The organism is Ferrimonas sediminum (assembly GCF_900100175.1).
In the GTDB taxonomy this organism is placed as follows: domain Bacteria; phylum Pseudomonadota; class Gammaproteobacteria; order Enterobacterales; family Shewanellaceae; genus Ferrimonas; species Ferrimonas sediminum.
Map to the genome: position 1 here is coordinate 230,686 of NZ_FNEM01000002.1, position 57,671 is coordinate 288,356.

Annotated in this window: 51 protein-coding genes and 1 riboswitch (2 of these 52 only partly in view); of the genes, 20 read left to right on the plus strand and 31 right to left on the minus strand. The window is 58.7% G+C overall.

The genetic code is table 11. The features are described 5' to 3' along the window. Both hypE and BLT77_RS03310 read left to right on the plus strand, forming a co-directional pair. Positions 1-677: the 3' portion of a hydrogenase expression/formation protein HypE gene (hypE, locus tag BLT77_RS03305; RefSeq protein ID WP_090361983.1), read on the plus strand. It extends 328 nt beyond the left edge of the window; only the last 677 of its 1,005 coding nucleotides appear in the window; the start codon falls outside the window, past its left edge; it ends in the stop codon at positions 675-677. Positions 678-818: 141 nt separating this feature from the next. Next, complete coding sequence (locus BLT77_RS03310; RefSeq protein ID WP_028112179.1) at positions 819-1,412, plus strand: PhnA domain-containing protein; 594 nt, start codon at positions 819-821, stop codon at positions 1,410-1,412. A gap of 53 nt (positions 1,413-1,465) precedes the next feature. Here the strand turns inward: BLT77_RS03310 and BLT77_RS03315 are convergent, their stop codons facing one another. From BLT77_RS03315 to guaB, 3 genes are all read right to left on the minus strand, one after another. Then, positions 1,466-1,966, minus strand: coding sequence for a GNAT family N-acetyltransferase (locus BLT77_RS03315; RefSeq protein ID WP_090361987.1), 501 nt, complete (start codon positions 1,964-1,966; stop codon positions 1,466-1,468). 170 nt (positions 1,967-2,136) lie between these two features. Next, positions 2,137-3,711 (minus strand): glutamine-hydrolyzing GMP synthase, encoded by a 1,575-nt coding sequence (gene guaA / locus BLT77_RS03320; RefSeq protein WP_090361992.1) that lies wholly within the window; start codon positions 3,709-3,711, stop codon positions 2,137-2,139. Positions 3,712-3,790: 79 nt separating this feature from the next. Further along, positions 3,791-5,254, minus strand: coding sequence for an IMP dehydrogenase (guaB, locus tag BLT77_RS03325; protein ID WP_090361996.1), 1,464 nt, complete (start codon positions 5,252-5,254; stop codon positions 3,791-3,793). Positions 5,255-5,383: 129 nt separating this feature from the next. Between guaB and xseA the strand changes: the two genes are divergently transcribed. Then, complete coding sequence (gene xseA / locus BLT77_RS03330) at positions 5,384-6,721, plus strand: exodeoxyribonuclease VII large subunit (protein WP_090362651.1); 1,338 nt, start codon at positions 5,384-5,386, stop codon at positions 6,719-6,721. Positions 6,722-7,011: 290 nt separating this feature from the next. Here the strand turns inward: xseA and der are convergent, their stop codons facing one another. From der to rlmN, 8 genes are all read right to left on the minus strand, one after another. Then, positions 7,012-8,484: a ribosome biogenesis GTPase Der gene (der, locus tag BLT77_RS03340; RefSeq protein ID WP_090362003.1), complete on the minus strand. Its 1,473-nt coding sequence runs from the start codon at positions 8,482-8,484 to the stop codon at positions 7,012-7,014. 61 nt (positions 8,485-8,545) lie between these two features. Beyond that, complete coding sequence (gene bamB, locus BLT77_RS03345; RefSeq protein WP_090362009.1) at positions 8,546-9,736, minus strand: outer membrane protein assembly factor BamB; 1,191 nt, start codon at positions 9,734-9,736, stop codon at positions 8,546-8,548. 11 nt (positions 9,737-9,747) lie between these two features. Then, a complete protein-coding gene (locus BLT77_RS03350; protein ID WP_090362013.1) occupies positions 9,748-10,356 on the minus strand; it encodes a YfgM family protein in 609 nt (202 codons plus the stop codon). A gap of 13 nt (positions 10,357-10,369) precedes the next feature. Continuing rightward, complete coding sequence (hisS, locus tag BLT77_RS03355) at positions 10,370-11,647, minus strand: histidine--tRNA ligase (protein ID WP_090362017.1); 1,278 nt, start codon at positions 11,645-11,647, stop codon at positions 10,370-10,372. Between the two features lie 84 nt (positions 11,648-11,731). Beyond that, positions 11,732-12,847: a flavodoxin-dependent (E)-4-hydroxy-3-methylbut-2-enyl-diphosphate synthase gene (gene ispG, locus BLT77_RS03360; protein WP_090362021.1), complete on the minus strand. Its 1,116-nt coding sequence runs from the start codon at positions 12,845-12,847 to the stop codon at positions 11,732-11,734. An 8-nt stretch (positions 12,848-12,855) separates the two neighbouring features. Then, a complete protein-coding gene (locus BLT77_RS03365) occupies positions 12,856-13,815 on the minus strand; it encodes a RodZ domain-containing protein (protein WP_090362024.1) in 960 nt (319 codons plus the stop codon). Continuing rightward, a complete protein-coding gene (gene pilW, locus BLT77_RS03370; protein ID WP_090362029.1) occupies positions 13,812-14,585 on the minus strand; it encodes a type IV pilus biogenesis/stability protein PilW in 774 nt (257 codons plus the stop codon). The genes BLT77_RS03365 and pilW overlap by 4 nt, the downstream gene beginning before the upstream one ends. A 28-nt stretch (positions 14,586-14,613) precedes the next feature. After that, a complete protein-coding gene (gene rlmN / locus BLT77_RS03375) occupies positions 14,614-15,732 on the minus strand; it encodes a dual-specificity RNA methyltransferase RlmN (RefSeq protein ID WP_090362032.1) in 1,119 nt (372 codons plus the stop codon). Between the two features lie 159 nt (positions 15,733-15,891). Here rlmN and BLT77_RS03380 point away from each other — a divergent pair, with 159 nt between their 5' ends. Beyond that, entirely contained in the window at positions 15,892-16,950 is a 1,059-nt protein-coding gene (locus BLT77_RS03380) for a CNNM domain-containing protein (RefSeq protein WP_090362035.1), read from the plus strand. 60 nt (positions 16,951-17,010) lie between these two features. Here the strand turns inward: BLT77_RS03380 and ndk are convergent, their stop codons facing one another. The 14 genes from ndk to trmJ all read right to left on the minus strand — a co-directional run bounded on the left by ndk (position 17,011) and on the right by trmJ (position 27,223). Continuing rightward, positions 17,011-17,442 carry a nucleoside-diphosphate kinase gene (gene ndk / locus BLT77_RS03385; protein WP_028114556.1) on the minus strand — a complete coding sequence of 144 codons (432 nt, stop codon included), beginning with the start codon at positions 17,440-17,442 and terminating at the stop codon, positions 17,011-17,013. Between the two features lie 111 nt (positions 17,443-17,553). Beyond that, positions 17,554-18,114 carry a hypothetical protein gene (locus tag BLT77_RS03390; protein ID WP_143026545.1) on the minus strand — a complete coding sequence of 187 codons (561 nt, stop codon included), beginning with the start codon at positions 18,112-18,114 and terminating at the stop codon, positions 17,554-17,556. Positions 18,115-18,334: 220 nt separating this feature from the next. Beyond that, positions 18,335-19,402: a hydrogenase nickel incorporation protein HypB gene (gene hypB, locus BLT77_RS03395; RefSeq protein ID WP_090362042.1), complete on the minus strand. Its 1,068-nt coding sequence runs from the start codon at positions 19,400-19,402 to the stop codon at positions 18,335-18,337. A gap of 2 nt (positions 19,403-19,404) precedes the next feature. After that, positions 19,405-19,746, minus strand: a complete 342-nt coding sequence (gene hypA, locus BLT77_RS03400; protein ID WP_090362047.1) for a hydrogenase maturation nickel metallochaperone HypA — start codon at positions 19,744-19,746, stop codon at positions 19,405-19,407. A gap of 209 nt (positions 19,747-19,955) precedes the next feature. Beyond that, on the minus strand, positions 19,956-20,156 hold the full coding sequence (iscX, locus tag BLT77_RS03405) for a Fe-S cluster assembly protein IscX (protein WP_090362051.1): 201 nt from the start codon (positions 20,154-20,156) through the stop codon (positions 19,956-19,958). A 29-nt stretch (positions 20,157-20,185) separates the two neighbouring features. Further along, complete coding sequence (gene fdx / locus BLT77_RS03410; RefSeq protein ID WP_090362055.1) at positions 20,186-20,524, minus strand: ISC system 2Fe-2S type ferredoxin; 339 nt, start codon at positions 20,522-20,524, stop codon at positions 20,186-20,188. 8 nt (positions 20,525-20,532) lie between these two features. After that, positions 20,533-22,383, minus strand: a complete 1,851-nt coding sequence (hscA, locus tag BLT77_RS03415; protein ID WP_090362060.1) for a Fe-S protein assembly chaperone HscA — start codon at positions 22,381-22,383, stop codon at positions 20,533-20,535. 18 nt (positions 22,384-22,401) lie between these two features. Further along, positions 22,402-22,917 carry a co-chaperone HscB gene (gene hscB, locus BLT77_RS03420; RefSeq protein ID WP_090362065.1) on the minus strand — a complete coding sequence of 172 codons (516 nt, stop codon included), beginning with the start codon at positions 22,915-22,917 and terminating at the stop codon, positions 22,402-22,404. Between the two features lie 63 nt (positions 22,918-22,980). Then, positions 22,981-23,304 (minus strand): iron-sulfur cluster assembly protein IscA, encoded by a 324-nt coding sequence (gene iscA / locus BLT77_RS03425; protein WP_028114549.1) that lies wholly within the window; start codon positions 23,302-23,304, stop codon positions 22,981-22,983. Positions 23,305-23,318: 14 nt separating this feature from the next. Next, on the minus strand, positions 23,319-23,702 hold the full coding sequence (gene iscU / locus BLT77_RS03430) for a Fe-S cluster assembly scaffold IscU (protein ID WP_090362068.1): 384 nt from the start codon (positions 23,700-23,702) through the stop codon (positions 23,319-23,321). A gap of 63 nt (positions 23,703-23,765) precedes the next feature. Then, positions 23,766-24,980, minus strand: a complete 1,215-nt coding sequence (locus tag BLT77_RS03435; protein WP_090362072.1) for an IscS subfamily cysteine desulfurase — start codon at positions 24,978-24,980, stop codon at positions 23,766-23,768. 75 nt (positions 24,981-25,055) lie between these two features. Continuing rightward, complete coding sequence (gene iscR / locus BLT77_RS03440) at positions 25,056-25,514, minus strand: Fe-S cluster assembly transcriptional regulator IscR (protein ID WP_028114546.1); 459 nt, start codon at positions 25,512-25,514, stop codon at positions 25,056-25,058. 153 nt (positions 25,515-25,667) lie between these two features. After that, the gene (gene cysE, locus BLT77_RS03445; RefSeq protein WP_090362653.1) at positions 25,668-26,483 is read right to left on the minus strand and encodes a serine O-acetyltransferase; all 816 of its coding nucleotides are present in this window, start codon (positions 26,481-26,483) and stop codon (positions 25,668-25,670) included. An 8-nt stretch (positions 26,484-26,491) separates the two neighbouring features. Next, entirely contained in the window at positions 26,492-27,223 is a 732-nt protein-coding gene (trmJ, locus tag BLT77_RS03450; RefSeq protein WP_090362075.1) for a tRNA (cytosine(32)/uridine(32)-2'-O)-methyltransferase TrmJ, read from the minus strand. A gap of 159 nt (positions 27,224-27,382) precedes the next feature. Between trmJ and suhB the strand changes: the two genes are divergently transcribed. The 4 genes from suhB (at position 27,383) to arsJ (ending at position 31,090) form a co-directional block, all read left to right on the plus strand. Next, positions 27,383-28,186: an inositol-1-monophosphatase gene (gene suhB, locus BLT77_RS03455; RefSeq protein WP_090362081.1), complete on the plus strand. Its 804-nt coding sequence runs from the start codon at positions 27,383-27,385 to the stop codon at positions 28,184-28,186. A gap of 342 nt (positions 28,187-28,528) precedes the next feature. Next, positions 28,529-28,873 carry a metalloregulator ArsR/SmtB family transcription factor gene (locus tag BLT77_RS03460; protein WP_090362084.1) on the plus strand — a complete coding sequence of 115 codons (345 nt, stop codon included), beginning with the start codon at positions 28,529-28,531 and terminating at the stop codon, positions 28,871-28,873. A gap of 13 nt (positions 28,874-28,886) precedes the next feature. Beyond that, entirely contained in the window at positions 28,887-29,891 is a 1,005-nt protein-coding gene (locus tag BLT77_RS03465; RefSeq protein ID WP_090362088.1) for an ArsJ-associated glyceraldehyde-3-phosphate dehydrogenase, read from the plus strand. Next, on the plus strand, positions 29,891-31,090 hold the full coding sequence (gene arsJ / locus BLT77_RS03470) for an organoarsenical effux MFS transporter ArsJ (RefSeq protein ID WP_090362094.1): 1,200 nt from the start codon (positions 29,891-29,893) through the stop codon (positions 31,088-31,090). Before BLT77_RS03465 ends, arsJ begins: the two co-directional genes overlap by 1 nt. On the opposite strand, the gene BLT77_RS03475 is transcribed toward arsJ, so the two are convergent. Continuing rightward, positions 31,087-31,872, minus strand: coding sequence for a hypothetical protein (locus BLT77_RS03475; protein WP_143026546.1), 786 nt, complete (start codon positions 31,870-31,872; stop codon positions 31,087-31,089). The genes arsJ and BLT77_RS03475 overlap by 4 nt on opposite strands. Positions 31,873-32,041: 169 nt before the next feature. On the opposite strand from BLT77_RS03475, the gene BLT77_RS03480 reads away from it, so the two are divergent. Next, entirely contained in the window at positions 32,042-32,452 is a 411-nt protein-coding gene (locus tag BLT77_RS03480; RefSeq protein ID WP_090362103.1) for a phosphate-starvation-inducible protein PsiE, read from the plus strand. Positions 32,453-32,496: 44 nt separating this feature from the next. Here BLT77_RS03480 and BLT77_RS03485 read toward each other — a convergent pair whose 3' ends face one another. Continuing rightward, complete coding sequence (locus BLT77_RS03485) at positions 32,497-32,739, minus strand: YecH family metal-binding protein (RefSeq protein WP_090362107.1); 243 nt, start codon at positions 32,737-32,739, stop codon at positions 32,497-32,499. Positions 32,740-32,849: 110 nt separating this feature from the next. Between BLT77_RS03485 and BLT77_RS03490 the strand changes: the two genes are divergently transcribed. The 5 genes from BLT77_RS03490 (at position 32,850) to rluA (ending at position 38,073) form a co-directional block, all read left to right on the plus strand. Continuing rightward, positions 32,850-34,529: a LytS/YhcK type 5TM receptor domain-containing protein gene (locus BLT77_RS03490; protein WP_090362657.1), complete on the plus strand. Its 1,680-nt coding sequence runs from the start codon at positions 32,850-32,852 to the stop codon at positions 34,527-34,529. Beyond that, positions 34,522-35,235 (plus strand): two-component system response regulator BtsR, encoded by a 714-nt coding sequence (gene btsR, locus BLT77_RS03495; protein ID WP_090362110.1) that lies wholly within the window; start codon positions 34,522-34,524, stop codon positions 35,233-35,235. The genes BLT77_RS03490 and btsR overlap by 8 nt, the downstream gene beginning before the upstream one ends. Before the next feature lie 90 nt (positions 35,236-35,325). After that, entirely contained in the window at positions 35,326-35,619 is a 294-nt protein-coding gene (locus tag BLT77_RS03500; RefSeq protein ID WP_090362115.1) for an integration host factor subunit alpha, read from the plus strand. A 195-nt stretch (positions 35,620-35,814) separates the two neighbouring features. Then, positions 35,815-37,263 (plus strand): carbon starvation CstA family protein, encoded by a 1,449-nt coding sequence (locus BLT77_RS03505; RefSeq protein ID WP_090362661.1) that lies wholly within the window; start codon positions 35,815-35,817, stop codon positions 37,261-37,263. 150 nt (positions 37,264-37,413) lie between these two features. Continuing rightward, a complete protein-coding gene (rluA, locus tag BLT77_RS03510) occupies positions 37,414-38,073 on the plus strand; it encodes a bifunctional tRNA pseudouridine(32) synthase/23S rRNA pseudouridine(746) synthase RluA (RefSeq protein ID WP_090362119.1) in 660 nt (219 codons plus the stop codon). A gap of 2 nt (positions 38,074-38,075) precedes the next feature. Here rluA and asnA read toward each other — a convergent pair whose 3' ends face one another. Beyond that, on the minus strand, positions 38,076-39,053 hold the full coding sequence (gene asnA / locus BLT77_RS03515; protein ID WP_090362123.1) for an aspartate--ammonia ligase: 978 nt from the start codon (positions 39,051-39,053) through the stop codon (positions 38,076-38,078). A gap of 154 nt (positions 39,054-39,207) precedes the next feature. On the opposite strand from asnA, the gene asnC reads away from it, so the two are divergent. Then, positions 39,208-39,669 (plus strand): transcriptional regulator AsnC, encoded by a 462-nt coding sequence (gene asnC / locus BLT77_RS03520; protein ID WP_090362127.1) that lies wholly within the window; start codon positions 39,208-39,210, stop codon positions 39,667-39,669. A gap of 176 nt (positions 39,670-39,845) precedes the next feature. Next, a complete protein-coding gene (locus BLT77_RS20580) occupies positions 39,846-43,775 on the plus strand; it encodes a S8 family serine peptidase (protein ID WP_090362131.1) in 3,930 nt (1,309 codons plus the stop codon). 81 nt (positions 43,776-43,856) lie between these two features. On the opposite strand, the gene lysC is transcribed toward BLT77_RS20580, so the two are convergent. Next, entirely contained in the window at positions 43,857-45,227 is a 1,371-nt protein-coding gene (gene lysC / locus BLT77_RS03530) for a lysine-sensitive aspartokinase 3 (protein ID WP_090362136.1), read from the minus strand. A 59-nt stretch (positions 45,228-45,286) separates the two neighbouring features. Then, positions 45,287-45,463: riboswitch (Lysine riboswitch) on the minus strand. Between the two features lie 633 nt (positions 45,464-46,096). On the opposite strand from lysC, the gene arcA reads away from it, so the two are divergent. Beyond that, complete coding sequence (gene arcA, locus BLT77_RS03535; protein ID WP_028114527.1) at positions 46,097-46,816, plus strand: two-component system response regulator ArcA; 720 nt, start codon at positions 46,097-46,099, stop codon at positions 46,814-46,816. 53 nt (positions 46,817-46,869) lie between these two features. Here arcA and BLT77_RS03540 read toward each other — a convergent pair whose 3' ends face one another. Next, complete coding sequence (locus tag BLT77_RS03540) at positions 46,870-47,232, minus strand: Hpt domain-containing protein (RefSeq protein WP_090362140.1); 363 nt, start codon at positions 47,230-47,232, stop codon at positions 46,870-46,872. A gap of 269 nt (positions 47,233-47,501) precedes the next feature. Here BLT77_RS03540 and BLT77_RS03545 point away from each other — a divergent pair, with 269 nt between their 5' ends. Both BLT77_RS03545 and folE2 read left to right on the plus strand, forming a co-directional pair. After that, the gene (locus tag BLT77_RS03545; protein ID WP_176819170.1) at positions 47,502-50,714 is read left to right on the plus strand and encodes an SPOR domain-containing protein; all 3,213 of its coding nucleotides are present in this window, start codon (positions 47,502-47,504) and stop codon (positions 50,712-50,714) included. Between the two features lie 274 nt (positions 50,715-50,988). After that, complete coding sequence (gene folE2, locus BLT77_RS03550; protein ID WP_090362151.1) at positions 50,989-51,915, plus strand: GTP cyclohydrolase FolE2; 927 nt, start codon at positions 50,989-50,991, stop codon at positions 51,913-51,915. A 62-nt stretch (positions 51,916-51,977) separates the two neighbouring features. Here the strand turns inward: folE2 and mnmL are convergent, their stop codons facing one another. Further along, positions 51,978-52,883, minus strand: coding sequence for a tRNA modification radical SAM protein MnmL/YtqA (gene mnmL / locus BLT77_RS03555; RefSeq protein WP_090362155.1), 906 nt, complete (start codon positions 52,881-52,883; stop codon positions 51,978-51,980). A 413-nt stretch (positions 52,884-53,296) separates the two neighbouring features. On the opposite strand from mnmL, the gene gltB reads away from it, so the two are divergent. Continuing rightward, on the plus strand, positions 53,297-57,671 hold the 5' portion of the coding sequence (gene gltB / locus BLT77_RS03560; RefSeq protein WP_090362162.1) for a glutamate synthase large subunit. 77 nt of this gene lie beyond the right edge of the window; the window shows 4,375 of its 4,452 coding nt (coding positions 1-4,375); its start codon is at positions 53,297-53,299; its stop codon lies off the right edge, out of view.

Genomic DNA, 57,671 nt, shown 5'->3' on the forward strand with positions numbered 1-57,671 from the left:
AGCTGGTGCAGTCGATGGCCGCCGAACTCGAGAAGAGCGGCGCCCTCATCGTCTGCGGCGATACCAAGGTGGTGCCCAAAGGCACCGCCGACGGCATCTTCATCAACACCTCCGGGGTCGGCCAGTGCATTGCCGCTCCGTCGTGGACCAAACTGGAGCCGGGCGACTGCGTGCTGGTATCCCGGGATGTCGGCCGCCATGGTGCCTGCATCCTCGCCAGCCGCGAAGGACTGGCACTGCAGGGAGACCTGGCCAGTGACTGTGCCACCCTGTGGCCCGATGTGAAGCGACTGCTGGACGCCGGCATCGACATCAAGGCGATGCGAGACGCCACCCGGGGCGGGTTGTCTGCCGTCCTCAACGAGTGGGCCGCCAGCCGTGAGCTGGGCATCGAGGTGCAGCAGCAGCAGGTGCCCATCGCCCAGGAGGTGCAGGGGCTGTGCGAACTGTTTGGTTTTGAGCCCATGGAGCTGGCCAACGAAGGCACCTTTGTCCTGGCGGTATCCGCGGATCAGGCCGAGCAGGCTCAGGCTCTGTTGCAGCAAAGCCAACCCAGCGCCGCCATCATCGGCACCGTGGTCGATGCCCACGTCGGCAAAGTGGTACTGACGACCCCCTGGGGTAGCCAGCGTTACCTGGAACTGCCCAAGGGCGAGTTGCTGCCGCGGATCTGCTGAACCGGTTTTGCAATCATCGAGGGCGCGTCGGCGCCCTTTTTTGATCTCTCCTTACACCCCCATAGCGTGACCGACTCCCGATGACAGCTGGCCTCAGCCGCTGCTATAATCCCGTCTTAACACTCGTGAGGACGAATTTAGATGAGCATTGAAAACACCCTGATGCAGCGTGGCGACTCCAAATGTGAGTTGTGTGGTACCAACGACCAGCTGAGCGTGTATGACGTCCCACCGGTAGACAAGAGCAGCGAAGACAAGGCGGTGCTGACCTGCATCACCTGTAAAACCCAGTTAAATGACGCCGCCAGCGTGGATGTGAATCACTGGCGCTGCCTGAATGATGCCATGTGGAGCCAGGTGCCTGCGGTACAGGTGGTGGCCTACCGCATGCTGCACCAACTGAACGCCCAGGGCGAAACCTGGTGCCAGGATCTGCTGGACATGATGTACATGGAAGAGGACACCAAGGCCTGGGCCGATCTGGGCCTGCCGGAAGAGGAAGATCCCGATGCCATCGTTCACCGTGACAGCAACGGTGACGTCATCGTTGCCGGCGACACCGTTCACCTGATCAAAGATCTGGTGGTTAAAGGCGGCAACTTCACCGCCAAGCGCGGCACCCCGGTGCGCAACATCGGTGTGACCAACAACCCGCTGCACATCGAAGGACGGGTTAACGGCCAGCGCATCGTGATTCTGACCGAGTTTGTGAAGAAGTCCAAGCACGGCGAATAACGGCAGTGCCTGCATAAAAAAACCGCCGTTCGGCGGTTTTTTTGTTTTCAGGCTCAGCTCAGGGGGTCACAGTCCAACCACTTGTACATCACCAGGGCATCGACGTAGCCCTGAGTGGGGTGGCAAAACGCCATTGGCAGACGGCCAACGGTCTGAAAGTCCAGTTTGCTCCACAGTTTCACCGCCGTGGTATTGGTCACCGCTACGAAGTTAAACTGCATCGCCCGGTAGCCCAGAGACACCGCCAACTGCTGCGAATGGCGACACAGGTCTGACGCCAACCCCTGGCCACGAGCAGCCGGTGCCACCATGTAGCCGCAGTTGCAGACGTGATTGCCCGGACCAGCCTGATTGGTTTTCAGGTAGTAAGTGGCCAGCACCTCCCCCTCCCGCTCCGCCACGTAGGTGACCCGGGGACCACGCATCCACAGCTCGTAAGCCTGCTCGCGACTGATGTCCCGATCGTAGCCATAGGTTTCCCCGGCAACGGCGATGGGTTGAAAGATGGCCCAGATGGCCTCGAAATCCGCATCGGTGGCGGGACGGATCTGCATAGTGGTGCTCCTGGAGCAGGGAAACGAAGCGGCATAGGGGCCAAAGCGGACTCAGGCGCCGGCTCAATGCCGTAGCGGCCATTATCTCACTCAACGGCGCCGCCGTCATGGATTGCATAGGGGATTAATCAAAAAAGGGGCCAATGGGCCCCTTGTCTACCGCAGCGGGATCATTCCCACTCGATGGTGGCCGGCGGCTTACCGGAGATGTCGTACACCACCCGGGAGATGCCTTCGATCTCGTTGATGATGCGGTTGGACACCCGCCCCAGGAAGTCGTACGGCAGGTGGGCCCAATGGGCGGTCATAAAGTCGATGGTCTCCACCGCACGCAGGCTGACAACCCAGTCGTACTTGCGGCCATCCCCCATGACACCCACAGACTTCACCGGCAGGAACACGGTAAAGGCCTGAGACACCTTGTTGTACAGGTCGGCCTTGTGCAACTCGTCGATGAAGATGGCATCGGCGCGGCGCAGCAGATCGCAGTACTCTTTCTTAACCTCGCCCAGTACCCGCACTCCCAGGCCCGGACCAGGGAACGGGTGACGATAGAGCATGTCGTACGGCAGACCCAGCTCCAGGCCGATCTTGCGCACTTCATCTTTGAACAATTCGGTCAGTGGCTCTACCAGTCCCAGTTCCATGTCTTCCGGCAGGCCGCCGACGTTGTGGTGAGACTTGATCACATGGGCCTTGCCAGTGGCTGCACCGGCGGACTCGATCACATCCGGGTAGATGGTGCCCTGTGCCAGCCACTTCACGTCCTGAATGCGCGAAGCCTGCTCATCGAACACCTCGATGAAGGTATGGCCAATGGCCTTACGCTTCACTTCCGGATCGTCGATCCCTTCCAGGGCCGCCAGGAAGCGCTGCTCGGCATCGACACGGACGATGTTGAGGCCGAAGTGATCGCCAAACATCTCCATCACCTGATCGCCCTCGTCCAGGCGCAACAGGCCGTTGTCGACAAACACGCAGGTCAACTGGCTACCGATGGCCCGGTGCAGCAACATCGCCACGACTGAGGAGTCGACGCCACCGGACAAGCCGAGAATCACCTTGTCGGAACCCACCTTGGCTTTGATGCGCTCGATGGCATCTTCGATGATGGTGGCGGAGGTCCAGCGGGTGTCACAGCCACAGATGCCGGTGACGAAGTGCTCGATCATTCGTTTGCCCTGGCGGGTGTGAGTCACCTCGGGGTGGAACTGCACCCCATAGAACTGACGGCTCTCATCAGCCATGGCTGCAAACGGACAGGTGTCGGTTTCGGCGGACTTAACGAAGCCCTCTGGAATGGCCGTGACCTTGTCGCCGTGGCTCATCCACACGTCCAGCAGCGGCTTACCGTCGTCGGTCAGGGCATCCTCGATTTTGTCGAACAGCGGGTTGCTGTCGACCACCCGAACCTGGGCGTAGCCGAACTCGCGCTTGTCGGAACAGGAGACCTTGCCGCCCAGCTGCTCGGACATGGTCTGCATGCCGTAGCACACACCCAGTACCGGCACGCCGGCCTGGAACACGTACTCAGGGGCCCGCGGCGAGTTGGCTTCGGCCACACTTTCCGGACCGCCGGAGAGGATGATGCCGTTGGGGTTAAAGTCGCGAATCTTCTCTTCGCTGACGTCCCAGCCCCACAGTTCACAGTACACGCCGATCTCACGAATGCGGCGGGCAATCAGTTGGGTGTACTGAGAACCGAAGTCCAGGATAAGGATACGATGGTCGTGGATGTTGCTCATCTTAGGTCAATCTCATTGTTGTATAGGGTAGGCCACAGAAACGTTGTAAAAAGGGCAGACCTCAGTCTGCCCTCAGGAATTACCCCATGCGGTAATTCGGCGCTTCCTTGGTGATGGTCACGTCGTGCACGTGGCTCTCTTTGATGCCGGCGCCGCTGATGCGGACGAATTCCGCCTTGGTGCGCAGCTCATCGATGGTGCCACAGCCGGTCAGGCCCATGCAGGAACGCAGGCCACCCAGTTGCTGGTGAACGATCTCTTTCAGCAGCCCCTTATAAGGGATGCGACCTTCGATCCCTTCCGGAACCAGTTTGTCGGCGGCGTTGTCACTCTGGAAGTAACGATCGGAGGAGCCCTTGGTCATGGCGCCCAGAGAGCCCATGCCACGGTAGGACTTAAAGGAACGCCCTTGGTACAGCTCGATCTCACCGGGAGACTCTTCGGTACCCGCGAACAGCGAACCAGCCATGATCAGGCTGGCACCGGCGGCGATCGCCTTGGCGATGTCACCGGAATAACGGATGCCGCCGTCGGCAATTACCGGAATGCCGTACTCATTAGCGACGCTGGCCGCTTCGGATACGGCGGTGATCTGCGGCACACCGACACCGGTGACAATCCGGGTGGTGCAGATGGAACCCGGGCCGATGCCCACTTTGACGGCATTCACACCGGCATCGATCAGTGCCTTGGCACCGGCGGCGGTGGCGACGTTGCCACCGATGATCTGAACGTCAGGGAAGGCGGCGCGAGTTTCACGAATCCGCTGCAGCACCCCTTCGGAGTGACCGTGGGAGGAATCGATCAGCAGCACGTCAACGCCGGCCTCCACCAGGGCAGCCACTCGCTCTTCGTTGCCACCACCGGCACCGACGGCGGCACCGACACGCAGGCTGCCACGCTCATCTTTACAGGCGTTGGGCTTGCGCTCGGCTTTCTCGAAATCTTTCACGGTGATCAGACCGCACAGCTGGAAGGAGGCATTCACCACCAGCACTTTTTCAATGCGGTGCTTCTGCATCACCTGCTGGGCCTGCTCCAGTGGCGTGCCCTCGACCACAGTCACCAGGCGGGCTTTCGGCGTCATCACGTCGGCCACTTTCTTGGACAGGTCTTTGACAAAGCGAACGTCACGGCCGGTGATGATGCCCACCAGCTCATTGCCTTCGGTGACCACCGGGTAACCGGCAAAGCCATTCTGTTCGGTCAGTACCTTCAGATCGGCGATGGTCAATTCCGGAGTCACGGTCAGCGGATCGGCAACGATGCCGGCTTCGTATTTTTTTACCATACGAACCTGAGCCGCTTGCTTCTCGATGCTCATGTTTTTATGGATAAAACCAATGCCACCCTCTTGAGCCATGGCGATGGCCAGACGGCCTTCGGTCACGGTATCCATGGCAGCGGACACCAGAGGAATGTTCAGGCGGATGCTTTGGGTCAGTTGGGTGCCAAGCTCGGCGGTGTTCGGCAGAACAGTAGAGTGGGCAGGGACGAGTAGGACATCGTCAAAGGTAAGCGCTTCTTGTTTAATTCTTAGCATGGCAACATTTCACCGGTAGGGTTTTTGTGGGTGTAAAATATTGCCGGGGAATTATAGGGATCAAGGCTTGCCTCTGCAATCATTTATTGATATTAATTGTCGATCCAACTATTTAACACCGGGCCAACAGTGGCAAATCAAGTCCTTACCGTCTCCGCTCTGAACCGCCAACTGAAAGCCGCCGTCGAACAGCAATGGAACCGAATCTGGCTCTCCGGCGAGATTTCCAACCTGGCCACGCCCTCTTCCGGCCACTGGTATTTCACCCTCAAAGACGATCGCAGCCAGCTGCGCTGCGCCATGTTCCGTGGCCGCAACAACCGGGTGACCTTCCGGCCGGAAAACGGCATGCAGGTACTGGTGCGGGCCAGTGTCACCCTGTACGAGCCCCGGGGGGATCTGCAGCTGCTGGTGGACGCCATGCAGCCCGCCGGCGATGGCCTGCTCAAGCAGCAGTTCGACCAGTTGAAGCTGCGCTTGGCTGCCGAAGGGCTGTTTGCTTCCAGCGCCAAACAGCCGATACCGGCTCCCATCGAACGACTCGGCATCATCACCAGCCCCAGCGGCGCCGCTATTCACGACGTGCTGACGGTGCTCAAACGACGCAACCCGTCGCTGCAGGTGATCCTCTACCCCAGTCTGGTGCAGGGCAACGACGCCACCGCCAGCCTGTGCCAGGCCATAGAAACCGCCAACCGGCGGGACGAAGTCGACTGCCTGCTGCTGACCCGGGGTGGCGGCTCGCTGGAGGATTTGTGGTGCTTTAACGAAGAGGCGTTGGCCAGAGCCATCTTCGACTCCTACCTGCCGGTGGTCAGCGCCGTCGGCCACGAAGTGGACGTCAGCATCGCCGATTTTGTCGCGGATCTGCGGGCCCCGACGCCGTCGGCGGCGGCGGAACTGCTCAGCGGCGACAATCAGCATCAGTTTAAGGAGCTGGCCAACCTGCGGGCTCGGCTGCAGCGGGCCAGCACTCAACAGCTGCAGGGCCAAAGCAACCGGCTGGCGCTGCTGGAATCGCGGCTGCATGCCAGCCATCCGCAGCGGCAGCTGGACACCCTGAACCAACGCTTGGACGAGGCTCAGCTCAGGCTGCATCACCAGATGGAGCGGTGCCTGAACCAGGGCCAGCAGAGTCTGGCCCAGTTGCAGACCCGGCTGCAGAGCTGGCAACCGCAGCGGCAACTGCAGCAACGGCGACAGACCGTCACCGCGCTGCAACAGCGACTGAACCAGGGCATCAGCCACCTGCAGCAGCAAAAACAGCAGCAATTGGCCGGGCAGGCGCAAGCGCTCAATGCCATCAGCCCACTGGCGGTACTGGGCCGGGGCTACAGCATCCTTCAGAACGCCCAGGGCGTGGCCCTGACCTCTGCCGAACAGACTCAGATCGGAGAGCAGTTGAAGGCGCGCCTCAATCAGGGCCAGCTGACGCTGACGGTGACCGACAAAGACCCCGCCCCCTAATTGTCATCGACGTCGAGCCGATGCTGCGACCGCCTCAGGAAGCCAACATGCTTGGCCGGATTGGGGTTGCCTCCCTTCCTCTTACCGCCCCCGATCGCTTCAGTGCCGGCCCGCACGCCGACGCGGCCCCGGAGCCGATATTCAGCACCGGTCGGCGCCGCGGGCTTGGCGGGAGTCAACGCCCCGGGGACAACTCCTGTCCACGGCTGTCATCGGGTTTCTGCGGTTCCGGCCAGGCAACAAAAAAGGCCGCCTGGGCGACCTTTTTGCTGCTGATACGGGTGAGACCGTTAGCGACGATTGCGCAGGTGGGCCACCACCCGCTTGCGCTTCTTCAGATCATCACCGCTGAGCTTCTTACGGCGGCCATCGAAGGGGTTGGCGCCTTCCTGGAACTGAATCCGAATTGGGCTACCCATGATCTTCAGTGACTTGCGGTAGTAGTTCATCAGATAGCGCTTGTAAGAATCCGGCAGATCCTTCACCTGGTTGCCGTGCACCACCACAATCGGCGGGTTGTAACCGCCGGCGTGGGCGTACTTCAGCTTGATGCGACGGCCGTGGGACATCGGTGGCTGGTGATCGTCCACCGCCATCTTCATCACCTTGGTCAGAATCGAGGTGTTGTGACGCTGAGTGGCACTGGCGTACGCCTCCTGCACCGACTCGAACAGATGGCCGACACCGGTTCCGTGCAGCGCCGAGATAAAGTGCAGACGGGCGAAATCGATAAAGCCCAGACGCCGATCCAGCTCGCGCTTGATCTCCTCACGAACGTCGTTGCTGAGGCCGTCCCATTTGTTCACCGCAATCACCAGCGCCCGGCCGGCATTCAGGGTAAAGCCCAGTAGCGACAAGTCCTGATCCGAAATGCCATCACGGGCATCGATGGTCAGCAGCACCACGTTGGCTTCCTCGATGGCCTTCAGAGTCTTGATGACCGAGAACTTCTCTACCGCTTCATGCACCTTGCCGCGACGGCGTACACCGGCGGTGTCGATCAGCACGTACTCGCGGCCGTCACGCTCCATGGGAATAAACACCGAATCCCGGGTGGTCCCCGGCATGTCGTACACCACCACCCGCTCTTCACCGAGGATGCGGTTGGTCAGAGTGGATTTGCCGACATTGGGGCGGCCGATGATGGCCAGCTTAATCGGCTGGTCCTGCAGGCGCTTGGCCTGGGCTTCGGCGTCCTCTTCGGTGTACAGGGTCACGTCGTCATCCTGCTCACCCAGCTCATCCGCTTCCGGGTTGTCGGCGACAAACTGCTCCACGAACGGCTCGAGGGCACGCAGGATCAGACCACTGATGCCACGGTTCTGAGCGGCGGCAATCTGATGCACCTCGCCCATGCCCAGGGCGTAGAATTCGCCACAGGCGGAGTCAGCATCGATGCCATCGGTTTTGTTGGCCACCAGGAACACCGACTTCTGCTGGCTGCGCAGATGGGCGGCAATGGCCTCATCGGCCACGGTCAGGCCGGCGCGGGCGTCGACCATGAACAGCACCACATCCGCCTCATCGATGGCCGCCAGCGACTGCTCGGCCATCTTGGTTTCGATGCCCTCTTCGGTGCCATCGATACCGCCGGTATCCACCACGATGAATTCGTGCTCCCCCAGCTTGGACTGGCCGTATTTACGGTCTCGGGTCAAACCGGGGAAATCTGCCACCAGGGCATCCCGCGTACGGGTCAGGCGGTTAAACAGGGTCGATTTGCCCACATTCGGACGCCCAACCAGGGCTACCACTGGCATCATGGTGAAAACCTCTTTAATAAAAAACGCCCCCAATATGGGGGCGCAGTATTCTAGCAGTGCCTTAGCCTATTGTCACCACGGCAATGCGCCCATCCCGGGTCTGAAGGTAGATTTTATCATCCACCACCAAGGGTTGAGTATAGAGTCCGGAGCCGTCAATCTGCAGCCGGCCGACCAGGGTGCCGCTGGCGCGATCCATGATGTGCAGGTAACCCTCGAAGTCGCCCACCACCAGATACTCACCCGCCACAGCCGGGCCAGTCACCATACGACCGGTCAGGCTGCTGTTGGCCCAGGTCTCCAGACCGTTCTGACGGTTCACCGAGTACACGGTACCGCTGCTGTCGGTCAGGAACAGGGCGTTGCCCTGCAGATCCATCGGCGAGTAGCTGGAGTACTGACGCTGCCATTTGATCTGGCCACTGCGCAACTCCACCGCCGCCAGGTTGCCGTTAAATGCGGTGCCGTATACGGTTCCGCCCAGCACCAGCGGCTTGCTGTCGACGTCGACCACCCGCTCCAACTCATTGGAGCCACTGGCCTCGGCCAGCCTGGCTTCCCAGATGGGGGCCCCTTGCTGGGAGAACACCGCCACCAGTTTGCCGTCCGGAGTACCGGTCAATGCCGCGCCCTGACTGGAGGCCACACCACTGGTACCTCGCAGCACCAACGACGGCATGGTCAGCTCATAGGTCCACAGCAGTTCACCGCTGTCGACATCAAACGCCTGTACCTTGCCGGAGCCGGTATTGACCACCACCTTACCATCGACAATGGCGGGATCCGACAACAACTCACCGCGAGTGCTGGCTTGCCAGTCGACCTCGCCGGTTTCCTGGTTCAGGGCAAACAGTACCCCGTTTTCGCTGCCGATAAAAATGCGGTTAAAGCCGTGGCTGATGCCTGCAGACAGACGAGCACCGTTGTTTTTTTTCAAAGCCCCCAAGGCAAACTCGCGGCGCAGGTTCTGACGCCAGATCTCCTTGCCGGTCTGTTGGTCGTAAGCGGTGATCAGGCCGAAACGCTCGGCGGCAAACACCTTACCGTACGCCACCTCGGGAGACAGGCTGGACCAATACTCATCAATGCCATCGCCACTGCTGGCACGCCAAACCACTTCCGCGGTTACCGTAGGTTCGATCTCCGGGAGGGGAGAGACCTTAACACCAATCTCATCCTCATCGCTGGAGGCGCAGCCCATCAGGGCCAGTACCATCAGCCCGGCCAGCCATCCTTTTCCTGCCTTCGCCATCAATTTCGTCCTCAAATCGCCAGATCGTCGAGCTTCATCTGCAGCTCCTGGCTGCTGCTGCCGGCGGTCTGGGCAGCCAGATAGGCCTCCCGCGCACCCTGCAGATCACCTTGCTGCTTGAGGGCATCGCCCTTCAGCTCGTCGCGCTGGGCGACAAAGGCTTCGTTGCTGATGCCGGCCAGAGTCGCCAGGGCACCATCCAAATCACTCTGGGCCATCTGTACCCGGGCCAGACGTAACTGCACCAGCGGTTTGAAATCCGCATCGATGCTCGCCAGAACCTCGGTCAGGCGCTGGTTCGCCTGGGTCAGATCGCCGCTGTCCGCAGCGGCCTTAGCCAGCATCAGGTTCGCCAGATCGGCGTAGGCGCTGTCACCGTGGCTCAGGGTCAGCTCATCCACCGCAGCAGTCAGGGCGTCGGTGGCACCGGTCTGGGCAATGGTGGCTTCAAAGGCCACCGAGGCGGCTTCCGCCTGCTCCCGCTGATAGTCCTGATAGGTGTTCCAGCCAAACAAGCCCGCCAGGCCGATGACCGCACCACCAATGATGGAGTTTCCGTACTCTTTCCAAAACGACTTAATCGCTTCGACTTGTTGTTCTTCGGTGCTGTAGATTTCCACGTGGACTATCCCCTTAAGCGTTTACAAGAGAAGGCAGCAGTTGGCTAAGCTCTTCACGGCTCACCTGACGCTGCTCTCCTTCGCCGCGCAGTGGCTTAACCGTCACTACGCCTTGTTGCAATTCATCTTCACCGATGATCAGTGCCACTGCGGCACCGCTCTTATCGGCGCGTTTCATCTGTTTCTTAAAGTTGCCGCCACCGCAGTGGGACATCACTTTGAGCGTGGTATCGCTGCGCAACTGCTCGGCCAGCGCCATGGCACTGCTCATGGTGCCGGATCCCATGGCGCAGACGTAGCAATCCACCGCCGCTGGCAGGGCATCAAATTTACCCAGGGTATCCAACAGCAGTACCAGACGTTCGATGCCGGACGCAAACCCGACCGCCGGCGTGTCCTTGCCGCCCAACTGACCCACCAGGCCGTCGTAGCGGCCGCCGGCCAGTACCGTACCCTGAGAGCCGAGGCTGTCGGTAATCCACTCGAATACGGTGTGGTTATAGTAATCCAAACCGCGAACCAAACGGGGGTTAACGGTGTATTGGATGCCAGCAGTGTCCAGCAGTTCACACAAAAGATCAAAATGTTGTCTGGAATCGTCACCCAGGTGATCCATCAGTGCCGGAGCGTCGCTCAGCAACGCCTGTACCTGGGGATCTTTGCTGTCCAGCACCCGCAGTGGGTTGCTGTACATGCGACGCTGGCTGTCTTCATCCAGGGCCTCTTTGTGCTGCTCCAGGAACGCCACCAGGGCATCTCGGTAAGCGGCTCGCTCATCACTGCTGCCCAGGGTGTTCAGCTCCAGGCGAACCTGGCTGTCGATACCCAGGCGCTTCCACAGCTGGGCGGACATCATCAGCACTTCGGCGTCGGCGTCGGCACTGCCGATGCCATACACCTCAACGCCAAACTGATGGAACTGACGATAACGCCCCTTCTGCGGGCGCTCATGGCGGAACATCGGGCCCATGTACCACAACCGCTGCTCCTGGTTGTACAGCAAGCCATGCTGGTTGCCAGCGCGGACGGTGGAAGCGGTCCCTTCAGGACGCAGGGTCAGTGAGTCGCCATTGCGGTCCTCGAAGGTGTACATCTCCTTCTCGACAATGTCGGTCACCTCACCGATGGCCCGCTTAAACAGACCGGTCATCTCCACGATAGGGGTGCGGATCTCCTGGTACCCGTAACTGGCCACGGTATCCCGCAGCGCCGCTTCCACCCATTGCCACTTGGCGGTCTCGCCCGGCAGACAATCGTTCATGCCTCGAATCGCTTGAATCTGTTTACTCACGTTACTCTCTTTTATACGTAAAAATTCCCCGTGTCCGCTGCCCGGCCACACCGGCGAGCATACGAAACCCACGGGGAGTTCAAATTAGTCCTGAATCTCTTTGACGTCGATCTGCTGCTGCTTGATCGCCACCTGGCGGCGAATACGCTCTTCCAGCAAGGTCACCAGCTGCTCGTTATCCAAACGCTCTTTCTGACGTTCACCATCGACATAGAAACCGCTCTTGCGGTTGCTGCCCGCTAGCCCCAGATCCGACACCAACGCCTCACCCGGGCCGTTGACCACACAGCCGATGATGGAGACGTCCAACGGCGTGGTCACGTCTTCCAGACGCTGCTCCAGCTCGTTGACGGTGTTAATCACATCAAACTCCTGCCGGGAGCAGGAGGGGCAAGCGATAAAGTTGATGCCGCGGGAGCGGATGCGCAGGCTCTTAAGAATATCAAAGCCCACCTTGACCTCTTCCACCGGGTCCGCCGCCAGTGACACCCGCAAGGTATCACCGATCCCTTCGTTCAGCAGCAGTCCCAGACCGATGGCCGACTTCACCGCCCCGGCACGCTGGCCACCGGCTTCGGTGATACCAAGGTGGATTGGCTGTTCAATTTCGTCCGCCAGAAGACGATAGGCGTCCACCGCCAGGAATACATCCGAGGCTTTTACGCTGACCTTGAAATTATCAAACTCAAAGTCACGCAGAATCTGCACGTGACGCATGGCCGATTCCACCAGCGCCGCCGGCGTCGGCTCGCCGTATTTTTCCTGGATGTCTTTCTCCAGCGAGCCGGCATTGACACCGATGCGAATCGGAATGTTGCGCTCGCGGGCGGCATCCACCACCGCCTTAATCCGCTCCTGGTTACCGATGTTACCCGGGTTAATCCGCAGACAATCGGCGCCGTACTCGGCCACTTTCAGGGCGATGCGATAATCGAAATGGATGTCCGCCACCAGAGGAATGCTGGTTTGCTCCTTGATCGCCTTAAACGCCTCGGCGGCCTCCATGGTCGGCACCGACACTCGAACGATATCGGCACCGGCACGCTCGATGGCCTGAATCTGGGCCACGGTCGCCGCCACATCGGTGGTTCGGGTATTGGTCATGGACTGAACCGCGATAGGGGCACCGCCGCCAACAGGCACATTGCCCACCATTACCTGGCGGGTGTGACGACGCTTGATCGGGGATTCGTGCTGCATGGGATACCTTAATTGGCCAGGGTGATGACCGCCACCTTACCGGGGCGATAGCCTGACATGTCTATCGACTTGCCGTTGAATTCCAGCGCCACCACTTCCGGGGCACCGATACGAAGTTTAAATGGGGCTTTTCCAGACAGCGTCTGCTCATAGCCTTCGCGCTTGAGGCCCTCCATCAGGGTGTTGCCGTCGGCGTCTTTCAGCAGCATCCAGCAATCCCCCAGCAGACGGATTGACACCTGCTCCTGCACCGCCACCTGCGGTTCCGGCGCCGCCATGGTTTCTGCGGCAGCCTCCTCGGTCACAACGCCATCGTCAGAAGCCGGTTGTGGCTCGCTGGTCACGGCCGCTTCAATGGCATCGCTCCCGGCCGGTTTTGGAGTCCGGGCCGACATCTCTGTGGCCACCTCTGGCACCTGGACGCTATCGGCGTCGGCGTCTGATGCCGCTGTCTCGACACTGGCAGCGATCAGGGACGGAGTCTTAGATTGAGGCTGGGTCGCTTGCTGGACCACCGCAGGCACAGTTACCACGTTGCTGGTCTCCAGCAACGATTGGGGTTTGGTGACCCACCACCACACCAGCAGTCCAACCAGACCCAGGGCGATGACCCAGGTCAACAGCATCCAGCGGCTGTCGCGCTGTTGCTTGGAGGTGCGGCGGGAGAAGCTCTGCATGGCGGTCTGCTCCTGGGAGTGAGGCAGGGCCATCAAAGCCTGGGCAATCTGTTGCTCACTGACGCCCACCAGACGGGCGTAGTTGCGGACATAACCGCGAAGGTAGGTCGTGGTGGTGCCGGACTCGTAATCGTCGTTCTCGATCCCCTCCACCACAGAGCGGCGCAGGCTGAGACGCTGAGCAACCTGCTGGGTTGTCAGTCCGTTTGCTTCCCTGGCCGCTTTAAGCAGCGGACCTGGTGTGATCACCGTTTGTTCTTGTTGTTCTTGGTGTTGCTGATTTTCACTCATTGGTAATTCTTTGCCCGATATGCCTTAGCTTGTTCCGACTCGGGGTAATTCACCAGCAACTGCGCTCCAAAACGCTGCGCAGCTTTCTTGTGGTTTGCCCGGCTCTCTATCTCGACACCCAACCATAACGTCGCTGCCGAGGCCGCATTCATCGCGTGGTACTGGGACAACGCCAATCTGGCTTGCGGGTAGTCCTGTTGGCGAAATGCTAATTCTGCCAGTTCCAACCATAAGTCGGTGCGACCAGGATCATACTTTAATGCCATCTGAAAGTATTGCTGTGCCGGCTCCGCTAAGCCAGCTTTCAGGGCACATCGCGCCAGATTTTCGTAACTTTTTCCCTGTTTGGCGTAATCCGGCAACTCGATGGCAGCCAACAACTGCCGTTCGGATTGGGGCCACTCACCCTGACGACATAAGAATACGCCGTAGTTATTGCGGGCATCCGCACTGTGCGGATGGAGATCGATGACCCGGCGGTATACCACACCGGCCTGTGCCGTCTCCTGCACCTGCTCGAAGTAATACGCCAGAGTCAGCAGCGCGGACTCCGACTGCGGCTGGTGCTCCAGGGCTCGATCCAGGTTGCGTTTGGCGGCTTCCAGGTCTCCTCTCTCAAGATACCCCAGTGCCAGTGCCACCCGCTCTCGAGCGGCCTGTTCCGCCTCAACGGCCGGGTCGGTCTGGGTCACCTGCCGCCCATCCAGGGTGGTCTGGCTGACGCAGCCCCACAATACCATACTAATGCCAATGGCCATCCATGCCTTCATGCTGAACGACCTCCCGCCGAACAGGTAATTAATTCATTTTTACCGAAATTTGTTCACCGTGCATGCGTTTTTTCAGCATTCGCTTGGTGCGGTCTCTCACATCCCCCACCAGCTGACCGCAGGCGGCGTCGATATCGTCGCCCCGGGTCTTACGTACAATAACGGTATACCCCTTCTCCATCAATACCTTGGCAAAGCGGTCGATGCGGGAGTTCGAGCTCTTGCCGTAGGGGCTGCCCGGGTAAGGGTTAAAGGGGATCAAGTTAATCTTGCATGGGGTGTCTTTCATCAGCTGGGCCAGTTCATGGGCCTGATCGGTGCTGTCATTGATGTGATCCAGCATCACATACTCCACCGTCACCCGCCCTTTGTTGGCAAAGGACTTACCCAGATAGCCCCGCACCGACTCCAGGAACATCTGAATGTTGTACTTCTTGTTCACCGGAACCAACTGGTCACGCAGTTCATCGTTGGCCGCGTGCAAACTGATGGCCAGGGCTACGTCAATCTGGTCCCCCAGCTTATCCAGCGCCGGTACCACACCGGAGGTGGACAGGGTTACCCGTCGCTTCGACAGACAGAAGCCAAAATCATCCAGCATGATGTCCAACGCCGGAATCACGTTGGTCATGTTCAGCAGCGGCTCACCCATGCCCATCATCACCACATTGGTAATGGGCCGGTCTTTGGTGTTGCGGGACAACCCCAGGTACGTCGCCACCCGCCAGACCTGACCGATGATCTCCGCCACCGTCAGGTTGCGGTTAAAGCCTTGCTGTGCCGTAGAGCAGAAACTGCATTCCAGGGCACAACCCACCTGGGAGGAAACACATAAGGTGGCGCGGTCGTCCTCGGGAATGTAGACGGTCTCCACCTCCTGGCCATTACCCACATCGATGGCAAACTTGATGGTGCCATCGGAGGAGTGCTGGCTGTCGGCAATCTGCGGCGCTTCGATGCAGGCCAACTCGCTCAACTTGGCCCGCAAGCCTTTGTTGAAGTTGGTCATCTCATCGAAGTTATCCTGACCGAAGTGATAGATCCATTTCATCATCTGATCGGCACGAAACGACTTCTCGCCCAGCTCGGCAAAAAACTCCCGCATCGCTTTACGATTCAGGTTTAATAAATTGACCTTCTCAGTCATCTGAAATGCTCCTCGACTCTGGCCCGAAAATGGCGCGCAATTGTACAGGGTAAGCCAGTGTAAAGTCTACCACAGCCCACGTCAGACGGGATTCAGGTGCGTCGGGCGCGGTTCATGCTAAACTAGCGGCACACTTCTTATATTGTCTGAATTTACTCAATGTTTCTGTTAGTCACATACATTCTGGCTGCCATCGGCGTTTCCTTTATCTGTAGCGTCTTTGAAGCCGCGTTGTTGAGTGTCACCCCCAGTTACATCGCTAACCTGAAAAGCTCCAACCCCAAGGCGGCCGCCCGTCTCAAGGCCCAGAAAGAGGACGTCGAAGCGCCGCTGGTGGCAATTCTGACCCTCAATACCATTGCCCACACCGCCGGTGCCGCCGGCGCCGGTGCCCAGGCCGCCAAGGTCTTTGGCGACGACATGCTGGGCCTGTTCTCGGCGGTGCTGACCCTGGCCATTCTGTTCTTCTCCGAGATCATCCCCAAGACGCTGGGAGCGAACTACTGGCGCTCGCTGGCGCCGCCGGTCTCCCTGGCTCTCAACTGGATGGTGACCCTGACCAAACCGCTGGTATGGGTCTCACTGAAAGTCACCCGCCTGATGGGCAAGGGCGAGCAGGGGCACTACATTCGTGCCGAGATGTCGGCCATGGCCGACGTGGGCCATCAATCCGGCGAGCTGGATGAAAAGGAGTCCAGCATTCTCAAGCAACTGCTGAACGCCCGGAATGTGCCGGTCACCGCGGTGATGACCCCGCGCACCGTGATTCACTCCGCCAGCCAGCACACCACTCTGCATGAGTTTGTCAGCAGCGAGGGCGGCATGCACTTCACCCGCATTCCGGTGCACGACGAGGACCGAGATGACATCGTCGGCTACGTTCACCGGGCCGAGGTGCTGTTAGCGGAAAAAAGCAGCCCTGACAAGCCTTTGCGCTCATTGAAAAAGCCGATCCTGGTGTTGCCAGAAGGCACCAAGCTGATGGCGGTGTTTGAGCAACTGCTGAAGCGCCACACCCAGATTGCCATCGTGGTGGATGAATACGGCAGCGTGCTGGGCGTCGTCACCATGGAGGACATCATCGAGTCGCTGCTGGGCCTGGAGATTGTCGACATGACCGACCCCGCCGCCGACATGCAGGTGGTCGCACGAAAACTGTGGGAACAGCGCAAGAAGAAGCGCGGCATCGAACTGAGTGACAACGACTCCGAGGAGTAACCGTCAACCCAAACAAAAAAAGCGCCCCAAGGGCGCTTTTTTTGTTCTGTCGGCAACCGATTAACGGGTACGTGGGCAGATCTCTTCCTGAGTGAAGAAGTACGCGATTTCACGCTCGGCAGACGCAACCGCATCGGAACCGTGAACGGCGTTTTCATCAATGGAATTCGCGAAGTCGCTGCGCAGGGTGCCGCGAGCCGCTTCGGCAGGGTTGGTGGCACCCATGATTTCACGGTTGGCCAGAACGGCGTTTTCGCCTTCCAGGCACTGAACCATGATAGGACCAGAGGTCATGAACTCAACCAGTGCACCAAAGAAAGGACGCTCTTTGTGCTCGGCGTAGAAACCCTCGGCCTGCTCCTGGCTCAGGTGAACCATTTTAGACGCGATGATCTTCAGGCCGGCGCTTTCAAAACGGCTGTAGATGGCACCGATCAGGTTTTTGGCAACGGCATCGGGCTTAACGATGGAAAAAGTGCGTTCAATCGCCATTTTTCTCTCCATATTTAGGGTTGTTATATAATTTGGCGCGGATTATATGCTAACCCGCGCCAAAAATCCCGACTTAAATCACACCGGAGCCTAAATCCAGCCCTGCAGAGATCACGTTTTACACAGGTATTTGACCCCGATCCACAGCCGATGATCGTCACAGCAGCGTCGCATGCGGGTGACAAAGCCTAAGCCATTGCCGATCTCCATCGCCTCATGCAGCGCTTCGGCGGAGTCGGTCTGTTGCTGCGGTATCGCCAGCAGCAGGCGGCCGCATTTGGCCAGTAAGCGCCAACTGAACTGAATCTCGCGGGCCATGTCGCTGCCGGACTCGGTGGTGGCACCCAGCCACACGACCGCCTGGTAATCGACACTGCGAACCGCCGGACCACGCACCAGCACCTGAACCGAAGGCAGATCGGCATACTGTTGCTTCAACATGGCAGACTTCATGACGTGATCGGTCAGGATATCAATCCTGCCAAGTTCTCCGACCTGCTGTGCCAGCATACGGACGAAGATCTCGTCACAGGGTGAGATCACCAGCACTCGTTCACCTCGTTTGAGTGCCAGCTTGCGCAGAATAAATTTGTATTTCCACTCAGGAAACGCATCATCCGAAACTGCTGGATGAGAAACTGGAGAGGGAGTTTTGCGGACTTCTTGTTGCATTGTTATTTTCCGCCCCGAATTATTGGTTTAATGTCGCTCGGTTAGCACCTTGTTCAGCGATTAGACAACATACTGCGTTAGCGGTTAAAAAAACAACCCCTTTTTGCCGTCACTGTGACATAGCGACCGATTGTTTTATGAACTGTATTTTTCTTCGAAATGAGGTGAATGGGGGCTAAAAATGAGAAAGCCGACCCACTTTCGTGGATCGGCTCCGAGTTTATTTACGCTGCGACTGTAACCAGTCTATCCACTCCGGCACCCCTTCGCCGGTGGTGGCGGACACGCAGATCACCTCGATATCCGGGTTCACTTTGCGGGCATTGTCAATGCACAGCTGCACATCGAAATCCAGGTGCGGCAGCAGATCCACCTTGTTCACCAGCATCAGGGACGACGCCGCAAACATGTCCGGGTACTTCAGCGGCTTGTCTTCCCCCTCGGTGACCGACAGGATGGCAATCTTGTGGCGCTCACCGAGATCAAAGCCGGCCGGGCACACCAGGTTGCCGACATTCTCGATGAAGATCAGCTCGCCACCGTCCAACTCCAGCCGTTCGCAGGCGCTGGCAATCATGGCGGCGTCCAGGTGACAGCCTTTACCGGTATTGACCTGAATGGCCCGCACTCCGGTCTCTCGAATGCGATCGGCGTCGTTGGCGGTCTCCTGATCACCCTCGATCACCACCACCTTATCGGCGGCCAGACGACGGCAGGTTTCGGTCAGCAGGGTGGTTTTACCGGAGCCCGGGCTGGACACCAGGTTCACCACCAGTTGCTTGTTCATGGCAAACTTAAGACGGTTCTCCTGAGCAATGGCGTCGTTTTTTCCCAGGATATCCTGCTCAATCTGCACCATCCGCGACTGGCTCATGCCCGGCGCATGGGCGTGGGCCGGGCCCTGACCATAGTGAAGATTGTCACCCTGACGCTGCGGCGCAAACTGCGCGGGTGCTGGCGTCTCGACCGCCACCGGGGCCGAAGTCGTGACCTCAGGCTGTGGCAGTGCATCAGCGCTGACATGATAGTGGTAATGGTGCACCACATCGCCCTGGTGATGATAGTGATGATGCACCTGGGTGACGCGCTCCTGAGCCTCATGACCGTGGGAGTGATCATGGGAGTGACCGTGCGAATGGCCGTGCTGGTGGGAGTGATCATGAGAATGATCGTGATCATGGGAGTGACCGTGGGAATGGCCATGGTCATGGGGGTGGTCATGATCGTGATGATGATGACCCCCTTCAATTTTAACGTTGCCTTCCGCGCATCCGCATACTGTGCACATACTTACTCTACCTCTAAGGATTTGACCCGCATTTGTGTTCCGTCCACCACCTGCAGCGAGAAACCACCGCATCTCGGGCAGGGGTCACCGCGTTTGTGCAGCGGAACCTGAACCGAACAATCGAAACAATACGCCAACCCGGAAACCGGCTCTATGGTCAGCACACAGCCCTCGGCCAGGGTGTCCCGGGTAATGACATCAAAACTGAATCGCAGCGACTCCAGCTCCACACCAGCCAGTTCGCCCACCGCCAGGCACACTTCGGTAACCCGTGAAAAATTCTGTTTCTTGGCTTCATTTTCCAGAATCTGAACGATCCCTTCCGCCAGTGACATCTCGTGCATAGTCCGTTTCCATTGTGCCCGCTTCGGGCGGGGTGACGCCTAAGGTGATTCTGCCGTTTCCGGCCGGTCTGGCCATCTTACTCAGGAAGGGGGAGTCGAAACTTTGTTCTCTATCATAAAAATTAAAAAAAGGTCATAACGACGCCGGCGACGGCCGTCAGGCACAAAAAAGCGGAGCCCAAGGCTCCGCTTTCCATGTCGGCGGCGACTTACTCCGCCTCGTCGATCCAGGCCTGCTGAATCGCTTCCAGAATCTTCTCGTTGCAGTGATCCGGATCATCACTGAAACCGTCCAGCTCCAGTACCCACTGGCGCAGTTCGGTAAACCTCAGCTGAGTCGGGTCCACATCCGGCCGTGCATCACACAGCTCTATGGCGATCTCCTGAACGTCGATCCATTTCAATTCCATCAGAGTCACTCCTTGTTCACAGAGAGGGATCAGTGATTCTCGCTGACCTGGTTGACGGTATAGCGGGGAATGTCCACTACCAGATCCTCGCCTTCCACCTTAGCCTGACAAGAAAGACGAGATTCCGGTTCCAGACCCCAGGCCTTATCCAGCATATCATCTTCCAGTTCGTCGCTCTCTTCCAGTGAGTCAAAGCCCTCCCGAACCACCACATGGCAGGTGGTGCAGGCACAGGACTTCTCACAAGCATGCTCAATCTCGATGCCGTTTCGAAGCGCTACATCCAGAATGGTTTCACCGCTCTCGGCCTGGGCTTCCAGCCCCTCGGGGCAATGTTCTTCACTGGGTAGAAAAATAATCTTTGGCATAGTAAACCTTATACGTTATCAACCGATTGCCCCGACAACGCGCGACGGATCGACAGATCCATGCGGCGGGCAGCAAATTCGGCACTGGCCTTATCCAGGGCGTCGATGGCGTCTTTAATCGACTGGCCATCGGTTCCTTCACATAACTGTTGCAACTGTTCCATTCGGGTCACCAGCGCCTGCTGGTCCGGCTGACGCAGCAGCTCGGCACCGTCCGCAGCCAGGGCGGCGGTCAGACTCTCGATAACCCGCTGGGCTTCGATGCGCTGCTCGGTCAACATGCGCAGTTCGATGTCCTCTTTGGCGTGGGTCATCGACTCGGTCAGCATACGGGTAATCTCCCCTTCGCTGAGACCAAACGACGGCTTCACCTGAATCGAGGTCTGAACACCGGAGGTTTTCTCCTGCGCCGTCACCGACAGCAGGCCATCGGCATCGACCTGGAAGGTCACCCGAATCACCGCCGTGCCCGCCGCCATCGGCGGAATCCCCTGCAGCACAAACCGCGCCAGAGATCGGCAATCCGCCACCATCTCCCGCTCGCCCTGCACCACGTGGATCGCCATCGCCGACTGACCGTCTTTAAAGGTAGTGAACTCCTGCGCCCGGGCCACCGGGATGGTGGTGTTGCGAGGAATCACCTTCTCGGTCAGCCCGCCCATGGTCTCCAGTCCCAGAGACAGCGGCGCCACGTCCAGCAGCAGCATGTCGGAGTCAGGTTTGTTGCCCACTAGAATGTCCGCCTGAATCGAGGCGCCAATGGCCACCACCCGATCCGGGTCGATACTGGTCAACGGCGGACGGTCAAAGAACTCGCCCACCAGATCACGCACCATCGGCACCCGGGTGGATCCACCGACCATCACCACCTCCAGTACCTCTTCGCGCTCAAGGCCGGCATCGCGCAGACTGCGGCGGCATGCCATCAGGGTACGCTTAACCAGAGGGGCAATCAGGTCGTTAAACTGAGTCCGGCTGACCTCGCCCTGCCAGTCACCCACCGTGGCCGTTACCACCGCGGCATCGGTCAGGGCTTCCTTAACCCGGCAGGCCTCACTTTGCAGTTGCCGGCGCAGACTGGCGTCCGCATCGACGATGCCAGCCCGCTCACTCAGGTGCTCCGCCAACAGGTGATCGAAATCATCGCCCCCCAGCGCCGAATCACCGCCGGTGGCCAACACCTCAAACACGCCCTGGTTCAACCTGAGAATCGAGATGTCGAAGGTGCCGCCGCCAAGATCATACACCGCGATCACCCCTTCCTGGCCGGAATCCAGACCATAGGCAATGGCCGCGGCCGTCGGCTCGTTCAACAGTCTAAGCACCTTGATGCCCACCAGTTCGGCGGCGTCCTTGGTGCCCTGACGCTGGGCATCGTCAAAATAGGCCGGCACGGTGATCACCGCCCCCTGCAGGGGACCGCCTAGGGTGGCTTCGGCACGGGCAATCAGAGGTTTGAGCACCTCTGACGACACCTGAACCGGGTTAACCCGGCCGCCGCGGGTCACAAACAGCGGCAGTTGGTTGTCGGACGCCTCCAGCAGGTACGGCAGACTCGGATAGCGGCTCTGCACGTCCTCCAGCGAACGCCCCATAAAGCGTTTTACCGATACAATGGTGTTGTGAGGATCGGCACTGGCCTGATCAAACGCCTCGGCCCCCACCTCGACACCGTCATCCAGGTAGCGCACCACCGACGGCATACGATGACGTCCGGAGTCGTCGGCCAGGGTTTGAGCCTGTCCGCTGCGCACCGCCGCCACCAGAGAGTTGGTGGTCCCTAAATCAATGCCCACCGCCAGTTTGTGTTGGTGGGGAGCGGCCATCTGGCCAGGTTCAGCAATTTGAAGTAACGCCATAATCTTTGATGTGGAGCGCTAGGCCAACAACCGGTCTTCCAGCTGCGCCAGCTCCTCCTCCAGCTTTTTCATGAATTTTAGTTTCCGTACCGAATCGGCAGCGTCCTGCCACTGCCGGGCTTCCAACTGGTCGACCATCAGCTGCATCATGGTACGGGTCTGGCGAGTCAACTCATCAGCAAAATCCATTGCTGCCGCTTCCACATCTGAAGCAGTTTCAATCTCTTCCAGCGATTCCCTCAGCATCATCTGCTGCATCAGGAAGCCGGTGTCCTTAATGGTCTGAGTCTCGCCCTGAAGCGTCACCCCATTGAGCGACAGCAGGTACTGTGCCCGGGCAACGGGTTGTTTCAGGGTTTGGAAGGCATCGTTGATTTCGGCGGCCTTTTGCACCGCAAGCAACTTGTCGCGCTCGGAGGCATCGGCAAAATTATCGGGGTGAACGGCGCGCTGCAGCTCTCGATAACGGCCGCTTAAAACAGTAACGTCCACCTGGAACGCCACCGGAAGGTCGAACAACTCGAAGTAGTTCATCGATATCCCTTATACCCACAAGGCACCGCGGCGATCCCATCGCCAACGGTGCCCCGATGGATATCAAACAGTAAAGCTCTCTCCGCAGCCACATTCGCCCTGGGCATTGGGGTTATTGAATTTGAAGCCCTCGTTCAGCCCCTCTTTGACGAAGTCCAGTTCGACACCATCGAGGTGAATCAGGCTCTTGGCATCAATAATGACATTGACGCCCTTGTCCTCGAACACTTCATCATCGGGGTTGAGGTCGTCAACAAACTCAATGACGTAAGCCAGACCGGAGCAACCCGAGGTTTTCAGTCCCAAGCGCAATCCAATGCCTCGGCCGCGATTGGTCAAAAACTGCTTTACCCGTTCGGCCGCAGCCTCGGTCATAGAGATGGCCATATCGACTCCTGCTACTACTTGTCTTGCTTGCTGTTGTAATCGGCGATGGCCGCTTTGATCGCGTCCTCGGCCAGAATAGAACAGTGGATTTTAACCGGAGGCAACGCCAGCTCTTCGGCGATCTCGGTGTTTTTGATGGCCGCCGCTTCATCCAGCGTCTTGCCTTTCACCCACTCGGTGATCAGCGAGCTGGAAGCGATGGCACTGCCGCAACCGTAGGTCTTGAACTTGGCGTCTTCGATAACACCCTCGTCATCGATTTTCAGCTGCAGCTTCATTACGTCGCCGCACGCCGGGGCACCGACCATGCCGGTTGCCACGCTGGGATCGTTCTTGTCAAAAGCACCAACGTTGCGTGGGTTCTCGTAGTGATCGATAACCTTTTCACTGTATGCCATGATTACGCTCCAATTTCCAAAACTTGTCGAAGTGGGGCCACCATCAGGCGACCCTCATTATTATTAATGGGCAGCCCATTCCACCTGGGACAGGTCAACACCGTCTTTGAACATGTCCCACAGCGGTGACATTTCACGCAGTTTTTCGATGGCGCCGCGAATCTTGCCGATGGCGTGATCGATCTCCTCCTCGGTGGTAAAGCGACCGATGGAGAAGCGAATGGAGCTGTGGGCCAGTTCATCGCTCATGCCCAGGGCCCGCAACACGTAGCTGGGCTCCAGGCTGGCAGAGGTACAGGCCGAACCGGACGATACCGCCAGGTCGCTGAGCGCCATCATCAGGGATTCACCTTCAACGTAGTTGAAGCTGATGTTGAGGTTTGACACCAGGCGCTGTTCCAGATCGCCGTTGATGTACACCTCTTCAATATCTTTGATGCCGTCGAGCAGACGATCACGCAGAGCTCGCAGGCGCTCGGTTTCGGCACCCATCTCCTCTTTGGCGATGCGACAGGCTTCGCCCAGCCCCACCAGCTGATGGGTTGCCAGGGTACCGGAACGCATACCGCGCTCATGGCCACCACCGTGCATCTGAGCCTCGAGTCGAACCCGGGGCTTACGGCGCACATACAGGGCACCGATGCCCTTGGGGCCATACATCTTATGGGCCGAGATGGAGATCAGATCCACCTTCATCGCCTTCACATCGATGGGCAGCTTTCCGGCGCTCTGAGCCGCATCTACGTGCAACAGAATGCCTTTGCTGCGACACAGCTCGCCAATGGCGGCAATGTCATGAATGACGCCAATTTCGTTGTTCACGTGCATGATGGACACCAGGGTGGTGTCATCACGCATGGCCGCTTCAAAGCGCTCCAACGGAATGATGCCGTTACTGTCCGGGTCCAGGTAAGTCACCTCAAACCCTTCACGCTCCAGCTGCCGACAGGTATCCAGCACCGCTTTGTGCTCGGTTTTGCTGGTAATGATGTGCTTGCCTTTTTTCTGATAAAAGTGGGCAACGCCCTTAATGGCAAGGTTATCGGACTCGGTGGCACCGGAAGTAAATACGATTTCACGAGGATCGGCATTAAGCAGATCCGCCACCTGGTTACGGGCCACATCTACCGCTTCTTCGGCCTGCCAGCCAAATTTGTGCGAACGAGAAGCGGGGTTACCGTACATCCCTTCAGTGGTAAGGTACTGAACCATCTTCTCAGCGACACGAGGGTCAACAGGGGTGGTTGCAGAATAATCAAAATAGATCGGAAGTTTCATTACCTTCTCCGACTTGAGCCGACCAAAACATGGTGTCGGCGGTTAGTTACAACATGGCGAAATCGCCAAAAACCGTTATTGAGCGTGCGCTTTGGCTTGTTGTTGCTCCTGACGTACGGAAACCACCTTTACGTCATGATTTGACATCAAGTCAGCCAGGCTGATGCCATTTAAAAATCCGGCAATACGGTCGCTGAGGTCCCCCCACAGCGAGTGAGTCAGACAGCGGGCACCGCTTTGGCAATTGCTCAAGCCATTGCAGCGGGTGGCATCCACGGATTCATCCACGGCGTGCACCACCATGCCAACGGCGATGTCGGCGGCATCCTGACCGAGGAGGTAGCCGCCACCCGGGCCGCGGACACTGCTGACCAAGCCATTTTTGCGAAGTTTTGCAAACAGCTGCTCCAGGTACGACAATGAAATACCTTGTCGTTCCGAGATGTCTGCCAATGGCACCGGCCCCTCGGAGGAGTGCAGCGCCACATCTAAAATGGCAGTGACCGCGTAGCGGCCTTTGGATGTTAATCTCATAGCCTGTCCCTTAATTGCAACACCAGCACTATACCATATACCCGAGTAAATTACTCAAGTATTATTTTGGTGCGGCTAACCGGGTATTTCGATTAACAAATTGGAATACCCCAGCAGGTAGCTGGGGCATTTAACCTTATTCAGCACTGGGATTCAAATACCTGGATCAAATCTTTCGTGCTCTTTACGGCGACTGTCGGCCGCTTCCTGCTCCGCATCGACAAATGCGGTCACATTCAGCTCCGGCAACTGACTGATTTCAACGCTGCTCCCCTGCTCCTTAAGCGCTTGACATATCTCGCTCATACGGGCGTCGATAAGGTGCATATGGTCAAGCATGGAGCCGATGGCACTGGCCACAGGATCCGGATTATCAGGCGAAACGGCGTAAGCATCGAAGCCGTATTTTTTTGCCAAATGTGTGCGCCGGTGCTCTTTTTCCCGCTCTGCCTTGCTGATCACGGTTCGGGCAGGAATGCCGGTCACGGTATTACCCGGGTCGACCGGTTTGACCACCACCGAGTTGGATCCCACCCGGGCGCCTTCGCCAATCTCCAGCGGCCCCAGAATTTTAGCTCCGGCTCCCACCACCACATTGTTGTGCAGGGTCGGGTGGCGTTTGCCGGCATTCCAGCTGGTGCCCCCCAGCGTCACCCCGTGGTACAGGGTCACGTCATCACCGATCTCGGCGGTTTCACCGATGACCACGCCCATGCCGTGATCAATAAAGAATCGGCGTCCGATGCGAGCGCCGGGATGAATCTCCACACCGGTGGCCCAACGGGAAAACGTCGATAACAACCGCGCCGACAACCGCCAGTTACGACACCAGAGCTTATGAGAAATCCGATGCAGCCAGATCGCCTGCATACCCGGGTAGTTTGTCAGGATCTCAAAGGCACTGTTGGCCGCCGGATCGCGGTGATAGATAGAGGCGATGTCCTCTTTCAGTCGTGCTCGTATTCCCATGTGCTGCATTACTCTTTCTCGGTTGACTGACGGGTCTTATCTATAGATGTGAGGATGCCTCGCAGAATATTCAACTCCTGCGCCTCGGGTCGGCACCGATTAAACAAGCGCCGGAGTTTGGCCATCACCTGCCCGGGGTGATTAGCCTTGATAAAACCGGTGCCGGTCAACGAGGACTCCAGGTGGCGGTAAAACCCCTCCAACTGCTCGCCGTTCGGGTACTCCAACGACTCCTGCTGCGGCGTTTCAGCCAGACTCAGATGCTTCATTCGAATCTCGTAACACACTAACTGCACAGCCTGCGCCAGGTTCAGACTGCTGTATTCCGGGTTGGCGGGAATACAGACATGGAAATGGCACAACTGCAACTCCTCGTTGGAGAGACCGTGATTTTCCCGGCCAAACACCAGCGCCACCGGCCCGGTCTGCGCTTCCACGGCCAGCTTTTCGCCCGCCTGGCGAGCATCCAGCAACGGCCAGTCCAGCCCTCGACGTCGTGCCGAGGTGCCGATCACCAGGGCGCAGTCGGCGGTGGCCTGCTCCAGGGTATCCACTGTAGTGAGGTTTTGCAGGACGTCGGTGGCCCCGGCAGCCAGCGCCACGGACTTTCCATCGGGCTCGACCCTGGGTGCCACCAGCACCAACTGAGACAACCCCATAGTCTTCATGGCCCGTGCAGCCGAGCCGATATTGCCCGGGTGGGAGGTGCCCACCAGAACGATGCGGATATTTTCGAGCATCCGATTGATAACTTAGATAAACAAAAGAGACGAATATGCTAACACAGCGGACTGTTCAGCCTTAGAACGAATTCCTGCTTTTATATACATTTCAACTCTGGTAAAATCCGCGCCCCAAACCATACTGGTTTCCGTTCTTTTACATTCAGGGGTATCGATATGCATCCGATGCTAAACATCGCCGTACGCGCAGCGCGTGCCGGCGGCAAGGTCATTGCTCACGCCTTTGCCGAGCAAGACAAGATTGAAGCAGAAATGAAAGGCGAAAACGATTTCGTGACCAACGTAGATCGTGACGCAGAAGCGGCCATCATCGCCACCATTCACAAATCCTACCCACACCACACCGTCATCGGTGAAGAGTGCGGTACGGTTCGTGGTGATCATGATGAGTTTCAATGGATTATCGATCCCCTGGATGGCACCACCAACTTCGTCAAAGGCATTCCGCACTTTGCCGTCTCCATCGCCCTGCAGATCAAAGGCCGCATCGAGCATGCCGTGGTCTTCGATCCGATCCGCAATGAACTGTTCAGCGCCTCCCGTGGCGCCGGCGCTCAGTTGAATGGCTATCGCATCCGTACCAGTGCTGCCCGCAGCCTGCGTGGCACCGTGATCGAAACCGGCTTCCCGTTCAAGGCTCGCCAGCATACTGAAAGCTACATGAACATCTTTGCCGATGTGTTTGCCGAAGTCGCCGATCTGCGTCGTGCCGGCTCTGCCGCTCTGGATCTGGCCTATGTGGCCGCCGGCCGTGCCGACGGCTTCTTCGAAATCGGCCTTAAGCCCTGGGACATCGCCGCCGGCGACCTGTTGGTAAAAGAAGCCGGCGGTCTGGTCAGCGACTTTACCGGTGGCCACGGCTACATGAAGAGTGGCAACATCGTTGCCGGCGCTCCCAAGGTCACCGCTGGCCTGCTGAGCACCATGCGCCCTCACTTGAATGAGGCGCTGAAACGCTAACGCGTGTTCGGAACCAGAGAAATGGGAGCTTAGGCTCCTATTTTTTTACCTTTTCCCCGTCAAATCGCGACTGCACCTTCACATTTTTTGTTTTTTTATTCACTTATATCAGCAACTTATAATAAAAGTTCAGCAAACCATTCTGAGGCATAACCCACAAAGATGAAAATTAACTGCACAGATGAGAACGAATTACATCCACTCGGTATTGTGATTTCGATTCACCCGTGGCAGTAATGGCAGGCTGATGTTCATCTATGACATTTTTATCACAATGTCAGATTTACTATTGCATTATCATTCAACCCAACTAATATACGCATATCCGAATACGAGGTACCCGTGGACCCACACCAATTTTTTAAACTGCTGAGCGATGAAACCCGCTTACGCTGCGTACTGCTCCTGGCCCGCCAGGGTGAGTTGTGCGTCTGCGAACTGGTTGCCGCGACGGAGGAGAGTCAACCCAAGATCTCCCGTCACCTGGCTACCCTACGCAGCAACGGTCTGCTGAAAGATCGTCGTCAGGGGCAGTGGGTGTTTTATTCCGTCTGCCAGGATCACCCGGGCTGGCTCAGGAACATCGTCGATGCACTGGGGAACTCAAGCTGCCTGGCAGAAACCTATCAAGCCGACGTACAACGATTGAAACAGATGGGTGAACGACCGGAGCGATGCTGCTCCTAACCATAGAGAGACAATGATGATCCGAATTGGCATAAACGGGTTTGGCCGCATGGGCCGACTGACACTGCGCACCGCACTGCAACGCCGGATGCCGGTACAAATCGTGCACGTCAATGATCCTGCCGCTGACGCCGCCACCATGGCGCACCTGCTGGAATTTGACTCAGTACACGGCCACTGGGACGCCCAGATTCAGGCCTCGGATCACACCATCACCGCACAGGGGCAAACCTTCAGCTACAGCAGCCACAGTGCCATCGAAGATGTCGACTGGTCCGGCTGTGATCTGGTAATTGAAGCCAGTGGCAAGTTTAAAACTCGGGACCAGCTGGATCGCTACCTGGCCCAGGGCGTCAAGCGGGTGGTAGTGACCGCACCGGTGAAAGACCCGACGGTGCTGAATGTGGTGGTGGGCGTCAACGACCAACTGTTCGACCCTCAGGTACACTCCATCGTCACCGCCGCCTCCTGCACCACCAATTGCCTGGCGCCTGTGGTCAAGGTGATTCATGAGCAACTGGGTATCGAGCGTGGCAGCATCACCACCATCCACGACATCACCAACACCCAGTCCATTCTGGATCAGCCGCATAAGGATCTGCGCCGGGCCCGGGCCAGTGGTCAAAACCTGATCCCCACCACCACAGGCTCCGCCAAGGCAATTACCCAGATTTTCCCTGAGCTGACCGGCAAACTGAATGGCCACGCCATTCGGGTGCCCCTGGCCAACGCTTCAATCACTGATTGCGTGTTTGAGGTCACCCGTGACACAGATGCCGATGAGGTCAATGCCCTGCTAAAACAGGCCGCCGAAGGCGAACTGGCTGGCGTACTGGGCTTTGAAACCCGCCCCCTGGTCTCCGTCGACTACAAAACCGATGCCCGCTCCAGCATCGTCGACGCCCCCTCCACCATGGTGGTCGACAATCGCATGGTGAAGATCTACGCCTGGTACGACAATGAATGGGGCTATGTGAACCGCACCATCGAACTGGTGGTTAAGGTGGGCCAGGCCTGATGCCAGCCGCAGTGCGGCAGTACCTGTTGATCACTGCCAACTACTGGGCCTTTACCCTCACCGACGGTGCCTTGCGCATGCTGGTGGTGCTGTACTTCTATCAATTGGGGTACACCGGTTTTGCCCTGGCATCGCTATTTCTGTTCTACGAAATTTTTGGCATCGTCACCAACCTGGCTGGTGGTTATCTGGGGGCTCGCCTAGGGCTGAACCGCACCATGCAGATTGGTATGGTGCTGCAGGTCGGTGCCCTGGGGATGCTGGCCGTCCCCGAGCCACAACTGAGCCTGCTGTGGGTAATGGCAGCCCAGGGGCTCTCCGGCATCGCTAAAGATCTCAACAAGATGAGTGCCAAGAGTGGCGTCAAAATTCTGCTGCCCCAGCAGCAGGGGCGACTGTACCACTACGTCGCCCTGCTGACCGGATCCAAGAACGCCCTCAAGGGAGTCGGTTTCTTCCTGGGCGGGCTGCTGCTGTCGCTGCTGGGATTCCAGCACGCGGTGCTGGCCATGGCCATCGCGCTGCTGCTGGTGATGCTCCTCACTCAGATGGGCCTGACCCAGGAACTGGGCAGGAGCAAAGCCAAACCCAAATTCAGCCAGCTGTTTGCCAACAGCCGCGCCATCAATGTGCTCTCCGCCGCCCGGCTGTTTCTGTTTGGCGCCCGGGATGTCTGGTTTGTCATCGCCCTGCCGGTGTTTATGGCGGCGGAGCTGGACTGGAGCCAGCGCAGTATTGGCGCCTTTATGGCGGTGTGGATTATCGGCTACGGCGTGATTCAGGGTGTAGCGCCGCGGCTGACCGGCCGTCCCGCCGGGGCGCGGAGGCCTTGTCTGAGCTGGCTGGCCCCGCTGGCCCTATCACCGCTGCTGATCGTTCTGGGCCTGACTCAGCACTGGCCAGTGGCCGAGACCGTGGTGGCCGGACTGCTGCTGTTTGGGGCCCTGTTTGCCATCAACAGCTCCCTGCACTCCTACCTGATTCTGGCCCTGAGCCGCGAGGAGGGAGTGTCGCTGGACGTGGGGTTCTACTACATGGCCAATGCCAGCGGACGTCTGCTGGGCACCCTGCTCTCCGGCGCCCTGTATCAACTGGGCGGACTGCTTCCCTGCCTGCTGGTATCCAGCCTGATGCTGATCCTGGCCTGGCTCATCAGCCTGATGTTGCCAGCCACCCTACCCGGCGGGCGCAACGCCTAACCACCGCCGCCTCGGCGACGGCGTTGCCATTTCAGGTACAACCACAGATAGGCGGTGGCGGCGGCGAAGGACACCAGGGTACCCCAGCCGACCCCCAGCGCCGGGTAGCTCACCGACACACTCAATCCGTACACGATCAGGCTACCGACTCCAAAGGGATAGTGCTTGGCCAACACCATCACCGGACGGTTGCCATAAGCCAACTGCAACAGCAGCATCAACGGGAACAGGGTCACCGGAAACGCCGCCATCACCCCGGCCAGGCTCTGAGGTAACCAGTGCGCCAGTGCGGTGATACCGATGACGATCACCGCCGCCAGCAGCGCCCGGCCCCAGATCATCATCGGTCCCGGCTTGACCGCCACAAACTCCGGCTCTGCCACGTTGCGAGTGGCTCGAATCGACAGCAGGGCCACCGCCGTCGCCACCAGGGCACCGGCGGCCCCCAGTGGCGGCAGACTCTGAGCCAGCAGTGCCAGCACCACCAGGGCCAGCACCGCCACCCCCATCGGCCGCCAGCTTTTCGGCTCACAGCCGGTGGCGGTCAGGGTGTACACCAGGCAGTAACCGGTGGTGGCCGCCAGCCCCAGCAAACCGTACAGGGCGGCATCCGCGGCGTAGTCGGCGCCGTGTTCGATGCCATAAAAGAACAGCACAATCGCGGTTCCCAAGGGGTAACCGGACAGCACACCGGCCAGCCTGGGACCGGTGCGTTCGGCGATCCACGCCAACCCCACCACAGCCACCACGGCAGCGATTATTTTTGCTATTAACAACATCATCTTAACGTCTACTTCTGAATGAACGGGCGGGCTGGAAAGGCGCCTAGCATAGCAGCTAGGAGGAGGATGCCAAACCCCAGCCGTGAGACAGATCACATTGATTGGCATGGAGATTTATTTATGGAAGGATACACTGTAGGGAACGCACTTAATCTGGGACCGACCCACCATGCATCAGCTTTATAAACGCTTCGGCCTGCCCACCATCAGCCTGTTTGAACACGCTATCCTGATCATCATCACCATCGCCACCCTGGTGGCCATCGGTCAGGAGATCGTCACCATGATCAACAATCGCCACGTGGCCCTGGCGGATCTGCTGCTGCTGTTCATCTATCTGGAGGTACTGGCCATGGTGGCCGGCTACGCCGCCGAAGGCCACCTACCGGTTCGCATGCCGATCTACATCGCCATCGTCGCCCTGGCCCGCTATCTGATTCTCGATATGAAAGCGATGGATGACTGGCGGGTACTCACGGCCTCGGCCTCGGCGCTGATGCTGGCCGCCACCGTAGTGGTGATAAAGTTTGGCCAAACCTACTTCAGTGGTGAGAACAACGAATCCCGAGCGCCCAAATAGCAAAAAGGAGGCTCACGCCTCCTTTTTTATTGCTGCAGCCCGCCTTAGTGGCTGCACATGTTGCCACGGTTCAGGGCGTAGCCTTCACCCTCGGTGGCAATCTTCTCCATCTTTACAAAGAAAGTCAGAATCTGTTCAATACTTTGATCTGACAGGCGGCAGGTATGAAAACGAGCCTCGGCACCGAACTGGTTGACGGCCAGATCTTCGATCTGAGGCAGGGTTAACGGCTTATCCTGTTCGCCAATAAGGTTGAGAAGTTCGTGTGCATGGATAGACTCGGTCATGTGGATTCTCCTAAATTTTAAGATTCATATTATATACACCTTTGCCAAATGAACTTTGATCTAACCCCAATTTCGATGCAATTGAGACAAGCATGATTTCACTGGAAGCACTGGAACTGATCCTCAACCTGACGCAGCAGATGTCGCTGTATCTGGTGATCGCCTACATTTTTACCAAAACCCCGGTGTTTCGCCCTCTGGTCACTCTGTCCCACCGGTTGCCGCACCGATTGATGCTGTACGTAGTATTCAGTTGCTTCTGCATTCTTGGTACCTACTTCGGTGAACAGACCAATGGCGCCATCGCCAATACCCGAGCCATGGGAGCGGTGCTTGCCGGCCTGCTGGGCGGGCCGCTCACCGGTTTCGCGGTAGGCCTGACCGGCGGACTGCACCGGTACAGCCTCGGCGGTTTCACCGATCTGGCCTGTGCCATCTCCACCACTTGCGAAGGCTTGTCCGCCGGACTGGTGCACGCCTACCTGATTCGGCGCGGCAGAATGAGCCAGCTGTTCCGTCCCGGCCTGGTGGCCATGGTGGCGTTCTGGGCCGAGGTGATGCAGATGCTGATCATCCTGATGGTGGCCCGTCCGCTGCCCGAGGCCTGGGCCCTGGTCAAGATCATCGCTCCGCCGATGCTACTGGTGAACACCGTCGGTGCCGCCATGTTCATGAGCATGCTCAGGGATCAGCGGGCCATGGTGGAGAAGATGTCGTCAGCCTTCTCCACCAAGGCGTTGAAGATCGCCGAACGCACCGTCGGCATCCTCAGTCAGGGGTTCAACCCCTCCAGCACCAAACAGGTGGCCCGCATCATCTACGAAGAGACCCAGGTTGGCGCCGTCGCCATCACCGACCGTCACAAGTTGCTGGCCTTCATCGGCATCGGCTCCGATCACCACCTGCCCGACACGCCCATCTCCTCCTCCATTACCGAGGAGGCGATTCGCCATAATCAGGTGATGTTTGCCGACGGTCTGGAGCTCAAATACACCTGTTCCCTGTCCCGCAACTGTCCCCTGGGCTCCAGCCTGGTGATTCCGCTGCGGGGGGAGAACGAGGTCATCGGCACCATTAAGCTGTACGAGGCCAAGAATAAGCTGTTTCTCAACATCAACCGCACCCTGGGAGAGGGGATCGCCAAACTGCTGTCCAACCAGATTCTGCACGGCCGCTACCAGCACCAGAGCAACCTGCTCACCCAGGCGGAACTGAAACTGCTGCAGGCCCAGGTCAACCCCCACTTCCTGTTCAACGCCCTCAACACCGTGGCCGCCGTAACCCGCAATGACGCCAACCGAGCCCGGGAGCTGATTCAGAACCTGGCCACCTTCCTTAGGGGCAACCTCAAGCGTGGCACCGGCGAGGTCAGTCTCAGTGACGAACTGGAGCACATCGACGCCTATCTGGAGATTGAGCAGGCCCGCTTTGGCGATCGTCTCAGCGTGACCCGAGACATCGATCAGCAGGCACTGCACCTGAAGCTGCCCACCTTTACCCTGCAGCCGCTGGTGGAAAATGCGGTCAAACACGGCATCGCCCACCTGTTTGAGCCGGGCCGAATCCGCCTCAGCGCCCGCATTGATCAGCAGCAGCTGCTGCTGACCGTAGAGGACAACGCCGGCGCTTATCAGCCCAAACCGGAAGGCGACGGCCTGGGCATGAGCCTGGTGGATAAACGCATCAAGGCCCAGTATGGGCGCCCGTTTGGCATCAGTGTCGAATGCCAGCCCCAGCAATTCACCAGGGTGACGGTCACCCTGCCAGCCGTGGACGCACTCGATGATTAAAACCCTGTTGATTGACGACGAACCCCTGGCCCGGGAAGAACTTGCCAGCCTGCTGGCCCCCTTTGACGACATCGTCATCGCCGCCCAGTGCAGCAACGCCATCGAGGGCATTGCCGCCATTCATAAGCACAAGCCGGATCTGGTGTTTCTGGACATCGCCATGCCGCGAATCTCCGGCATGGAGATGCTGGCGATGCTGGATCCGGACACTCAGCCCAAGGTGGTGTTCGTCACCGCCTACGACGAATACGCCGTCAAGGCCTTTGAGAATAACGCCTTTGACTATCTGCTTAAGCCCATTGAAGTGCCGCGGCTGGCGACCTGCATCGAGCGCATCCGTAAGGCCCACACCCCTCAGGATCTCAGTGCCATCACGCCCCAGGCTCTGTCTCTGGTGCCCTGCTATTCAGGCAACGTCCTCAAGGTCCTGAAGGTGGATGATGTGGAGTACGCTTACTCGGATCTGGGCGGCGTGCACGTGGCCACCGACGCCGAGGTGATCCACACCCAACTGACCCTCAAGGTGCTGGAAAGCCGAACGCCACTGCTGCGCTGCCACCGCCAGTACCTGATCAACCCCGCCGCCATTGCCGAGATCGAGGTACAGGATGGTGGTAACGCGGAAATCATCACCCGCGGCGGTCAAACCCTGCCGGTGAGCCGCCGTTACCTGAAGGCGCTGAAACAGACCCTCGGATTTTATTAATTGTGATTTATTAGGCACCTTTGCGATCCAGTCACTACACTTATCTTACTTTTACGATGATAAAACTGACTGGCAACTGAGGTGTCTGGTATGTCCCTAACCAAATCCGAGCTGACACAGAATTTGATCACCACGTTAAACCTATCCACTAACGACGCCAAGAATCTGGTAGACGCCTTTTTCGAAGAGATTCGCCAGTCTCTGGAAAACGGGGTCGAAGTGAAACTCAGTGGCTTTGGCGTGTTTCACCTGAGAGACAAGAGCCCTCGTCCGGGCCGCAACCCCAAGACCGGTGAGGAACACGAAATTTCCGGCCGACGAGTGGTGACCTTCGCCGCCGGTGGCAAGCTCAAGGGACGTGTGGCAACCCTCAAGCCAGAGTAACCTTCAGGGCCACTTCCCGGGACGGATCTGGCCCTTGAACTCGATCACAGTTTCATTACAACTCAGTAAAGTCGATTTCCGGTCAGCGGCAATATCGACCGCTTACCTCCCCAGATGACCGCTGACCCAATCCAACCACATTCGCGAAACCCAATTCATTAAAATGGTCCCACACTCATAGAGGGGATGATTGAGATGACTTGGTTCTTACTTGCAGTAGGCCTGCTGATTGGCGGCTACTTTATCTACGGGGCATTTGTCGAAAAGGTGTTTGGCATCAACACCAACCGCAAAACGCCCGCACTGACCCAAACCGACGGCGTCGACTATGTACCGATGTCGGAAAAGAAGGTTTACCTGATTCAACTATTGAACATCGCCGGTGTTGGCCCGATCTTCGGTCCCATTCTCGGTGCCATGTACGGCCCGGCCGCCATGGTGTGGATTGTCATCGGCTGTGTGTTTGCCGGTGCGGTGCACGACTATTTCTCCGGCATGCTGTCGGTCCGCAACGGCGGAGCTTCGGTGCCCAACCTGGCCGGCCGCTATCTGGGTAAAAACGCCAAACACTTCATGAACATCTTCGCCATCATTCTGCTGGTGCTGGTGGGTGTGGTGTTTGTATCGGCACCCGCGGGTCTGATGGTTAAACTCAGCGGCTGGGACAAAACCATGCTGCTGGCCATCATCTTCGGTTACTACCTGATCGCTACCCTGGTACCGGTGGACAAGATCATCGGTCGACTCTACCCGCTGTTTGGTGCCCTGCTGGTATTCATGTCCGTAGGACTGACCGTGGCGCTGATGTTCTCCTCCGAGCACAGCATGCTGCCCGGCGTAACCGCCACCGATATCCTGACCAACCTGAACCCCGCGGACAAGCCGATTTGGCCAGCCCTGTTCATTACCATCGCCTGTGGTGCCATCTCCGGCTTCCACGCCACTCAGTCACCACTGATGGCCCGCTGCATGGAAAATGAAAAGAACGGCCGTTTCGTCTTCTACGGCGCCATGATTGGTGAAGGCGTCATCGCCCTGATCTGGTGTGCTCTGGCCCTGTCGTTCTTCCACGGCGTTGAAGGCCTGCAAGCGGCCCTGGCCGATGGTGGTCCGTCCAACGTGGTGTTTGAAGCCTCTACCGGCCTGCTGGGTGCTCTGGGTGGCGTGCTGGCTATCCTGGGTGTAGTGGTCCTGCCCATCACCTCAGGCGATACCGCTTTCCGCTCTGCCCGCTTGATTCTGGCCGAGTTCTTCAAGCTGCCTCAGGCGCAACTGCCTAAGCGACTGCTGATTGCCATTCCACTGTTCGCCATCGGTGCCATCCTGACTCAGGTGGACTTCGGAGTTATCTGGCGCTACTTTGGCTTTGCCAACCAGACCACCGCCGTGATGATGCTGTGGACCGCTGCGGCCTACCTGGCCCGTGCCGACCGCCTGCACTGGATCTGCACCATTCCGGCCACCTTTATGACCACCGTGGTGATCACCTTTATCCTCAACAACGCCACTCTGGGATTCGGCCTGCCGATGACCGTTTCCACCGCCGCCGGCGTGGTTGCCGCCCTGGTTATTGCCGCCCTGGTGGTCAATGTGATTGGCAAGAAACCGCTGCCAGCGGACATCGAAACACTGGAATCCGCGTAATCACCACCGGATAACCCACCGACATCAGGGCCCTTCGGGGCCCTTTTTTGATCCCGTCCCAAACGACACTACCATCACGGCGGCATCCCCCTTGCCTGACGATGCACAACTGGGTATGGTGAGCGCCCGCAAAGGCAACGAGCACTGACGATGGCTGTACTGGACTACCACCCCCCAACCGATCCCTTCCTTGTCATCCTGCATCAGGATCACGACATTGTGGTCGTCAACAAGCCCAGTGGCCTGCTGTCTGTGCCGGGCCGCGATCCGGCCCACAAAGACAGCGTCTACACCCGGGTGCTGAGTCGCTTCCCTGAGGCCCACGTGGTGCATCGCCTGGATATGGCCACCTCCGGGGTGATGGTGCTGGCGCTGAACAAGGCGGCGGAGCGGGAGCTTAACCGCCAGTTTCGCGAGCGGGAAACCGGCAAGACTTACTACGCCCGAGTCTGGGGTCATCCCGGGCAGGAGAGCGGTGAAGTGGATCTGCCGCTGATCTGTGACTGGCCGAACCGGCCGATGCAAAAGGTGTGTCATGAGCAGGGCAAGCCGTCGCAGACCCGCTACCGGGTGCTCAGCCACGACGAGTACAGCAGCCTGATGGAGCTGACCCCCATTACCGGCCGCTCACATCAACTGCGGGTGCACATGCTGGCCCTGGGCCACGTGATTGTCGGAGATGGTCTCTATGCCCAAGGCCCGGCTCTGAAGGCCGCAGAGCGGCTGTTGCTGCACGCCCACAGCCTGAGCTTTCAACATCCGGCCACCGGCGCCGCCATGACGGTCGAAGCGCCGATGCCCTTTGCCTGAGGTTACAGGCGGCTGGGGCACTCCTGCTGCCAGACGCCGCATTGCACCTGGCCGATGTGGCTCAGGCCCAGCATAAACATCGCCAGTCGGGACTGGCCAATGCCGCCGCCGATGGTTTGTGGCAACTCACCGCCCAGCAGCTGCTGGTGCCACGGCTGCTGCAGCTGCTGCGACTGGCCGGCCATCTGCATCTGACGGGTCAGCGCCTCGGCATCGACCCGAATCCCCATGGAGGAGAGCTCGAACGCATCCTCCAGAATCGGGTTCCACACCAGAATATCGCCGTTGAGGCCCTGACCAAACTCCGACAGCGTTGACCAGTCGTCGTAGTCCGGCGCTCGGCAGTCGTGGGGCTGACCGTCGCCCAGATCGCCGCCGATCCCCATCAGAAACACCGCACCGTGTTCACGGCAAATCCGTTTCTCCCGCTCTTTGGCGGACAGATCCGGATAGGCTTCCCGCAGCGCCTCGGAATGGATAAAGGTGATGGTCTCAGGCAGCGACACCGGCAATTCGTAACGGGCGGCAACCGCCTGCTCGGTGGCTTTGAGGGCGGCATAGATCAACTCAACCCGCTGGTGCAACCCCACGGCACTGCGCTCCTCTGCCGGCAGCACCTGCTCCCAGTCCCACTGATCCACAAACACCGAGTGTTTCGGCCCCAGGGTATCCTCATCGGGACGCAGCGCCTTCATCTGTGCCACCACCCCTTCACCGGCATCGAAGCCGAAGCGCCCCAGCATGGCGCGCTTCCATTTCGCCAGTGAGTGAACCACCTCGAACGATCGCTCCGGCAGCGCCTTGACCCGCACCTGAACCGCCTTTTCATGGCCGGACAGGCCGTCCTGAAGACCACTGCCCACTTCGGACAGCAGCGGTGCCTGCACTTCCAGCAGATTGAGGCGTTGGCACAGCTCCTGGCTAAAGGTGTCTTTCACAAATCGAATCTGTTGCTGTGCTTCAATAAAACTGCGCTTCATTTGATAATTCCTCAATCCAAAATCGTTCTGGTAGAGGATTTTTCAACAAACCCGGGCATCAATTCAATATTCAACAACAAATAAAGCTGCTACCATTTTGATTCGATAATTTTATTGCCGATTTTTGGCGAATCATCAATAGGGCGACCATAAAGTGACCGAAGACTACCGAATCGATAATCTGGATAAAACCATCCTCACCGCCCTGCAGGCCGATGCCCGCACCCCCTATGCCGAATTGGCCAAACGCAACGGCGTCAGCCCGGGCACCATCCATGTGCGCATCGAAAAAATGAAGCAGGCGGGCATCATCACCTCCGCCCAGGTGATCGTCGACCCCAAAAAACTGGGCTACCAGGTATGCTGCTTTATCGGCATCAACCTCAAAGCCGCCGGAGACTACCCCGAAGTACTGAAGAAGCTTCAGGCCTTGCCGGAAGTGGTTGAGGCCTACTACACCACCGGCCACTACAGCATCTTCACCAAAATCCTCACCCACAACATCGATGCCCTGCACCATCTGCTGGTTCATCAAATTCAGTCCATTGAGCAAATTCAGTCAACTGAAACGCTGTTATCCCTGCAACAACCGATACATCGCCAGATAAATCCATGAAAGAAAGCATTATTCACCAGCTTTGGTTAGCCAGGAAGTTGAATACCCCTCACTCTGCGGTAGCGGTTAAGTTAATGTCGTGTTAAAACGTCGTGACACCACTGGTGCAGTGGCTAGAACAAGCTGCAGGAAGCAGTCGCAGTTTGAACAACAGCGTAATTCAGGGATTAAGAATAATGAAAACACGTATCGCCCTAGCGGTGAGCAGCTTGCTGATGGCAAGCCCGGCTCTTACTGCGGCTGACATTTCAGCCAAAGGCATTCAACTCGAGACTCAAGGTACCCAATATCAGGCCCCCGCGGTGCGCGAATACAATCAGGACACCACTCCCCGGTTCCTGGTGAAACTGCAAGACGCGCCCATCGCAGCCTATCAAGGCGGCGTAAAGGGGTTTGCCTCCACTCAGGCAGCCCGCACTGCCGACAACAAATTGAACTTTGCCAGCAGCCAGGTACAGAGCTACGCCAGCCATCTAAAGCAGCAACGCCAGAGCTTTGCCCACCGTGCCGCCGGCATCGGGGCTAAGGTCGAAACCCAGTTTGATACCCTGTTCAACGGCGTCAGCGTTGCCGGTAAAGGCCTGACCAAAGAGCAGCTGGAGGCCTTACCTGGCGTCGCGGCGGTGTATGAACACGCCCTGTATCATGTGCAGATGGACGCCTCTCGTCCTCTGATCCACGCTCCAGAAGCCTGGGAACTGGTGGGCGGCATGGCCGAAGCCGGTAAAGGCATCAAGGTCGCCATCATCGATTCAGGTATCCGTCCCGAGCATCCGATGTTCTCCGGAGAAGGCTTTACTGCCCCTGACAGCGCCATGCTGCCGGACGACGATTACTGTGCCAGCGTCGACGAGAGCTTCTGTAACAACAAACTGATCGTCGCCCGTTACTCCACCCCAACCTTTGCGGTTGCCCCGGATGAGCACCTGAGCCCGCTGGGTTACGGCGGTCACGGTACCCACGTTGCCGGTACTGCGGTAGGTAACTCCATCATGGCCACCTACAACGGCATTGAAAGCGAAATCTCCGGTGTGGCCCCCGGCGCCTACCTGATGGCCTATAAGGCCCTGTATGCTCCGGCCGACGACATCCATGGTGGCTCCGGTTCCAACATCATGTTGCTGGAAGCACTGGAGATGGCCGTGAAAGACGGCGCCGACGTCATCAACAACTCCTGGGGCGGCAGCGCCGGTGCCGATCCGGCCTTCAGCCCTTATGTTGACGCCTTTACCAACGCCGAAGCCGCCGGGGTGGTCATCGCCACCTCCGCCGGTAACTCCGGTTCTGGTGCCCAGACTGTCGGTTGCCCAGGCTGCATTGAAGCCGGTATTACCGTCGCCAACACCACTCACGGACGCTTCTTCGCCAAACCGGTTGCCATTGGCAGCCTCAGCGATCTGGTGGCCATCGAAGGCACCGGTCAGGCGCGCCTGGAAGATCTTGATGCGGATCTGACCGCGCCTGCCGCCGCCGCCATGGACGTCGACGCCGACAACTTTGAAGGGTGCGCACCGTTCGCCGCCGACAGCTTCAAGGGCAAAATCGCCGTCATCAGCCGTGGTGCGTGCGCCTTTGCTGACAAAGCCACCAACGCCGCCGATGCCGGTGCCACCGGTATGGTGGTACACAACAACCGTGCCGGTCAGCCTATCACCATGTCCATGGACAATGGCACCATCCCTTCAGTGATGATTGATCAGGCCGACGGCGCCAAGGTACTAACCGAGATCACCGCCGCCGGCGAGGCTGGTATCGATATGACCATCGGTATGACCACCTCGTCTCTGACCAACATGATGTACGCCGACAACGTGGCTGGCACCTCTTCAAGGGGACCTAACGGCGATGCCAGCTTCCTGAAGCCGGATCTGGCCGCACCGGGCACCGACATCCTGTCCGCCTGGTCCAAAGACGATCCGGGCAGCGACGGCGCCACCTTTGCCGCCATCAGCGGTACCTCCATGGCCAGCCCCCACGTTGCCGGTGCCGCCGCACTGATGAAGCAGGCGCACCCTGAGTGGTCTGCCATCGACATCAAGACTGCCCTGACCTCCTCCACCGAGGACAGCGGTCTCAAGAAAGAGGACGCCGACACGCCGGCGGATGCTTTCGATGTAGGTGCTGGTCGAATGGAAGTGGCCGATGCCATCTCCGCCACCGTCACCTTCGACAAAGCCTCACTGGTGAGCCCGGCGTGCCTGAAAGAATGCAGCTTCGAACTGACCGTTAACGATAAGCGCGATGCCTCTGACACTTCAGAAAAGAGCTATGCCTTTACCGGCATGCTGGAAGGGGCCGACATCAGTTTCGACCAGGACAGCCTGTCTCTGGCCGGGGGCGCGTCTGGCAAAGTGATGATCACCGTCGACAGCCTGATGCTGGCCTCGGACGACTGGCACTTTGGTCAGGTTCAGGTCAATGGCGACCAGGCCCACCTGCCGCTGGTGGTTTACGCCAACAGCGCCAGTGGTAACAACATCGCCGTCGCTGCCACCTCCACCACCGTGGATCAGGCCGTAGAGGTGAGCACTCACTATGAGAACCAGGGCTTCGACGCCGATGACTTCGTCACCGTCCGTGCCACCATCCCGGCCGGCACCAAGATGGTTGCCGGATCCGCGAAGGTCGACACCAACGAAGCCACTCAAACCGGTTTCGACGTCAACGAAGACAACGGCAGCGTGGCCTGGACCGGTCGCCTCAAGGAGAGCAGCGCCGAACTGAACCACACCACCGGCAGCTTTGGCTTTGGCCTGAAGGCCAACGGCGTGGCGCCGGGCTGTGACGACGGCTGTGATGAAGTGGCCATCAATCTGAACCTGGCGGCCGTCGGCCTGCCTGGCTTCAAGTACCTGGGTCAGGAATACACCTCCATCACCATGTCCGATAACGGTATGGCCATTGCCGGCGGTGGTTCCACCAGCGGCACCTGGAACAACCGTGAACTGCCGGACAGCGCTCAGCCCAACAACATCCTGGCGCCATTCTGGACCGACATGGACCTGAATGATGGTACCGCCGGCGATACCGGTGGCGGTAACATGTACTACACCGTAGTCGGTGACGACACCACCGACTGGCTGGTTCTAGAGTGGGCCGACGCCCAGGTCTATAACGACAACTCCGGCAACAGCTATACCTTCCAGATCTGGCTGCAACTGGGCGAAACCGAAGGCGTGCACTTCGAGTACGCCAAGGTGGATGCACTGCCTGAAAACCTGACTGTGGGTATCGAGGACATCTCCGGCTCCAAGGGCGTAACCCTGTACCACAACGGTACTGGTGATGCCGTCGCCGCCGGTGATCTGATTGAAGTGTTCGGTAACCCAGCCGGTTCCGTCGACTTCGCCTTCGACCTGATGATCACAGAATCCGACGCGGCTATGGACGATGCCATCACGGTTGATGAAGACAGCAGCGTTGACTTCAGCGTGACCGACAACGATACCGCAACCGAGACCAAGGTACTGAATCTGAGCGCCAGTGCCGGCGGCCTGGTTCAGGAAGCGATCCACCAGTTCCAGGTGGCCAGCTCCTCTGACCTTAAGGCCACTGTGACTGAGCAGCCTGAAAACGGCACGGTCACCATGAAGGAAGACGGCAGCTTCAGCTATGCGCCGAACGCCGACTTTGTGGGTGCCGACAGCTTCAGCTACAGCCTGATGGACGGCGATACCGCGTCCGGCGAGGCCACCGTGGCCATCACCGTTGACAACGTCAATGACGCACCGACCATTACCGCCTCCAACACCGTCAGCGGTGCCGAGGGTTCCGCCTTCAGCGTGGCCCTGTCCGAGTTCGCCACCGACATCGACGGCGATACCCTGACCTGGACTGTCACCCAGACCGGTGGTACCGATGTGGAGTTCGAGGTGAATGGTCAGGTACTGTCCATGACCCTGCCTGCCGATGCCTCCGGCAGCGCGCTGACCTTCGCCATCGCCGCCAGCGATGCCGAAGAGACCACCGACAGCGCCCTGCTGACGGTAAACATCACCGATCCAACAGTAGTGAGCACCGGTGGGTCTTCCGACTCCAGTAGCCTGGGCTTCCTGGCGCTGGCCCTGTCCGGTCTGGCCTTCGCCCGTCGCCGCAAGGCGGCCTAAGGCAATACGCTTGACCTGAAAAAGGGGAGCCTGATGGCTCCCCTTTCTTTTGCACGCTCGGCCGTGGCGACCCCGCACCTGTTACTTCGTCAATAGCCGCCGATGCAACCGCTGCACGATGCTCTCCGCCTCATTGCCATCCACCAGGAAGCACAGATTGTGGGCACTGGCGCCCTGGCAGAACATCCGCACATTGCTGTCCTCCATCGCTTCCAGAACCCGAATTCCGATTCCGGAGGTCTTGGCGATGTGGTTACCAATCACCGCCACCAACGCCAGATCCTGCTCCACTTCCACTCGGCACAGCGGCGCCAATTCATCCAGTAACGCCTGCGACACCAGCGACCGGCCGCTGGAATCGGATCCAGTTTGATCCAGCGTCAGTGCCACCGATACCTCTGAGGTGGTGATCAGATCCACTGAGATGCGGTGACGGGCCAAAATGGCAAACAACTCTGCCAGGAACCCCTGGGCATGCAGCATGTTGAGGCTGTGGGCCGTCAACAGGGTCTGGTGCCGCCGTAGGCTCAGCGCCCTGAACACCGGCTGGGAACCGCACTCGGAGCGAATCCAGGTACCGCCTTTCTCCGGCGCATAGGTGCTGCCGACAAACACCTGGCAGCCGCCACGCACCGCCGGCAAAATGGTGGCCGGGTGGAGGATTTTAGAGCCGAAAGTCGCCATCTCCGCCGCCTCATTGAAACTCAACTCGGCGATGGGGCGAGCATCGGCGACCACCCGCGGATCGCAGCTGTAGATGCCATCGACGTCGGTCCAGATCGCCAGCACCCGCGCCCGCAGAGACTGTGCCAGCAGCGCCGCACTGTAGTCGGAGCCGCCCCGGCCCAGGGTGGTGACCCGCCCCTGTTCATCGGCACCGATAAAGCCCTGAGTCACCACCACCTGAGCGGCCAGCGCTGGCACCAGGTGCTGATCGCACAGACTCTCCAGCTGCGCCAACTGCGGCGAAGCCCGGCCAAAATGATCGTCGGTACGCATCACCTGGCAGACATCGAAGTTGCCAGCGGCAATGCCGCGCTGGTTCAACAGCTCCGTCAACAACAGGGTCGAACACCGCTCTCCCAGCGACAATAACTGATCCGCCAGTGCCGGCTCACCATCACCGGCGGCGATGCGCCCGCTCAGGCTGGCCATCAAGGCCAGCAGGGCATCCAGCTCGGCCGCCACCTGGCTGCGGTTCTCAAGCCGATCCAGCATGGCGTATTCAATGGCGGCAATGTCGTGCAGCAGCGCCTGACGGCGGGCCAGATCCACCTGCCCCGCCGACAACTCCACCAGCCGGTTGGTGACGCCGGCGGCGGCGCTCACCACTACCAGCCTGACCGTAGGATCCGCCTCGATGATGTCGACGCAGCGATTGATGGCCTCAAAGTTGGCCACTGAGGTGCCGCCGAACTTGGCGACCGTAAGAGATGTGTTCTGATTATTCATGACTTCGAACCTTCAATTGCGTTCGAAGAGTCTGGTACGACAACACGCTAGGGGCGTCCGCGACCAGAAGCTCTCCACCATAGTGTCAGGTGACAGCCATGGGGATTCAGCCCCATTGACCGAGGAGTTGGCGATCGAACGCGTCCCTCCTCTCGGCGTGACTCCCCCTGATTTCGGGTCGATGAGGTTCGATCCTCTCGCCGGAACTGCCTGGGTCACGCTCCTCTTCTGGCCCCGAGAATCAGCCGGCCGGTAAAAAAATGGCCAATCTGATGCATAAGGGGTGCGAATACTAAACCTTAGTGTCGATTTGTTGTCAAACGATTGAGTTTTTTTCGAACTGTACGGGTTATGAACAGATAGCCCGTCAGTATAGGTCGAACCAACCACAGCCTCTGAAACGGAGATGAACCTGAATCCTGTACCAAATCCACGCTTCCGATGCCTGAGACGATCGGGGCCGGCCCACCTGGCCGTTGTCACTTCGCCGGTGTCGAAAAAGTGAGAAGGTGGTATAAATCTCAGTTATTCCGTTAACAGGGTAAAATTCGTCTATTATTACAGACACCTTTCGGCGAGAAGCTTACAGGATGAAACAAAAATCACCCGTGAAATTCACAAAGTGTGACCCAATCGACAGAAATCGGATTCTGTTAACATTTGCGGCTAACATTTAATCCTTTTTACGGTATTTTTAGGGCTTCTAACGAAACAGTACGAATCCTACTTCGTCCTGGCACCCCCAATGCTAGCGCATCGGGCTTACATACGCCGAAAAGGAATTTGCATAGGCATTATGTCTGGGTTATGGAGCTCTGCTCCTGGTCAGGCGGTTGGTTTGAAATGGCGAGCGCTTTAGGTAGCTGATCATGCAAAATCCACATATCCTTATCGTCGAGGACGAAGCCGTCACTCGAAACACCCTGAAAAGCATCTTTGAAGCTGAAGGGTACCTGGTCTCCGAAGCCGTTGATGGCGACGAGATGCACGATGTTCTCAAGGCTCACAAGGTGAACCTGGTGATCATGGACATCAACCTGCCAGGTAAGAATGGCCTGTTGCTGGCCCGCGAACTCCGCGAAAACAACAACATTGCACTCATGTTCCTGACCGGACGTGACAACGAAGTGGACAAGATCCTGGGCTTGGAAATTGGGGCGGATGACTACATCACCAAACCATTCAATCCTCGTGAACTGACCATTCGTGCCCGTAACCTGTTGAATCGAATTGTCAGCACCAATAAACAATCCGATGAGAAACCTCAGGTTGAGCACTATCTGTTTAACGGATGGTCTCTGGAGATCAACAGCCGTTCGCTGGTAAGCCCAAGTGGCGAACCGTTCAAACTGCCTCGCAGTGAGTTCCGTGCGATGCTGCACTTTGTTGAGAACCCGGGTAAGATCTTGTCCCGTGCCGATCTGCTGATGAAGATGACGGGTCGTGAGCTGAAACCTCATGACCGAACTGTTGACGTAACCATCCGTCGCATTCGCAAGCACTTCGAAAGCCACCCGGAGACTCCGGAAATCATCGCCACCATTCACGGCGAAGGTTACCGCTTCTGTGGTCAGCTGGACGGTCTGTAAGACGTTTGGCCCACAAAAAAAGCCGCTGATGCGGCTTTTTTTGTACCTTCGGCTCAGGCCCGAGCGCTGAGGTATGCCTTCAGACTGGCAATGTCTTCCTCAAGATGGCTCTCAATGTCCTGATACCATTGGCCGTGCTCAGCCTGCCACTGCGGTTCATCACCACACTGAAGCTGTTGAGACAACATCTGAATCCGCTTTAATCCCACCGAGCCAGCCGCACCTTTCAGTTTGTGCGCTTCACTGCATAACAGAGGCTTGTCACTGCACTGCATAGCCGCGGCCATGGTCTGCAGGTACTCCGGTGCCATCTGCTCAAACATCACCACACTTTTAAGCAACGTTGCTGCCCCAATGGCACTGCAATAGGCATCCAGGGTTTGTAGATCCAACGAAGCGGTATTTGCACTCGTCATGCTCAGACTCCATTACTGACTACTATTTTGCCAATGCAGGTTATCACAGGTTATTGGTTTGTTCAGACAAAAATGTCCATTCCTCATGCCAGAAGTGGCGAAAAAATGCTATTATCTACGCCCATTTATAGCCAGTCGTTGTGAGTTCAATGCGAGTTGTTACCCTAGCCTTATCGGGGTTACTGAGTTGTTGTGTTTTCAGTGCCAATGCATCTGAAATTGTATTACCTAAACAACAGCTTAAACCTTTCACTCTGAACGCTCATGGTGTGCAGTTAACGGATCAACTTGCCGTATATCAGTATCAGCAAAAATTGCTGCTGCCACTGCAGGGACTGGCCACCTCTTTGGGAATCGACGTTCAGGTCGATCCCCATGCCTTAATCGCATCCGGTTGGATTCAGGGAGAAAATGCCAACCTGATGCTGGACCTGAACAAAGATCAGGCTCGCAGAGGCTTTAAACAGATTGCCGTTGACCCCGCCATGGTCTGGGGTCGCGACAATGTGGATATTTACCTGGAGCCGCAGTTCATTCAAAAACTGCTGCCAATCAACCTAAACATCCACACTTTGGGTCAAAAAGTAAATGTCAGCGCCAGCGTACCTCTGCCAGCGGTGCAACAATCCGTGACCCTGAACCAGGTCACCAACGATCCCGAAGATCGCCGCGAAATCACCGCCACCAGTTTCGACCCGGTTCACCCCCATGACTATCAGGCCTACAACAAGCCCGTGATCTACCTGCAGGGTGACGCCGCCATTGCCGGCGAAGACTACCTGACCGAAGACTACCACCTCAACATGCTGACCACCGGCGACCTGGGCTTCCACAGCTACGAGTTCAGCTACAATCGCAGCCAGGGCCAGGATGACAACTACCGCCTGCGGCTGTCCCGGGACTATGGCGATCTCGACGAACGGCTGCCGTTTCAGTTGGGCGGCTACCAGGTGGGTGACGTCAGCTACTACGGCGACAACCTGGTCAATGGCCGCATCGAGGGTCAGGGGGTGGTGTTCGGCAACCAGAGCGACATCAACTCCGATCGCTTTGGCCGCACCGTCATCGAAGGCAACGCCCCGGCGGGTTGGAAGGTGCACCTTTACCGCAACGGCGCCCTGGTCCGCGTCGCCAGCGCCAGTGACGACAACCGCTATCGCTTCCGCGACATTCCTGTGGTGGAAGGCTCCAACCTGTTCGAGATTCACCTGTTTGGCCCCAACGGCGAGTACATGGTACGACGCAAAACCGTCCAAAGTGGCGGCCTGAGGCTGGGTCAGGGGCAATTCGGATACTCCGGCTTCTACATCGATCAGACCAGCAACCTGTTTACCCACAAAGACCAGGATGAACTGGCGGATCTGGAGCTGCGCCGTGCCTACAGCGGCCGCGCCCAATACGGCTTGACGGATCAGATCACCATCGGTGCCAGCTACAGCCAGCAGACGGTGCAGAACTGGGGCCGGCTGGAAGACCGCACCTACTACGGCGCCGACGTGACCGCCTACTGGTGGGACAGCACCTGGTTTGTTGAGGTCTCCTCACAGCAGGACGCCGGCAGCGCCTTCTCCCTGGGCTGGCAGAAACTGCTCGGCACCGACCACAGCCTGCGCATTACCCACGAAAATTATCAGGACTACGAGTCCAGCCGCACCGACGACCTGCTGCCCAGCCTGTTCGACGACAACGGTAAAACCTCCAGCACCCGGGCCGAGATTGAAGGCAGCTTCCATCAGGCCGGCGGCTGGCAGTACCAGTTGGGCGCAGCCTACCGCACCCTGGACAACGGCGACGACTCCACCCTGCTGGACTCGCGTCTCTCGACCCAACTGGGCAACGTCGCCCTGACCAACTACCTGGCCTACGACACCTCTTTCAAAGACACCAGTCAGCGGATGCTGGGGCGGTTGATGTTTGATACCCCGATGCTGGACTGGAACGTCTCCGGCTACATGGATTATCAGAGCGGAGAGGGGATCGGCGATCTCACCACCCTGCTGCGCTGGCGCCCGTGGCGGGGGGTCAATAACCAGACCGAACTGTTCTACCGGGATCCTCTCGACAGCAAGAGCCGCTTCGGCCTGGGTCATCATATTTCATTGACCTACGATTGGTTTACCCTGGGCCTCAGGGGGAATGTCGACACCCGCGGCGACTGGCAGCTCAGTGCCACCAGTGCCATTGCCCTGAACTATCAGGACTCCCGCATGCGCGGCACCGACTACCGGCCACAACTGGCCGACATCAATGTGCGCCTGTTTGTCGACAGCAACAACAACGGCCGCTTCGATGCCAGTGATCAGCCCATTCGCGGTGTTACCCTGCTGACCTCCCCCAGCGTCCCACACCAGGCCAGTAACGATACCGGCGAAGTGCGCCTGACCCAGGTCGCGTCCAACACCCTGTACCGCATCGCCCTGGGCCCGGAAACCCTGCCGGAGCAGATGGTGCTGCGGGACGGTCCGGTTGAGGTGATGCCCATGACTGGCAAACAGGTGACCGTGGATCTGCCGCTGGTGGCACTGACAGACATCAAGGGCCAGATACTGAAAGACCACAACGGCCAGCCCCTGGCGGGCATTCACATAGTGCTCAAGGATCTGCACCAGCAGCCTTTGGCCAACCTGACCAGTGGCCCTCAGGGCGAATTTCAGTTCAACGCCATGAAGCCGGGTTACTACCTGCTGCAGCCGGACGGCAGCCAACTGGGCAGCCTCGGCGCCCTGGCGGAAGAACCGGTGTTCCCAATCGCCATCTCAGGCAAGAGGATCCGCTTTCAGCAGCAGGATCTGCGCATCAAATATCGGGATGAGCCGGCGGCAGTCGACGTTACCAACCAAGTGGACGCCACTCAGGCCACACCGACCCGAAAGCTCGACAGCCTGCCGGCCCTGGAGCAAGGAGTGATGCGGATGGAGTCCCAGGACTACACCATTCAACTGGCCGCCAACCGCACCAAGTTTGACTTAAGTGCCCTGAGAGCCAAATACCCGCAGCAATCCCTGGAGCAGGTCACTGTCCTGCGAGACGGACGGCCCATGCACCTGCTGATCGCCGGACAGTTCCCCAGTCAGCGCTCGGCCCAGTATGGCTTGCGCGACGTGCCCAAGGAGTTTGCCAATGACCTGCCTCTGGTTAAGCCCGTGGGCGGCCTGCAGTACCAGCACCGGGCCTACCTGGAGTGGAATAAGAAACGAAAAACGCCGTCGGCCAGCCACGATGACCGCAGCTCCGACTGGCTCAGCCAACAAAACCCGGCGCACTTTACCTGGCAGTTGGCCGCCACCAAGGAAAAAGCCAATGCGGAAAAAGTCATTGTTCACTTGAAATTGGGCACCGACGCCCACATTCAACTGCACAAGGGATGGTATCAGGTGCTGTGGGGCAGCTTTGCCGATAAGTCGCAAGCCAAACAAGCGTTAAGTGCGCTGCCAAAGGCCCCACAAAACCCATGGTTGCGCAGCATCGCCTCGGTGCGATAGATTCTGCTCCTTCCTGATTAGGATCCGGGCACCCTCGGGTCCTAATCGCACCCGAGGGTGCATCGCTCCATATCCGGTATCAATGACGATGGCTTTACCAGCACACGTCATGGCCCAGTGCGTCACCCTGTGTCGTCTTCGCCGCACAATACCGCATTTTCGTTTGTCGTAATCGAGTTTGACGGCAAAGTTTTTGACGGCGAAATCGCCGTCACATGTTACAATCGCTGCCCTTAAGCAGTTAAGGGTTAGATAATTGACGGAGTCTGTGTCCATGGCGACAACAATGCCCGATGTTGCTAGCAGTGCCAAAGCCCAGATCGGGGGAACTCTGGACTGGGTCGGAATGAGCAACATTGAATTACCACTGACAGTGACAGCCGATGACGGTAAGTCACGGGCGGTAACCGCAAAGGTAGAAGCCTTTGTGAACCTTCCCAATCCCCAGGCCAAGGGGATTCACATGTCGCGCCTGTATCTGGCACTGGATCAGCTGTCTTTGAACGGTGAGCTGAACCTGGCCAGCATGAAAGCCTTGCTGGATAACTTTATCTCCAGCCACGAGGCCCTGTCGGATCGCGCCAAAATCAAGATCAGTTTCGATTACCACCTGCGTCGTCCCTCACTGCTGTCTGACAACAGCGGCTGGCGCGCCTACCCGGTCACTCTGGTCGGCAGCCTCAACCAGGGTAAACTGACCCTGGAGATGAATGTGGATGTGTCCTACTCCTCCACCTGCCCCTGCTCCGCCGCACTGGCACGGCAGCTGATCCAGGAGTCGTTCAACCGCGACTTTGGTGACAAGCAAAGCCTGTCCGCCGAGGAGATTCACCATTGGCTGGGCACCACCCAGGGTGTGGTGGCGACGCCGCACAGCCAGCGCAGCGTGGCCGAGGTCTGGGTTAAGCTGGACAACAATCTGACCGAGTTGCCCATTGTGCAACTGGTCGACCGTATCGAATCGGCTCTGGCCACCCCGGTCCAGGCCGCCGTGAAACGGGAGGACGAACAGGAGTTTGCCCGCCTCAACGGTCAGAACCTGATGTTCGTCGAAGACGCCGCCCGTCGTTTGAAGATGGCCCTGAACGACACCAGTGACTTCTTTGATTTCTGGCTGCGGGTCAACCACCTGGAAAGCCTGCACGCCCATGATGCGGTATCGGTCACCTGCAAAGGGGTCGAAAACGGCTACCAGCCTTAACGGCATACAGAATCAAAAAGGCCGGGCAAATGCCCGGCCTTTTGTTTCTGTTCCGCTAACCATTACACCAATGCCGATCCCTGGCCGCCATCGCGCTTCAATCGCTCGATGATGCCATTCAGCGCCAGCCACTTGTCACCGCACCACTCGGGGGCAATCAACTCCGGCGGCTTGGCGTAGGCACTGACCCGATGAAACACCACCTCTTTAGGCGTGCGACGAATCATCTCGGCGGCAGTATCCATATAGGTGTCGGCGTCCATCAACGACAACCGCCCAGCCTGGTACTGCTTGGCCATAATGCTGTTCTGTACCACGTGCAGCGGATGCAGCTTGATGCCATCCACGCCCAGCGCCAACACCTGCTCCAGGGTGGCAAACGCCTGCTCCGGCCCCTCCCCGGGCAGCCCCATGATCAGGTGCGTGCACACCTTCAGCCCCAGTTTTCGCGCCCGCAGTACCGTATCCCGGTACTCGGCAAAGCCATGGCCACGGTTGATTCGCTTCAGGGTCTCATCACTGGCCGACTGCAAACCCAGCTCCAGCCAGACCTCCATCCCCTGCTGCTGATACTCCAGCAACAGCGACAACACCTCGTCGGGCACGCAGTCGGGACGCGTTCCCACGCACAGGCCGATGATGTCGGAAACATTCACCGCTTCCTGATAGCGCTGCTTCAACACCTGATACTCGTCGTAGGTGGAGGTGTAGGCCTGAAAATAGGCCATGTAGCGCTTTTCAATCCCCCGGTGCAGTTTGCCCTGGGCCAACTGCTCGGCCACGCTTTTGTGACTGCCAAACTCTCGACTGAACGAAGAGACGTTGCAGAAGGTGCAGCCACCGCGCCCGAGAGAGCCATCCCGGTTAGGGCAAGTGAAGCTGGCATCAATGGTCAGTTTGTGGATCTTCTGACCATAACGGGCCTTCATGTAGTTACCCAGCGTATGGACGTATTGGTCCAGTCCCATGTGGACTCCCGGTGATGAAAAAACGCGCCATTTTACTGGAGTCGTCGCCATCAGAGTGAGAACTGGATCACAGCCCGATTCATTATTCCGAATGATTATTCACTTATAAGTGAATGAGCTTTCCGGCAAAGATCACAAAACACGCTAAAAAATGCAGTAGTTAAAACCTATCCACTCTGCTAGAGAACCGACAATCGCCTCAAGCTCACACTAATTAAATTAACAAAACAGAATGTTTCACATTTCAGGACAAAATATGCAGTCGATACAGGTTGTCAATGATTCCATTCTCGAGCAACTTAGACCGTGATGGGGCTGATTGACCTTTGCACTAACCCTAGGTACTTTGAGTAGTTCGCCTGCATAATTATGTGAAGTACGCAAAGAAGTTTGCACGAAGCGGAGGAGAGGGAATGTCGTTGTACCAGCCGAATTTTGAGCGCGAAAATTGTGGCTTCGGGCTCATCGCCCATATGGATGGCGAGCCCAGCCACCGCATTGTCCGCACGGCCATTCAGGCCCTGGACCGGCTCAAACACCGGGGCGCCGTGGGCGCCGACGGCAAAACCGGAGACGGATGCGGCCTGTTAATGAAGAAGCCCGACGGCTTCTTCCGCCACCTGGCCCAGGAGCAGGGTTGGCGCCTGTCCAATAAGTATGCCGTGGGCATGCTGATGATGAGCAAGGATCCGGTTCGCACCCAGCACAGCCGTTCCATTATCGAACAGGAACTGGCCCGGGAAACCCTGTCGGTTCTGGGCTGGCGAGACGTGCCGGTGAACGAGTCCGTGCTTGGCAGCATTGCCGCCGGTACCGTGCCCGCCTTCCAGCAGATCTTCATCAATGCCCCGGCCGGCTGGCGTTCGCGGGATCTGGAGCGACGCCTGTACATGGCCCGCCGCCGCATCGAAAAGCAGCTCAGCGATGACCCCGACTTCTACATCGCCAGCCTCTCCGGCCAGGTGGTGGTCTATAAGGGCCTGATGTTACCGGTGGATCTGCCCAACGTCTTTCCGGACCTGGCGGATCTGCGCATGCAAAGCGCCATCTGCCTGTTCCACCAGCGCTTCTCCACCAATACCCAACCCCGCTGGCAACTGGCCCAGCCGTTCCGCTTCCTGGCTCACAACGGCGAGATCAACACCATCGCCGGAAACCGCCAGTGGGCCCGGGCCCGCGCCTACAAGTTTTCGTCACCACTGCTGCCGGATCTCCACGATGCGGCGCCGTTTGTCAACGAAACCGGATCCGATTCCTCCAGCCTGGATAACATGCTGGAGGTGCTGCTGGCCGGCGGCATGGACATCAAGCGCGCCATGCGTCTGCTGATCCCGCCCGCATGGCAATCCAATCCGGAGATGGACGACGAGCTGAAAGCGTTTTACGACTTCAACTCCATGCACATGGAGCCTTGGGATGGCCCCGCCGGCGTGGTACTGACCAACGGCCGCCATGCCGCCTGTGCCGTCGACCGCAACGGCCTGCGCCCGTCACGCTATGTGATCACCAAAGACCGGATACTGACCCTGGCCTCGGAGGTAGGGATCTGGGACTACCAGCCCGACGAGGTGGTTGAAAAGGGCCGGGTGGGCCCAGGCGAACTGCTGGTGCTGGACACCTTCAGTGGCAGCCTGATGCGCTCGTTTGAGATCGACCAGGATCTTAAGCAACGCCACCCCTATGGCGAGTGGATGAAGGTTAACTCCAAGCGACTGATCCCGCCAGAAAAGCTGGGAGCCGATGCCCTCGGCTGCGGCGATCTGTCCGCCCAGCAGCTGAGCCAGTATCAGAAGCAATTCAACCTCTCCCGCGAAGAGCTGCAGCAGATTCTGTGGCCACTGGCGTCCGGAGCTCAGGAAGCCATCGGCTCCATGGGCGACGACACCCCCATTGCGGTGTTGTCCCAGCAGGCGCGCCACATCTGTGACTACTTCCGCCAGCAGTTTGCCCAGGTGACCAACCCGGCCATCGATCCGCTGCGGGAAAAACACGTTATGAGCCTGGCCACCTGCATCGGCAAAGAGCAGAACCTGTTCAATGAGACCACCGGCCACGCCAACCGAGTGATGTTTGACTCACCGGTGCTGCTGTACTCCGACTTCTCCCAGTTGATGGCGCTGGACAACGACCACTACCGGTCGGTGACCCTGGATCTTAACTACCCTCAGGAAGAGGGGCTGAAAACCGCCATCTGCCGCCTGTGTACCGAAGCGGAAACCGCCGCCCGGGGCGGTGCCACCATGGTGGTGCTGAGCGATCGCAACCTGCAGCCACACACCCTGCCAGTGCCCGCCGCCATGGCCGTAGGTGCCATTCAGAAGCGGCTGGTGGACACCAACCTGCGCTGCGACACCAACATCCTGGTGGAAACCGGTTCCGCCCGGGATCCGCACCACTTTGCGGTCCTGCTGGGCTTTGGCGCCACCGCCATCTACCCCTATCTGGCCTACGAGTCCATTGATGCACTGGCACGCCAGCAGGGCGACACCTCCGAACTGCGGCAACTGCTGCTGGGCTATCGCGCCGGCATCAACAAAGGCCTGCAGAAGATCCTCTCCAAGATGGGGATCAGCACCATCGCCAGCTACCGCTGCAGCCGCCTGTTTGAAGCGGTCGGCTTGGCTGACGAGCTGATTGACCTCTGCTTCCACGGCGTCACCAGCCGCATTCAGGGCGCCGACTTCGCCGACATCGAAGCGGATCAACTGAGCCTGCACCGGGCCGCCTTTAAGCTGCGCCAGCCACTGGCTCACGGCGGGCTGCTCAAGTACGTCCACGGTGGCGAGTACCACTGTTTCAACCCGGATGTGGTCCAGGCGCTGCAGCAGGCCGTCAACAGCGGCAAGCCGTCGGATTACCACCGTTACTGCCAGTTAGTGGACACCCGTCCGGTGGCCACCCTGAGGGACCTGCTGACCCTGAATCCGCCGGAGACCGGCGTCGATCTGACTCAGGTCGAAGGGGCCGAGCAGCTGTACTGGCGTTTCGATACCGCCGCCATGAGCATCGGCGCCCTGGCGCCGGAAGCCCATGAGGCCCTGGCCATCGCCATGAACCGCCTCGGCGGCCACTCCAACTCCGGAGAGGGCGGTGAGGATCCCCGCCGCTTTAACAGCCCGGGCAACTCCCGCATCAAGCAGGTGGCCTCGGGCCGATTTGGCGTCACCGCCGCCTACCTGATGAGCGCCGACGTCATTCAGATCAAGGTGGCCCAGGGGGCCAAGCCCGGAGAGGGCGGTCAGTTGCCCGGCAACAAGGTCAGCACCGAGATCGCCACCCTGCGCTACTCCCGTCCCGGCGTGACCCTGATTTCACCGCCGCCGCACCACGACATCTACTCCATCGAGGATCTGGCCCAGCTGATCTTCGACCTGAAGCAGATCAACCCGGCGGCCCGCGTCTCGGTCAAGCTGGTGTCGGAACCCGGCATCGGCACCATCGCCTGCGGCGTAGCCAAAGCCAACGCCGACATGATCACCGTCTCCGGTTACGACGGCGGCACCGGTGCCAGCCCATTGACCTCCATCCACTACGCTGGCAGCCCGTGGGAGCTGGGCCTGGCCGAAGTGCAACAGGCCCTGGTGAACAACGGCCTGCGCCACAAGGTGCGCCTGCAGGTGGACGGTGGCCTGAAAACCGGCCTGGATGTGGTCAAGGCAGCACTGCTGGGCGCCGAGAGTTTCGGCTTCGGTACCGCGCCGATGGTGGCGTTGGGCTGCAAGTACCTGCGCATCTGCCACCTCAATAACTGCGCCACCGGCGTCGCCACCCAGCGTCAGGATCTGCGGGACAACCATTACAACGGCACGCCGGAGAAGGTGATCAACTTCTTCCAGTTTGTCGCCGAAGACCTGCGGGCCCACATGGCGGCTCTGGGCGTCACCGAGTTTAACCAGCTGATTGGCCGAACCGATCTGCTGGCTCAACTGCCCGGCAGCAGCGACCGTCAAGGTCGGCTGGATCTGAGTCCGGTGCTGGCCTCCTCGCCGGCGGGCGACCACACCGCCCTGTTCTGCACCGAGCGTAACCTGCCGGACGACAAGGGACTTAAGAACCAGCAACTGCTGGAGCTGGCCAAACAGTCGGTGGACAACAAGCTCGCCGCCAGCTGGCAGCTGGACGTCCAGAATACCGACCGCAGCGTCGGCGCCTCCCTGGCGGGTTACATCGCCGCCAAATGGGGCAATCAGGGACTGCAGGGCGCGCCTCTGGACATCCGCCTGTCCGGCTCCGCCGGCCAGAGTTTCGGCGTCTGGAACGTCGCCGGCATGAACATGACCCTGTCCGGCGACGCCAATGACTACGTCGGCAAAGGCATGACCGGAGGCCAACTGGTGATCACACCGCCTCCCGGAGTGGCCTACCGCAGCCACAAGTCGGCCATCATCGGCAATACCTGCCTGTACGGCGCCACCGGGGGCAAACTGTTTGCCGCCGGTACCGCCGGCGAGCGCTTTGCGGTGCGTAACTCAGGCGCCGTGGCGGTCATCGAAGGCTGTGGCGACAACGGCTGTGAATACATGACCGGCGGCGTCGTCATGGTACTGGGTCGCACCGGGGTCAACTTCGGTGCCGGCATGACCGGTGGCTTCGCCTACATCTTCGATCAGCGCAACGCCCTGGAGCGTCGCCTCAATACCGAACTGGTGGAATCCCTGCCTGTGGTTGAGCCCATGGTGCAGCTGCACCTGAAGCGACTGCTGGAGGAACATCTGGAGACCACGGGTTCGGAGCGGGCACGGGATATCCTCGAGGACTTCACCAACTGGCTGCCGAAGTTCCGCATCG

Coding starts and splice junctions, on each gene's coding strand:
- BLT77_RS03310 (WP_028112179.1), top strand. CDS start 819: ATGAGCATTGAAAACACCCTGATGCAGCGTGGCGACTCCAAATGTGAG.
- BLT77_RS03315 (WP_090361987.1), bottom strand. CDS start 1,966: ATGCAGATCCGTCCCGCCACCGATGCGGATTTCGAGGCCATCTGGGCC.
- guaA (WP_090361992.1), bottom strand. CDS start 3,711: ATGAGCAACATCCACGACCATCGTATCCTTATCCTGGACTTCGGTTCT.
- guaB (WP_090361996.1), bottom strand. CDS start 5,254: ATGCTAAGAATTAAACAAGAAGCGCTTACCTTTGACGATGTCCTACTC.
- der (WP_090362003.1), bottom strand. CDS start 8,484: ATGATGCCAGTGGTAGCCCTGGTTGGGCGTCCGAATGTGGGCAAATCG.
- bamB (WP_090362009.1), bottom strand. CDS start 9,736: ATGGCGAAGGCAGGAAAAGGATGGCTGGCCGGGCTGATGGTACTGGCC.
- ispG (WP_090362021.1), bottom strand. CDS start 12,847: ATGCAGCACGAATCCCCGATCAAGCGTCGTCACACCCGCCAGGTAATG.
- BLT77_RS03365 (WP_090362024.1), bottom strand. CDS start 13,815: ATGAGTGAAAATCAGCAACACCAAGAACAACAAGAACAAACGGTGATC.
- pilW (WP_090362029.1), bottom strand. CDS start 14,585: ATGAAGGCATGGATGGCCATTGGCATTAGTATGGTATTGTGGGGCTGC.
- rlmN (WP_090362032.1), bottom strand. CDS start 15,732: ATGACTGAGAAGGTCAATTTATTAAACCTGAATCGTAAAGCGATGCGG.
- BLT77_RS03380 (WP_090362035.1), top strand. CDS start 15,892: ATGTTTCTGTTAGTCACATACATTCTGGCTGCCATCGGCGTTTCCTTT.
- ndk (WP_028114556.1), bottom strand. CDS start 17,442: ATGGCGATTGAACGCACTTTTTCCATCGTTAAGCCCGATGCCGTTGCC.
- BLT77_RS03390 (WP_143026545.1), bottom strand. CDS start 18,114: ATGCAACAAGAAGTCCGCAAAACTCCCTCTCCAGTTTCTCATCCAGCA.
- hypB (WP_090362042.1), bottom strand. CDS start 19,402: ATGTGCACAGTATGCGGATGCGCGGAAGGCAACGTTAAAATTGAAGGG.
- hypA (WP_090362047.1), bottom strand. CDS start 19,746: ATGCACGAGATGTCACTGGCGGAAGGGATCGTTCAGATTCTGGAAAAT.
- iscX (WP_090362051.1), bottom strand. CDS start 20,156: ATGGAATTGAAATGGATCGACGTTCAGGAGATCGCCATAGAGCTGTGT.
- fdx (WP_090362055.1), bottom strand. CDS start 20,524: ATGCCAAAGATTATTTTTCTACCCAGTGAAGAACATTGCCCCGAGGGG.
- hscA (WP_090362060.1), bottom strand. CDS start 22,383: ATGGCGTTACTTCAAATTGCTGAACCTGGCCAGATGGCCGCTCCCCAC.
- hscB (WP_090362065.1), bottom strand. CDS start 22,917: ATGAACTACTTCGAGTTGTTCGACCTTCCGGTGGCGTTCCAGGTGGAC.
- iscA (WP_028114549.1), bottom strand. CDS start 23,304: ATGGCCATCTCTATGACCGAGGCTGCGGCCGAACGGGTAAAGCAGTTT.
- iscU (WP_090362068.1), bottom strand. CDS start 23,702: ATGGCATACAGTGAAAAGGTTATCGATCACTACGAGAACCCACGCAAC.
- BLT77_RS03435 (WP_090362072.1), bottom strand. CDS start 24,980: ATGAAACTTCCGATCTATTTTGATTATTCTGCAACCACCCCTGTTGAC.
- iscR (WP_028114546.1), bottom strand. CDS start 25,514: ATGAGATTAACATCCAAAGGCCGCTACGCGGTCACTGCCATTTTAGAT.
- cysE (WP_090362653.1), bottom strand. CDS start 26,483: ATGGGAATACGAGCACGACTGAAAGAGGACATCGCCTCTATCTATCAC.
- trmJ (WP_090362075.1), bottom strand. CDS start 27,223: ATGCTCGAAAATATCCGCATCGTTCTGGTGGGCACCTCCCACCCGGGC.
- suhB (WP_090362081.1), top strand. CDS start 27,383: ATGCATCCGATGCTAAACATCGCCGTACGCGCAGCGCGTGCCGGCGGC.
- BLT77_RS03465 (WP_090362088.1), top strand. CDS start 28,887: ATGATGATCCGAATTGGCATAAACGGGTTTGGCCGCATGGGCCGACTG.
- arsJ (WP_090362094.1), top strand. CDS start 29,891: ATGCCAGCCGCAGTGCGGCAGTACCTGTTGATCACTGCCAACTACTGG.
- BLT77_RS03475 (WP_143026546.1), bottom strand. CDS start 31,872: ATGATGTTGTTAATAGCAAAAATAATCGCTGCCGTGGTGGCTGTGGTG.
- BLT77_RS03480 (WP_090362103.1), top strand. CDS start 32,042: ATGCATCAGCTTTATAAACGCTTCGGCCTGCCCACCATCAGCCTGTTT.
- BLT77_RS03485 (WP_090362107.1), bottom strand. CDS start 32,739: ATGACCGAGTCTATCCATGCACACGAACTTCTCAACCTTATTGGCGAA.
- btsR (WP_090362110.1), top strand. CDS start 34,522: ATGATTAAAACCCTGTTGATTGACGACGAACCCCTGGCCCGGGAAGAA.
- BLT77_RS03500 (WP_090362115.1), top strand. CDS start 35,326: ATGTCCCTAACCAAATCCGAGCTGACACAGAATTTGATCACCACGTTA.
- BLT77_RS03505 (WP_090362661.1), top strand. CDS start 35,815: ATGACTTGGTTCTTACTTGCAGTAGGCCTGCTGATTGGCGGCTACTTT.
- rluA (WP_090362119.1), top strand. CDS start 37,414: ATGGCTGTACTGGACTACCACCCCCCAACCGATCCCTTCCTTGTCATC.
- asnA (WP_090362123.1), bottom strand. CDS start 39,053: ATGAAGCGCAGTTTTATTGAAGCACAGCAACAGATTCGATTTGTGAAA.
- BLT77_RS20580 (WP_090362131.1), top strand. CDS start 39,846: ATGAAAACACGTATCGCCCTAGCGGTGAGCAGCTTGCTGATGGCAAGC.
- lysC (WP_090362136.1), bottom strand. CDS start 45,227: ATGAATAATCAGAACACATCTCTTACGGTCGCCAAGTTCGGCGGCACC.
- arcA (WP_028114527.1), top strand. CDS start 46,097: ATGCAAAATCCACATATCCTTATCGTCGAGGACGAAGCCGTCACTCGA.
- BLT77_RS03540 (WP_090362140.1), bottom strand. CDS start 47,232: ATGACGAGTGCAAATACCGCTTCGTTGGATCTACAAACCCTGGATGCC.
- folE2 (WP_090362151.1), top strand. CDS start 50,989: ATGGCGACAACAATGCCCGATGTTGCTAGCAGTGCCAAAGCCCAGATC.
- mnmL (WP_090362155.1), bottom strand. CDS start 52,883: ATGGGACTGGACCAATACGTCCATACGCTGGGTAACTACATGAAGGCC.